The 57671-nt window shown below is 41.5% G+C and carries 43 protein-coding genes and 3 pseudogenes (2 of these 46 running past the window's edge); 38 read left to right on the top strand and 8 right to left on the bottom strand.

Annotation, left to right across the window (positions count from 1 at the left end; all coding sequences use genetic code 11):
• The 5 genes from JNG37_RS08650 to rpsI form a co-directional block, all read left to right on the top strand.
• Positions 1 to 1083, top strand: partial view of an APC family permease gene (locus tag JNG37_RS08650; RefSeq protein WP_187321638.1) — the 3' portion only. The gene continues 261 nt to the left of window position 1, outside the view; only the last 1083 of its 1344 coding nucleotides appear in the window; its start codon lies beyond the left edge, outside the window; it ends in the stop codon at positions 1081 to 1083.
• A complete protein-coding gene (locus JNG37_RS08645) occupies positions 1080 to 2339 on the top strand; it encodes a YeeE/YedE family protein (RefSeq protein ID WP_158457241.1) in 1260 nt (419 codons plus the stop codon). Before JNG37_RS08650 ends, JNG37_RS08645 begins: the two co-directional genes overlap by 4 nt.
• A gap of 99 nt (positions 2340 to 2438) precedes the next feature.
• Positions 2439 to 3092, top strand: a complete 654-nt coding sequence (locus JNG37_RS08640) for an ArsR/SmtB family transcription factor (RefSeq protein WP_158457243.1) — start codon at positions 2439 to 2441, stop codon at positions 3090 to 3092.
• 209 nt (positions 3093 to 3301) lie between these two features.
• Positions 3302 to 3748: a 50S ribosomal protein L13 gene (gene rplM, locus JNG37_RS08635; RefSeq protein WP_024418516.1), complete on the top strand. Its 447-nt coding sequence runs from the start codon at positions 3302 to 3304 to the stop codon at positions 3746 to 3748.
• A 19-nt stretch (positions 3749 to 3767) separates the two neighbouring features.
• Positions 3768 to 4160: a 30S ribosomal protein S9 gene (rpsI, locus tag JNG37_RS08630; protein ID WP_002942223.1), complete on the top strand. Its 393-nt coding sequence runs from the start codon at positions 3768 to 3770 to the stop codon at positions 4158 to 4160.
• Between the two features lie 212 nt (positions 4161 to 4372).
• Here the strand turns inward: rpsI and JNG37_RS08625 are convergent, their stop codons facing one another.
• Positions 4373 to 4714 (bottom strand): helix-turn-helix domain-containing protein, encoded by a 342-nt coding sequence (locus JNG37_RS08625; protein WP_158457245.1) that lies wholly within the window; start codon positions 4712 to 4714, stop codon positions 4373 to 4375.
• 130 nt (positions 4715 to 4844) lie between these two features.
• Here JNG37_RS08625 and JNG37_RS08620 point away from each other — a divergent pair, with 130 nt between their 5' ends.
• Both JNG37_RS08620 and JNG37_RS08615 read left to right on the top strand, forming a co-directional pair.
• A complete protein-coding gene (locus tag JNG37_RS08620; protein WP_158457247.1) occupies positions 4845 to 7394 on the top strand; it encodes an SEC10/PgrA surface exclusion domain-containing protein in 2550 nt (849 codons plus the stop codon).
• Positions 7395 to 8139: 745 nt separating this feature from the next.
• The gene (locus JNG37_RS08615) at positions 8140 to 9744 is read left to right on the top strand and encodes a hypothetical protein (protein ID WP_158457249.1); all 1605 of its coding nucleotides are present in this window, start codon (positions 8140 to 8142) and stop codon (positions 9742 to 9744) included.
• Positions 9745 to 10651: 907 nt separating this feature from the next.
• Here JNG37_RS08615 and JNG37_RS08610 read toward each other — a convergent pair.
• Positions 10652 to 10750, bottom strand: a pseudogene (locus JNG37_RS08610) (integrase); the annotation flags it as partial.
• 217 nt (positions 10751 to 10967) lie between these two features.
• On the opposite strand from JNG37_RS08610, the gene JNG37_RS08605 reads away from it, so the two are divergent.
• The 13 genes and pseudogenes from JNG37_RS08605 to JNG37_RS10060 form a co-directional block, all read left to right on the top strand.
• Complete coding sequence (locus JNG37_RS08605) at positions 10968 to 11231, top strand: hypothetical protein (RefSeq protein ID WP_158457251.1); 264 nt, start codon at positions 10968 to 10970, stop codon at positions 11229 to 11231.
• Between the two features lie 139 nt (positions 11232 to 11370).
• Entirely contained in the window at positions 11371 to 11991 is a 621-nt protein-coding gene (locus JNG37_RS08600; protein WP_158457253.1) for an AbiU2 domain-containing protein, read from the top strand.
• Positions 11992 to 12528: 537 nt separating this feature from the next.
• Positions 12529 to 13206, top strand: a complete 678-nt coding sequence (locus JNG37_RS08595) for a LexA family transcriptional regulator (RefSeq protein ID WP_158457255.1) — start codon at positions 12529 to 12531, stop codon at positions 13204 to 13206.
• A 9-nt stretch (positions 13207 to 13215) separates the two neighbouring features.
• Positions 13216 to 14631: a DinB/UmuC family translesion DNA polymerase gene (locus JNG37_RS08590; RefSeq protein ID WP_158457257.1), complete on the top strand. Its 1416-nt coding sequence runs from the start codon at positions 13216 to 13218 to the stop codon at positions 14629 to 14631.
• On the top strand, positions 14628 to 14981 hold the full coding sequence (locus tag JNG37_RS08585) for a hypothetical protein (protein WP_158457259.1): 354 nt from the start codon (positions 14628 to 14630) through the stop codon (positions 14979 to 14981). Before JNG37_RS08590 ends, JNG37_RS08585 begins: the two co-directional genes overlap by 4 nt.
• Entirely contained in the window at positions 14978 to 15286 is a 309-nt protein-coding gene (locus JNG37_RS08580; protein WP_158457261.1) for a DUF5960 family protein, read from the top strand. Before JNG37_RS08585 ends, JNG37_RS08580 begins: the two co-directional genes overlap by 4 nt.
• 100 nt (positions 15287 to 15386) lie before the next feature.
• Positions 15387 to 15836 (top strand): pyridoxamine 5'-phosphate oxidase family protein, encoded by a 450-nt coding sequence (locus JNG37_RS08575; RefSeq protein WP_158457263.1) that lies wholly within the window; start codon positions 15387 to 15389, stop codon positions 15834 to 15836.
• Between the two features lie 68 nt (positions 15837 to 15904).
• Positions 15905 to 16864: a polysaccharide pyruvyl transferase family protein gene (locus tag JNG37_RS08570; RefSeq protein WP_158457265.1), complete on the top strand. Its 960-nt coding sequence runs from the start codon at positions 15905 to 15907 to the stop codon at positions 16862 to 16864.
• A 111-nt stretch (positions 16865 to 16975) separates the two neighbouring features.
• The gene (locus JNG37_RS08565; RefSeq protein ID WP_158457267.1) at positions 16976 to 17854 is read left to right on the top strand and encodes a glycosyltransferase family 2 protein; all 879 of its coding nucleotides are present in this window, start codon (positions 16976 to 16978) and stop codon (positions 17852 to 17854) included.
• Positions 17855 to 18859, top strand: coding sequence for a sugar transferase (locus JNG37_RS08560; protein ID WP_187321639.1), 1005 nt, complete (start codon positions 17855 to 17857; stop codon positions 18857 to 18859).
• Positions 18856 to 20607 (top strand): SP_1767 family glycosyltransferase, encoded by a 1752-nt coding sequence (locus JNG37_RS08555; RefSeq protein WP_158457269.1) that lies wholly within the window; start codon positions 18856 to 18858, stop codon positions 20605 to 20607. The genes JNG37_RS08560 and JNG37_RS08555 overlap by 4 nt, the downstream gene beginning before the upstream one ends.
• Before the next feature lie 7 nt (positions 20608 to 20614).
• Positions 20615 to 21493, top strand: a complete 879-nt coding sequence (locus JNG37_RS08550) for a glycosyltransferase family 2 protein (RefSeq protein ID WP_158457271.1) — start codon at positions 20615 to 20617, stop codon at positions 21491 to 21493.
• A gap of 169 nt (positions 21494 to 21662) precedes the next feature.
• Positions 21663 to 21773, top strand: a pseudogene (locus JNG37_RS10060) (KxYKxGKxW signal peptide domain-containing protein); the annotation flags it as partial.
• Positions 21774 to 21931: 158 nt separating this feature from the next.
• Here the strand turns inward: JNG37_RS10060 and JNG37_RS10055 are convergent.
• Entirely contained in the window at positions 21932 to 22150 is a 219-nt protein-coding gene (locus tag JNG37_RS10055; RefSeq protein ID WP_330918994.1) for a hypothetical protein, read from the bottom strand.
• A gap of 244 nt (positions 22151 to 22394) precedes the next feature.
• Here JNG37_RS10055 and JNG37_RS10020 point away from each other — a divergent pair, with 244 nt between their 5' ends.
• The 13 genes and pseudogenes from JNG37_RS10020 to JNG37_RS08485 all read left to right on the top strand — a co-directional run bounded on the left by JNG37_RS10020 (position 22395) and on the right by JNG37_RS08485 (position 47150).
• Positions 22395 to 25865, top strand: a complete 3471-nt coding sequence (locus JNG37_RS10020; protein WP_330918998.1) for a DUF445 family protein — start codon at positions 22395 to 22397, stop codon at positions 25863 to 25865.
• 304 nt (positions 25866 to 26169) lie between these two features.
• Positions 26170 to 28920, top strand: coding sequence for a DUF445 family protein (locus JNG37_RS10015; RefSeq protein WP_330918996.1), 2751 nt, complete (start codon positions 26170 to 26172; stop codon positions 28918 to 28920).
• Between the two features lie 278 nt (positions 28921 to 29198).
• A pseudogene (locus JNG37_RS10095) lies at positions 29199 to 29429 on the top strand (accessory Sec-dependent serine-rich glycoprotein adhesin); the annotation flags it as partial.
• Between the two features lie 759 nt (positions 29430 to 30188).
• The gene (locus tag JNG37_RS08530; protein WP_449276441.1) at positions 30189 to 35789 is read left to right on the top strand and encodes a DUF445 family protein; all 5601 of its coding nucleotides are present in this window, start codon (positions 30189 to 30191) and stop codon (positions 35787 to 35789) included.
• 571 nt (positions 35790 to 36360) lie between these two features.
• Positions 36361 to 37614, top strand: coding sequence for an accessory Sec system protein translocase subunit SecY2 (secY2, locus tag JNG37_RS08525; RefSeq protein ID WP_158457273.1), 1254 nt, complete (start codon positions 36361 to 36363; stop codon positions 37612 to 37614).
• Positions 37615 to 37624: 10 nt separating this feature from the next.
• Entirely contained in the window at positions 37625 to 39196 is a 1572-nt protein-coding gene (gene asp1, locus JNG37_RS08520; RefSeq protein ID WP_158457275.1) for an accessory Sec system protein Asp1, read from the top strand.
• A 4-nt stretch (positions 39197 to 39200) separates the two neighbouring features.
• Positions 39201 to 40775 carry an accessory Sec system protein Asp2 gene (asp2, locus tag JNG37_RS08515; protein ID WP_158457277.1) on the top strand — a complete coding sequence of 525 codons (1575 nt, stop codon included), beginning with the start codon at positions 39201 to 39203 and terminating at the stop codon, positions 40773 to 40775.
• On the top strand, positions 40775 to 41317 hold the full coding sequence (gene asp3 / locus JNG37_RS08510; RefSeq protein WP_158457279.1) for an accessory Sec system protein Asp3: 543 nt from the start codon (positions 40775 to 40777) through the stop codon (positions 41315 to 41317). Before asp2 ends, asp3 begins: the two co-directional genes overlap by 1 nt.
• 13 nt (positions 41318 to 41330) lie before the next feature.
• Positions 41331 to 43709, top strand: a complete 2379-nt coding sequence (gene secA2, locus JNG37_RS08505; RefSeq protein ID WP_158457281.1) for an accessory Sec system translocase SecA2 — start codon at positions 41331 to 41333, stop codon at positions 43707 to 43709.
• 15 nt (positions 43710 to 43724) lie between these two features.
• Positions 43725 to 45224, top strand: a complete 1500-nt coding sequence (gene gtfA, locus JNG37_RS08500) for an accessory Sec system glycosyltransferase GtfA (RefSeq protein ID WP_158457283.1) — start codon at positions 43725 to 43727, stop codon at positions 45222 to 45224.
• A gap of 1 nt (position 45225) precedes the next feature.
• Positions 45226 to 46551 (top strand): accessory Sec system glycosylation chaperone GtfB, encoded by a 1326-nt coding sequence (gene gtfB / locus JNG37_RS08495; RefSeq protein WP_158457285.1) that lies wholly within the window; start codon positions 45226 to 45228, stop codon positions 46549 to 46551.
• A complete protein-coding gene (locus JNG37_RS08490) occupies positions 46552 to 46719 on the top strand; it encodes a hypothetical protein (protein ID WP_172095958.1) in 168 nt (55 codons plus the stop codon).
• Positions 46720 to 46808: 89 nt separating this feature from the next.
• Positions 46809 to 47150, top strand: a complete 342-nt coding sequence (locus JNG37_RS08485) for a metal-sulfur cluster assembly factor (RefSeq protein ID WP_158457287.1) — start codon at positions 46809 to 46811, stop codon at positions 47148 to 47150.
• Between the two features lie 25 nt (positions 47151 to 47175).
• Here JNG37_RS08485 and JNG37_RS08480 read toward each other — a convergent pair whose 3' ends face one another.
• The 5 genes from JNG37_RS08480 to JNG37_RS08460 all read right to left on the bottom strand — a co-directional run bounded on the left by JNG37_RS08480 (position 47176) and on the right by JNG37_RS08460 (position 51853).
• The gene (locus JNG37_RS08480) at positions 47176 to 47562 is read right to left on the bottom strand and encodes a DUF6176 family protein (RefSeq protein WP_158457289.1); all 387 of its coding nucleotides are present in this window, start codon (positions 47560 to 47562) and stop codon (positions 47176 to 47178) included.
• 50 nt (positions 47563 to 47612) lie between these two features.
• Positions 47613 to 49328 carry a dihydroxy-acid dehydratase gene (gene ilvD, locus JNG37_RS08475; RefSeq protein ID WP_158457291.1) on the bottom strand — a complete coding sequence of 572 codons (1716 nt, stop codon included), beginning with the start codon at positions 49326 to 49328 and terminating at the stop codon, positions 47613 to 47615.
• 162 nt (positions 49329 to 49490) lie between these two features.
• Complete coding sequence (locus JNG37_RS08470) at positions 49491 to 49898, bottom strand: hypothetical protein (RefSeq protein WP_158457293.1); 408 nt, start codon at positions 49896 to 49898, stop codon at positions 49491 to 49493.
• Positions 49879 to 50808 carry a phosphodiester glycosidase family protein gene (locus tag JNG37_RS08465; protein ID WP_158457295.1) on the bottom strand — a complete coding sequence of 310 codons (930 nt, stop codon included), beginning with the start codon at positions 50806 to 50808 and terminating at the stop codon, positions 49879 to 49881. The genes JNG37_RS08470 and JNG37_RS08465 overlap by 20 nt, the downstream gene beginning before the upstream one ends.
• A complete protein-coding gene (locus JNG37_RS08460) occupies positions 50795 to 51853 on the bottom strand; it encodes a bifunctional glycosyltransferase family 2/GtrA family protein (protein WP_238336304.1) in 1059 nt (352 codons plus the stop codon). The genes JNG37_RS08465 and JNG37_RS08460 overlap by 14 nt, the downstream gene beginning before the upstream one ends.
• Positions 51854 to 52119: 266 nt before the next feature.
• Between JNG37_RS08460 and JNG37_RS08455 the strand changes: the two genes are divergently transcribed.
• The 5 genes from JNG37_RS08455 to JNG37_RS08435 form a co-directional block, all read left to right on the top strand.
• Positions 52120 to 53823 (top strand): acetolactate synthase large subunit, encoded by a 1704-nt coding sequence (locus tag JNG37_RS08455; protein ID WP_158457422.1) that lies wholly within the window; start codon positions 52120 to 52122, stop codon positions 53821 to 53823.
• On the top strand, positions 53816 to 54292 hold the full coding sequence (gene ilvN, locus JNG37_RS08450) for an acetolactate synthase small subunit (protein WP_158457297.1): 477 nt from the start codon (positions 53816 to 53818) through the stop codon (positions 54290 to 54292). The genes JNG37_RS08455 and ilvN overlap by 8 nt, the downstream gene beginning before the upstream one ends.
• 45 nt (positions 54293 to 54337) lie before the next feature.
• Positions 54338 to 55360, top strand: coding sequence for a ketol-acid reductoisomerase (gene ilvC, locus JNG37_RS08445; RefSeq protein WP_158457299.1), 1023 nt, complete (start codon positions 54338 to 54340; stop codon positions 55358 to 55360).
• Between the two features lie 716 nt (positions 55361 to 56076).
• Entirely contained in the window at positions 56077 to 57330 is a 1254-nt protein-coding gene (gene ilvA, locus JNG37_RS08440) for a threonine ammonia-lyase IlvA (protein WP_449276440.1), read from the top strand.
• Positions 57331 to 57543: 213 nt separating this feature from the next.
• Positions 57544 to 57671: the 5' portion of a capsule biosynthesis transcriptional regulator gene (locus JNG37_RS08435; RefSeq protein WP_158457303.1), read on the top strand. 82 nt of this gene lie beyond the right edge of the window; the window shows 128 of its 210 coding nt (coding positions 1-128); its start codon is at positions 57544 to 57546; the stop codon falls past the right edge of the window.

The following is a 57671-nucleotide window of genomic DNA, read 5'->3' as shown; positions in this document are numbered from 1 at the left end:
TTTCTAGTAGGCTGGGCCTTGACATTTTGCTATCTCACCTTGATTCCCTTGAATGCTACTGCGGTGGTACTGGTTTTGAAACAACTTTTCGGAGGCATTTCTTTTGGGTATCTTTATACTGCGGCCTCCTATCCAGTCTATATCACGGATGTACTGATTTCAACAGTAGTAATCCTGGTATTTTATTGGGTCAATCTGCAGGGAGTCTCTCTCTCCATGCGTTTGCAAAAGATATTGATCATAAGTCTGGTAGTCATTGTAGTGGTGAGTTGTATCTATATGCTCGTTTCTGGAAATCGTGTTCAGTTTACGGCTAGTTATTTAGAGCAGTCTCAGATTGATGGCGTTGCGATTTTGAAGGTGTTGGCCATTATTCCCTTTCTTTTTGTTGGATTTGATATTGTGCCGCAGGTCTTGACTGATCTTGGTTTCCCTTTCCGTTTCGCAACAAGAATGACGATTCTAGCAACTATAATTGGGATGCTCATTTACAATATGTTGAATGTGATAACAGCCTTAGCCTATTCTCCAACTCAGGCTAGTCAACTTGATTGGGCTTTGGGGAGTGCCATTTCAGAACATGCAGGCTGGGTTGGTTTTGTTGGTCTATGCCTTGCTCTTTTTGCCGCAGTAGTTGGTGGAATCAACGGCTTTTTAGTTGGAAGTAGCCGAGTATTAGCTTCTCTAGCGACGCATAGATTACTTCCTGCTTATTTTGCTGAGGAGAATCAATATGAGATACCAGTAAATGCTTTACGGTTTGTAACGGTTGTGAGTATTCTGATGCCGTTCTTGGGGAGAAGTGTTATTTCTTATATCGTTGATTTGTCCAGTTTGATGGCGGCGGTGACCTACGCTTATGTTTGTTATGTGAGCAGTCGGCTGACAGAAAGACGGATCATGAAGTATCAAAGTTTGCTGGGAATGTTAGTGGGGATTGTGTTTGTACTGTTGCTCGTTTTCCCAAATTCACCGAGTCAGTTGTCTCTCTATTCATTCGGAATTTTGGGCATTTGGGTCGGTTTAGGATTTCTTTATTTTCATTTTGCAAAGAATAAACAAAATAAAAAGGAGTTTTTATGAAACATGTAGAACGTTATAGCGGTTTTCTATTAGGAGCGGCTATTCTGATTTTGGGTCCAAAATTATTGTCATCGGAGATGCTGTTCTTTCGGCTGGTGATGGGGGTAGCTTTAGGTTACACGCTCAGTCGAGGGTATACAGGATTTGCAGGTAGTGTCAATCGTGCCTATCGAACGGGTTCAACACGCTTGATGCGGACTATGATGATGATGTTCTTTATTACAACTTTATTGAGTACCGCTTTTCTATTTAATGCAGATGCGGCATCTTACGATTTGTGGGTGAATCCCATCAACCTTGGTCTTCTTTTAGGAGGAATCTTGTTTGGATTTGGGATGACCTTCTCCTCTTGTTGTGCTTCAGGCGTATTGACTGATTTGGTGACAGCCTTGCCTCGTGGATTGATTACATTGGTCTTTTTCTGCTTTGGCGTATTTATTGGATTTCCTGTTCAGAATTCAGCTAGTTGGATTACACAATCTTGGTTTACAAGTGAAGTGGGTTCTAAACTATATGGAGGGGTCTATCTACCAGATATGTTCAAATTTGATGGCCTGGGTGGATATCTGGGAGCATTGATGTGTACCGGCCTCCTCTGTGGAATTGTCATTTGGCTTTCTTATCGTTATGAAAATAAACGCAAGCAAGCCGGCACCTATACTGGTCACTTTGGCGAGAAAATTCAAGATATGGAAGTGGCAGAGTCTTTGGAAAATCCAGCGGATGAGGCAGGCTGGTATGATCGCTTGTTTGTAAAGGCATGGTCTTTGCGTAAAGCTGCGGTTATTCTTGCCATTCTCTTCACTCTCTTAATGGGAGTGACAAAAGCAGGTTGGGGTGCAAGTACTCCCTACGGTTTATGGTTTGGTCAATTCTTGATGCTGTTTGGTATAGATGCAAGTAGTTTGGCGGAGTTTACCCTGATGCCAGAGGGGGCATTTTCAACACCATTCTTTGAACATCCAATTAGCACACAAAACTTTGGAATCATGTTAGGGACAATTTTCTTCTTGTTGACCTCAGGTACCTTTACCAAAGTAGCCAAATCAGAGTTGAAAATTACTCCAAAACAGGCTTTCTTCTTTGCAGTAGGAGGATTGCTGATGGGATTTGGAACGCGGTTGTCTAATGGCTGTAATGTAGGGGCTCTCTTTACTCCGATTGCGAATTATTCTCTGTCGGGATGGATTTTCTTAGTTGTTCTGGTTGCGGGTGGAGTGCTAGGTAATACGGTAGCCAAGAAATTAGAACTCTAATTCCTATAGTATTAAGGAAAAATACTTTGTTAGTTCTGACTAGCAGAGTATTTTTACTATATGCTATAATGGAAACAGTAAGTTTAGCAAGGAGTCATCATGAGTCAAGATCGTGACTATATGGATCAAGTATTTTTAGAATATGTTCGGATCGCCAAAGCCCTTTCTAGTGAAAAACGCTTGGAGATACTTCACCGTTTAATTCATGGACCCAAGACGGTAGAACAGCTAACCAGAATGACCGATATGACAACAGCTAATACATCTAGGCATTTGCAAGTTCTGAAGGAAGCATCTCTCGTTTCAATTGAAAGAGACGGAAAATATATTTGGTACAGTATTTCCACCCCGACAGTAGAAAAACTCTTGTCTGATATTCATTCCATTAGTGAAGAACGGTCGCCGATGTTAGGGTGGATTGAAAAGAGTTATATTGAGCAAGATAAAGCAATCCAAACAATTGGTTTAGATGAAGCCAAGGATAAGGTCTTTTCTAGCCAGGCACAACTAGTTGATCTAAGAAGCGTTAGTGAATTTGAGCTGGAGCATGTAGATGGGGCGGTGAATATTCCCTTCAGTCAATTGGAGGAGCATTTAGAGGAATTAAAGCGCGATAAACCAATTATTCTGTATTGTAGGGGATTATTCTGTACCTATGCCAATCGGGCGGCGGCCTTTCTAAATAAGAGAGGTTATCATGCCTATAGTGTAAGTGGGACACATTTTGATTGGAAGCGAACTAGAGAGGAGTAGTTGTAGATGGCAAGGCTTTCATTTTCAGTAGCTCTGCTATCTTTCAAAAAATAAAAAAAGTAAAGTAAAATGGCTTGACGGAGACTAGTAGATTTGATAAAATGGTAGACGGTATTGTTTACCCCATTTGAAAGGCCCCGGAACCTTCCAAATACCCGCGGACCGGAACATCCGCCCAGTAAACAAAAACGATTCGTATAGGAGAAATCATGAACAAAACAACATTTATGGCTAAACCAGGCCAAGTTGAACGTAAATGGTATGTAGTAGACGCTACTGATGTACCTCTTGGACGCCTTTCAGCAGTAGTTGCTAGCGTTCTTCGCGGTAAAAACAAACCAACTTTCACACCGCACACTGATACTGGTGACTTTGTTATCGTTATCAACGCTGAGAAAGTGAAATTGACTGGTAAAAAAGCAACTGATAAGATCTACTACACTCACTCAAACCACCCAGGCGGATTGAAATCAATCTCAGCTGGTGAATTGCGTTCTAAAAACGCTGTTCGTTTGATTGAAAAATCAGTTAAAGGTATGCTTCCACACAACACACTTGGTCGTGCACAAGGCATGAAATTGAAAGTGTTTGTGGGTAGCGAGCACACTCACGCTGCACAACAACCAGAAGTACTTGATATTTCAGGTCTTATCTAAGGGAAAGGACGTAATCTAAATGGCACAAGCACAATACACAGGTACTGGTCGTCGTAAAAACGCGGTTGCACGCGTACGTTTGGTCCCAGGTACTGGTAAAATCACAGTAAACAAAAAAGATGTAGAAGAGTACATCCCACACGCTGACCTTCGTTTGGTTATCAACCAACCATTCGCAGTAACTTCAACACAAGGTTCATACGACGTTTTCGTTAACGTGAACGGTGGTGGTTACGGTGGTCAATCAGGTGCGATCCGTCACGGTATCGCGCGTGCATTGCTTCAAGTAGACCCAGACTTCCGCGATTCATTGAAACGCGCAGGCCTTCTTACACGTGACGCTCGTATGGTTGAACGTAAGAAACCAGGTCTTAAGAAAGCACGTAAAGCTAGCCAGTTCTCTAAACGTTAAGAACCAGCTACAATACTGCAGAACAACACTTCATGGTTCACACCATGGGGTGTTTTTTGATATTTTTTTAGCAAAATTCACACCTAATTCACACCATTACTTTTTAAGATTGCAGAGTAGAAGGATATGAGTAGTAGAGACAAGGTTAGTATGTATTTTTGAATGTGATAAAAACGAGCAGGATCACGCTGCTCGTTTATGTGTATTTGCTACTAATCGTTTTCTCCGGCTTTTAGAATTGCATCGAAAATTAATAAATACTCTTTGCGTTTGTTACTGCTTAGATTTGATAAGTTTGTCTGCAAGGTTTCGAGTAAGGGCTCTGTTGGTTTGTCGATTGCTTGATAGCCATTGAAGAAAGTTGTTGTTGAAATGTTGAAGGCGCTAATTAATTTCTCTAAGGTATTAACCTTGATGTTTGAACGTTCTCCACGTTCAATTTTTGCGATTGAAGACACATCGATATTGGCTGCTTCAGCTAATTGTTCTTGTGTTAATTTAAATTCTTTTCGTAACTTTTGTACCTGTTTTGCAACATATTGATCAAGGGTCATTTCCTGTCCTCCTATCCTCTAAGGATATATGTTTTTAAGGATAGTTAAAAGGTATTAAAAGGACTATAAAAATAGACTTAAGAGGACAGTTTGTGTTATAATAGCTTTAATAAAAATATAGGAGAACAATATGAACAAGAAGATAATCCTTAATAGCTTATTGGTGCCGTTAGTTGCATCAACTGGAGTGGTAGTGCAGGCAGAAGAAGTAGACACAACTAATGTTCCGGAAACAGTTGTGGAGAGTGCTGAGGTTACTACACAAAACACAGAAACTATATCAGTACCTACAAAAGAAGAAGTAGAACAAGCTAAATCCGAATTGGATGCGGCTAATACTGCGGTCGCAACTCAGGAAGCAGTTGTTGAAAAACAGCAACATGCGGTCAATACAGAAGCGGTTGCCGTAACGACAGCCAAAGAAGAATTAACATCAGCGAAGTCAATTGCAGAAAATGCAACTGATGAAAATATCGCTGCTGCATCACAAGCGGTAACTGAAGCTGAAGCCAAAGTGACAGAAACTGAACAAGCTATCGTTAACGCACAAAATGTTGTAAGTGAACAAGAAGCGGCTATTGCTACACAGGAAGCGGTTGTTTCTTCTGCACAAGAAAATGTTACTTCTAAACAAGCAGAGGTAACTTCAGCACAAGCAGTTGTTGATTCTGCCCAAGCTAGTCTTGACGGAACAGGTGCAAGCAAAGTGATTGCAACTCAGGAAACCGCTCAAAACAATGTTACAACCGCTGAAACTGCGGTATCTACTGCACAAGATGAATTGGCTTCTGCCCTTGAAACAGACGCTGCACGTGCAATCTCTATCGCTGAAAAAGAGAGAGCTGTAACATCTGCACAAGTAGCAGCAACCACAGCAGCGGAAACATTGGAAGCTGCTCAATCAACTGCAACGAGTACACAAGCGACCTTGGATTCTGCTACAAGCGCTTTGGCGACTGCTAAAGCTGACTATGATTCAATCAATACGATTTTTGTATCAGATGAATATGTACAAGCACTGAAAAACTATGAACTTGGTCTCAAAGGGCAATATGACCGTGCGGCTGCTATTGCTGAACTCAAATCGCTGAATGCTTCCCTTCGTGCCGCTAATACTTACAAATCGAATACAAATGACAAATTAGTGACTATTTCTGATGTAAACAATCTTTCAGAAGCTACGATTACAGAATTGTCTCTATTTGCTTCAGACCTCATGAACCAGGTTCGTACTAAGTTCGGTACACCTCTTACTGCTGTAACTACAAGCAGTGTAGCCGTTGCTGATATGGTAACAGACATCTATGTTTCAGATAACTACGGATGGACAAGTATTGTCGAAGGAAGTCACAATGACAATGCTCTTGACACAACTGGTGACCGTTTCAATGTTGCAGTTGGTGAAAACTTGAATACCTGGTCTCGCACTACGGCTTCAACGACCTTAGACCACCTCAAATCATTGATTTACCAATCTATGGTGGAGTTCCTGTATAATGGCCGTGAGTGGCTACATGCTCGCTCAATCGCTGGTGTGGATGATGTTGGTGTAACGACTAGCTATATCGGTGTCGATATTTCATCCGTAGCTGGTGCGACAAGTGTACACGTAAATGATGTTGACTCTAATTCGTTGTTTACAGGTAATACCTTCAACACTACAGCCATCGCTAATTCGAATGATAGCGCAACTATCCGTAGCACTTACGAACAGGCCCAATCTGCTTACAATACTGCCTTGGCAACCAATCAAGAAGCACAGAATGCACTTGCTACTGCCAAAGATACAAATACAGCTGCTCAGACAGCCCTTGCAACCGCTCAAGCAGAACTTTCTAAAGTTCTTGCAACTGCAGAGCAAGCACCTGCCGCTCGCATTAAATTGGCGACAGCTCAAGCGACTCTTGCAACAGCGCAAGAAACCCTTCGACTTGCAAACGAAGCCGTGGCTAACTTGAACGCAAGTATTCAAGAGAAACAAGCGACTTTAGCAGCTGCTAAAGCAGTTCTTGCAGAAAAAGAAGCGGCCCTGGCAACCGCAAAATCAGAGTTAGCAACAGAAGTAGCTACTTTGAACAATTTGAAAAATCAAGTTGCTTCATCAAAAGCTACGGTTACTACTCTTGAAAATGACCTGGTAACTGCAAAACAATTACTCGCAACAGCAAAAACTACTCTAGCTAATCTGCAAAATGCACCTGCTTTGTTGGCGGCAGCACAAAGCAAGTATGATCAAGCTAACGCAAGTTTGACAAGCAAAGTAGAAGTTCTTAATAAAGAATTGGCTCTCCTTGCAGATTTGAAAGCGACTCAGGCAATCAGCGAAGAAAACTACACTGCCCTTTTGAATGCTTACAATGCTTACCTTGAAGAAGTAGCTGCTAAAGAACTTAAAGAACGTTTGGACGCAGAATACAAGGCTATCGTTGACAATAATGGAACACCTGTTCCTGTTGTTGATGAAACTGGTAAAGTAGTGGGCTATACAGATTCTAAAAAGTCTGTTGCTCCTAAAGCGCCTGCTGTAACTACCCAGGCAAGCACAAAAGCTTTGACAACTCAAAAAACGTCTCAGCCAACTACCAAGACTTTGCCATCAACTGGTGATGCATTTAGTCTAATGAGTTTGATCGGAGTTGGTTTGTTGGGTCTGGCACCGGTTGCTCGAAAACGAAAGTGATTGATTTCCAGTTGGCTTTAGACTAAATATGGAAAATAAAAAAAGATTGACATTTTGTAGTGTTAATCTTTTTTTGATTTTAAGCTATACTAATTATGATCATTACTATATTTATGCTATTACAATTTAAAAATTCATATGCCTTTTGCTCCAATACAACAGGATGGAATAAAAAATGCTATAATAAAATATAAGAATATGTAGATTTTCTCGGAAGTTGGTTTATATTACTTTGATAGGCTGATATTTGCAAAGGAAGTATCCTCGACAGGAAGGAGTAGATGCTATGTTGGAAAAAATTCAGGAATTATTAGCCCAATTTGGCCTTCCTAAATGATATGGAATCATTTCTATGCACAGAAATAAATTTTATACACTTTTACAAAAATAATCAAATTTTATAATGGAGTGTAGTAGAATATATATTTTAAAGGATATTGTGAATGAGCTTTTGTCCAAATTAGCGATTTTGTCAGAAGAAGAACAGATACTCAAAGTAAAAGCCATTCTTCAATTGTTGAAATGATAAAATAGACTTTGGATTTTCTGTCACCTAAAAAGAAGGTAATGGTATAATAGTTTGTGCTATTATACTCAATACTCATTTAATAGTGAATGGCTATCAGATGAATTAGACAATGAATCCTAGAATAAAGGAAGATAGCTATATTTTCTTTCTCAAAGATGATTAACTAATAGTTCTTCATCTCACAATAATAAGCATGAACAGGAGGAGATTTATTTTATGCCTAGAGAAGGAATAACAATTTATGATTTGTTAATCTCTTGTCCCGGAGATGTTAATAGTTACCTTGGAATATTAAAAGATAGTGTTGAAAATTTTAACAGGGCATTTGGAGCATTAAATAATATTGAAGTAGTGACAAAACATTGGTCTACAGATAGTTATCCAGAATCAGGAAATAGACCACAGGAATTGTTAAACAAACAATTTGTTAGAGGTTGTGATGCAGCAGTTGTAATATTTTGGACCAGATTTGGTACACCAACTGATAAATTTGGTTCTGGAACAGAAGAAGAAATTGAAGAAATGTTATCTGCTGATAAACAAGTTTTTATGTATTTTTTAGATGCACCCGTAAACCCATCAGAAGTCGATATGGGACAATATCAAAAAGTAATTGACTTCAAAGAAAAGTATAAAGATAGGGGAGTGTTTGGGGTAATTAAAGATGAACATGATTTTCAACGTCAATTTTCAAATCACTTAGCAATGTATTTTCTAAGTTTGATATCTGGGACAGTCCAAGAATCAAAGGAAGAATTACAACCGAATTTGATAATAAAGGATTTTGATACCTTTTCAGATAAATTTTTCACACCTAAAAAAAGTCTGCTATTGGAATCAGAGTTTATTTATAAAAAAAAAGAAGAGATTATAAATGAAATTAGATTTCTGGAAAATAGTGTTTTACCTAAAAGAGGTAATGAAGAATTAAGAAATGTTGAGAGTGATTCTGTAGTTGAATCAAATAAGCCTGTTAATCCTGATTTTTCAAGTTTAAATATTGATGTTAAAAGTTTACGGAGCAATATAACTGATGTAGAAATTGATGTTAGTTGGAAAAATACTATAAATGATTTTGCAATAAAAAATAATATAGAATTAGACGATGATTTCTGGAATTTAGGGAATCTGCAGAGTTATGTTGTAAATTTTAATGTACCTTTTGGGAATAAAGGAAAATCTTTTGTAGGTACGGACCTAGAAAAAAATCGTTTCAAATCAATAAAAAATTTATTTACCAAAGTAAAAAAATATATTGAATACTGTGATTACTTTCAATATATTGATGGTATTGAGCAAGTTAGATTTATGATTTCAAATTCAGGAAAGAAATATGATGAAGATATTGATGTTAAATTAAAGGTACCTAAAGGATGTTTGTTAAAGCACCAAGAAATCCCTTTTCCAGGTTTAAATATCATTGAGTATTTAATAGATATAAATTTTACTGATTATGTGTTCTCAATAAAAGAAACTGAAACAGTAAGTGAGTATAGCTATTCTAAAACAGAACATCTAAATTTTAATAATATCCCAAGTCCCAATCCTTTTTTTCAAAAGAGTATATCTGATAAATATGAAGAGAATAAAAATAATTACTTAGATTCATTAGATTCACTGTTTTCATATAAGGTATTTGATAGTTCAGAATTTGATGTTCTAGTCTTACATATTGAGTATTTAAAGCATAATTCTTCAATGGCTTTCCCATCTGTACTGATGTTTAAAAATATTCCAGAAGCAATAACTTATGAAATTACATCAAAATATTTACCTGATGTTGTTCAGGGAAACATAAACTTAGAAAAAAGAGATAGTTAGAAAAAACATTTTTGACCTCTCTATTTTATAAGCTCCGAAACTATTACTGATACCTTTTTGATACCGTATAGAATAATTTATTTGTATATAAGTAAAATATGTTAATAATATGGGTCTAATAAATACTGTTATTATAAGTAGTTGTGTGTAAGTTTGGGTATGAGCCAAAAACTTGTTTACGTTTGGTGAATAAGTAATAAGTTAGTGTTGCTAAGAAAACGCTGATACATGAGTTTCTGAGAATATCCAGTCGGCTCAAGATGTTGTTAATTGCTTGACTGATGAAAAAAATGAGAGGAACTTCAAGATAGAATTGAGTTAGTCAATGCTGCTATCGTAGCTTCTCAAACGCCACCAGTTATAGCTACTCAGCCAGCACCTGAATATCAGGTTCCCCAAGCACCAGCTCAGCTAATTTCACCAAGTGACTTTGAAAGTATAATTGTAGAACAACTAGATGAACCCATGAATAAGGCTAACACTAAGACATAATGATAAAAACCCATCAGAATTTCAAATTTGATGGGTTTTTAAAATTTAGAAATCTGTCTACAAAAATTTTGAGAGGATAATTTTATCATTTAGTTATCTAATATGATATTGATAAAAATGGTTTTGAAACCAATTTATCTAAATGGTGTGAACAATTAGTATTTTTTAGCTCAATTCGTGTATTTTTTGGGTAAAATTCACACCATTCAGATGAAATCAGTTAAAATTTAATGAAATTTTGAGGTTTGAAAAACTGTGAAAACGTTGATATTAAAAGCTTTTGAAATTTATTCAAACAAAAGTTTTTAAAACCAGGTCTTAAGAAAGCTCGTAAAGCTAGCCAGTTCTCTAAACGTTAATCAAAACCATATTATACCAACGATTGCAGCCACTTTTTGGTGCCAGTTGGTGTTAATTATAATGATAAGTCGTTTAAGAGACTTAAAGCATCGGCATCTTGCTGGTGCTTTTTTTCTGACATCAATTCTAGATAATACTGTTGTGTTGTTAAGATACGGAAAACACTCAAAAAAACCACTGAATTAATCAGCCAGTGGGTTTTATTGTTTAATTTAATATTATGAAAAATGAAATTAAGAGTTGAAGGGGGCTCAGCTGTATTTTTAGAAAACTTTATTAATGAATTAATTACGAGATGATAAAGTAATAAAAAATCGTAGTAGATGTATTCCTGTGGGGTATGATATACTTAGTGAGAAAGGACATTACATATGCTTATTATTTCATTAATTGAAAATTTACTGATAGAGGAGCTTGGAAATTATTTTAGAGGTATCTTAGGAAAAATGAGACTAAAGTGGTTTACAAAAAGGCTAAAGAATGAAATTGAATATTCAGTATTAAAACAGTATGGAAATAAAAGCGCTGTTTCAAATCTTTTATTCTCAAGAAATTCTAGTGAAAATATCCCATTATCTAATCACGTTTATGAAGAGATAAGGAATAGTTTAGAGGAGATTTTTGGAAAAACTTAGTAGATTAGTGTTTATAAAAGTGAGTCTAATTTGAGTGAGCATGGTGACTAAAGAAAGTCTAAGTTCAAAAATACTTTGATGCAGAATGAATTGTCAATTTGATTAAAAGTAAGAAGATTTATTGACTAGGTGTTAGATTATGAATGATTATGATTTAAAAGATTTTGTAGGAAAGAATTTTGCAGATGAACTACCGGATGATGATTCTAAAATGATGGTTCATTTTCATACTATGATACTTGAACTTGGATCAATAGTTGCTGCACTTGAAATAATAAAAATTGTAAACAATGAGTGGCATGATAGAGTAGTGCAATCATCTATTAGATATGATATAGTACGAAATGTAACATATGAATCTTTATTTTATAGAGTTGTCTTCGGTATAACTAAAATTTTTGATAGCAGAGAAAAAAATGGTATTTTTAAGATTCTATCTAAGTTGAGACATAGTACCAAAGATAGATCTCTTTTATTAATTTTGAGTACCATTCAAGAGGGTATTGATAAAGAACAAAAAAATATTGACGAAATCAAATTGCTTCGCGATAAACTCTTAGCTCACTTAGATAAAGAGATGGTCTTTTCAACAGAAAGATTAGACATTGCTATTCTATACTATTATTTTGAGGCGATAGAAATTAAGTTCATATATACAGCTTGTATCGAGTTATATAATGCTTTATATGGAGATAATCAGCAACAAGTCGAACTTCCTAAAAGAGAAATAATTTTGAAAAGATTTTTTCTTGAAGACTAACTCGTATTGATTAGGGGCTTTTTTTGTCTTCTTATACCGATAAATTTATAAAATACTTGACCTATCTTTTTGAATTTGATTTATAAATTGTCCCTCTATAAGATAAAGTAGGTCAAATTAGTTTGACCTACTGATGACTAGTCTATTTTATAGTGTCAATTTTATCCAAATCAGAGGACTTTAGTCCATTTTCATGGAAGTTTCATTTTCGTAAATGTTGATATAACGGGATTTATAAGTGTTGAGGATTCTTCGTTTTCAATAGCGAAATTCTCTAAACGTTAAGAACCAGCTACAATACAGCAGAACAACACTTCATGGTTCCCACCATGGGGTGTTTTTTGTGCTCGTTCAAGGTGTTCAGGCTAGCTTGTGTGTCGCTTTTGTTTTGTTTTGTTTCTTGTTTACTGGCGTTCTGTAATTCCTTCTGTGGCTAAATAGACCATTTAGTTGTTGAAGGGAAAATTCATCCTTGTCAGTTAAGCATTTATTTTGTATAATATAGTTACTTTATAAAGAAACTTATCGAGGTGAAGGATGTTTTCAGGGGAGCGTTTGCGAGCGATTCGTTTGGTCAATGAGATGACGCAGGAAAATCTAGGGAAGCTGGTTGGTGTTGGGAAGGTGACGATTTCTAAGTGGGAATCGGAGACGACTGTTCCCAACGCCAAGCATCTGCGGGCTTTGGAAGAGACTTTTTTGGTAGCTAAAGGTTACTTTGAGTCGGATTTTGAGCTCTTGTCTATCTACCATAAGCTGACTAGTGCTCATCAAGGAAAGGTGATGCGTTACTCACGGCGTTTGTTGGAGGAACAGGAACAGTCTGTACAATTTGTGGCCTATCAGGTTCGAACCAATATTTTGCTGTCGGCAGGGCCTGGTGAGACCTTTGAGGATGAGTTCGAAACAGAAACGGTCTATTTTGATAAAGAGATGGACCATGATGTGGCGACTTGGATTAAGGGAAATTCCATGGAGCCTATGTTCCAATCAGGAGAGGTGGCGCTTATCAAGGAGACTGGTTTTGATTATGACGGTGGTATCTATGCCATTGTCTGGTTTGGTCATACCTATATCAAGCGTGTGTATCGGGAGGAGGAAGGTTTCCGTTTGGTGTCCATCAATCCAGACCATCCGGATAAGTTTGCCTTCTATGAAGACCAGCCTAAGATTGTAGGAAAGGTTGTCGGTCATTTTATGCCTTTGGCAGTTTAGGGTGATAAGATGGTGGTAATTGATTATGCCAAGGAGCCAGTTTCAGATATTACCTTTGTCGATATGAAATCCTTCTATGCATCGATCGAATGTGTCGAGCGTGGTCTGAATCCATTGACAACTTCTTTATGTGTTCTTAGTCGAGATGATCACTCAAACGGGCTGATCTTAGCAAGTTCACCTATTTTTAAACAGGTATTTGGTCGTGATAATGTCGGAAGAACGCATGAATTGCCTTTTGACATTCGGACGAGGAAATTTTCCTATCAAAATGCCAAAAGAAATGGTTTACCCATAACTCCGGACTATATCCGTTATGTCGAGTATTGGGCCAAACGTTCTTACATTGTGCCGCCTCGGATGGAATTGTATATCGAAAAAAATATTGCGATTCAAAAAATTTTTGAGGACTTCGCCAGCAGAGATGAGATTTTTCCATATTCTATCGATGAAGGCTTTCTTGATTTAACGACCTCCTTGGACTACTTTGTGAAGGATCCAGCTTTATCACGTAAGGTAAAATTGGATCGGGTGGCGGATCGGATCCAGCATGCGATTTGGGCACAAACTGGTGTCTATGCGACAGTTGGGATGAGCAATGCTAATCCTTTGCTGGCAAAACTAGCCTTGGATAATGAAGCTAAGTCCACCAAAACCATGCGGGCAAATTGGTCCTATCAAGATGTGGAAAGCAAGGTTTGGAATATCTCCAAATTAACTGATTTTTGGGGAATTGGGCATCGAACAGAGAAACGCCTGCATCAATTGGGGATTCATTCGGTGAAAGAGCTAGCTATGGCCAATCCAGACCTTCTAAAAAAAGAATTTGGTGTCATGGGGACTCAGATGTGGTTCCATGCTCATGGAGTAGATGAGTCCAATCTCAAACGTCCCTATTATCCAAAGAGCAAGGGGATTGGCAATAGTCAGACACTGGATCGGGATTATACTAACAAGCAGGACTTGGAAATCTTGTTGCGAGGATTTACCAGTCAGGTCGCTAGACGATTACGAAAGAGGAAGAAAAAGACTAAGAGGGTTGGATTGACGCTTGTCTTTTCAAGTCGCGAGAGACGGATGCCTATTATTGTGCAGCGGACCATTGAGCCAACCAGTGATTTCAAACGACTGTCTACTGTTGTGATTGATCTCTTTCGGGAAAAGTACAAGGGTGGACCAGTTCGCCGTGTTGGTATCCGCTTCGATCAATTAGTTGATGAATCTGTAATGGTCTTTGGTTTGTTTGACGATGTTGAGCAGTTGGAGCGAGATGAGCGCCTACAGCAGGCCATAGACAGTATTCAAAACAAGTATGGTTTTACTTCGCTAGTTACAGCAGATGTATTGGATCCGGCTTCAAGAGTCTTTGAGCGAAGCAAGCTAGTAGGGGGGCATTCAGCAGGTGGATTGGAGGGGTTGGAATGATTGATCGGAGTTATCTCCCATATGATTCGGTTAAACACTATCAGGATAGGGGTATGGCTAAATGGATGGGATTCTTCATATCGGAGCATATGACTGCCTTGCAGGAATCATCAGTTGATGTAGAGGAGATGGAGCAATTGCCCTTGGCTCAAAAGCTCTTTCTCCTTAATCAGTTGTTCTTGCAGCAATTGATGGGAAAATTTTTGGTCCAAGAAGGAGGAGAAAGACGGTATCGTATCGGTATGATCACAGACTTGTCTAGGGAAAATCTAGTGCTCAAAGAGGGGGGAGGGCATGTGAGGATTCCGATGGAACAGCTGTTGGCCTTTAGTTTGGAGGAAGAGAGATGAATGTAAGACAAACTCGACAAAATGAATGGCAGTTTGATTATTTTTCGGAAAATTACCATCAGTTTGAAGGAGATTTTTATAAATACTCAGCGCTGGATACTCCCTTGAGTTTTTTGGCGGACGATATCCTGCTGACCATGGCCAGTTCTGGTAAGCCCTATTTTCGTCTTAACAAGGAGTCGGCTAAGGATGGTAGAGACCATTATTTTTTATTTCGGATAAAGATGGTAGACCCGAAGGTGTTTAATCGGACCTTTGTCTATGTAGGGACAACAACTCAGCTAAAGAGTGGGCGTCGGGGCTAGAGGGATGGGAAATATTCGGAAGGATTTTTGTGTGTTTACCTTAACTTTCCGAATGGAATTTGCTATAATTTAGGTAGAATGTAAGTCTAGGAGGCTACTTATGGAAGTCAAAGATGTCATGGAAATTTTGGAAGGAATGAAGCTAGGGATTTTTGCGACGGTTGATGAAGCTGGAAATCCCCATGCACGTCCGATCCATATTACAGCAGCCAATGAAGATGGTATTTTCTTTATGACTGGTTCGGAAACGCATTTCTATCAACAACTGATGGGGGATGAGCGTGTTGCACTAACAGCCCTGTCAGAAGAAGACTACTTGATTCAAGTCATTCGAATCGAGGGGAAAGCTCGTCCGGCTAGTCAAGAACTCTTGGAGAAGGTTTTTGCGGACAATCCTTATGTTCAACATGTTTACAAGGATGAGGAAAGTCGCAAGACCATGCAGATTTTCCAAGTCTATGAGGGAGATGGCTTCTATCATAGTTTGACGCAGGGGCATAAGTATGTCTTTAAAATCAATAATGGGGTAGGTCAAGCTCGAACAATCTAAGCCACTAGCTTCGCATTCATGCTATTCTGTGCTATACTAGAACGAAATAACCGAAAGCAGGAAATGCCATGACCAAATATGCCCTTTTTTCTTACACAACAGGTAATATAGGAGATGAGATTCAATCCGTTGCGACCAGTCGCTTTTTACCACGGATTGACTACTTCATCAATCGTGATTACATGAATGAGTTTCAGGCGGAAACGGATGAAGAAATAAAAATCATCATGAACGGATGGTACTCACATCGGCCGGAAAATTTCCCGCCTAAGCAGTCCTATCTTCACCCGCTCCTGATTTCTATGTATGTAGATGAGGATAGTAAGTCCTTGTTCTCATCTCCTGAAAATCGTGCTTTTTTCACCAAATATGGACCAGTTGGTGCTCGGTCGATCGATACCCAATCTTATTTTGAAGATCTGGGAGTTGAATCCTATCTCTCGCATTGCATGACCTTGACGATTCAATCTGAACCAGGAGTGAAAAAGCAGGACATTGTACTTGCGATTGACCTGCCAAATGCTGTTTATGATAAGTTGTCAAGAGAATCTGTTTATCCGGTTATTCGGATGAGTGCGGATATCAACCACCAGTACATGAGCCCTTCTCAACGGATGAAAGTAGCTCAGTACTACCTCTACCTCTATCAGTCAGCACGCTTTGTCGTTACCACTCGTTTGCATGGAACCTTGCCATGTTTGGCGCTTGGAACTCCTGTTTTGAATATTCAAGAACAAGGGTTTGAAGAAGGGCGTTTTGCTGGTTTGCGTGAGTTGGCCAACCACATGACGGTTGAGGAGTTTTTGGCAGGAGCTTGTGATGTGAACCAGCCTTTGCCAAATCCGCAAAAGCATCTGGATATTCGGAAGGAACTAGAGGAACGCTGCCAAGCTTTCACAGGTTTTAAGAGCGAAGCTGGATACCTCAATGGGCAGGAAGTTACAGATTTCTTGATGGATCCAGAGTTGGTTCAAGCCATAGTGACGGGACTGTGGTCAGCTTACCAGTATTATGGAATCTATCGTTAAAAAAGGGGGAAATCCCCTTTTTGTTTACAGAAAAATGACCAACTATTTTTGCATTTCTAGTCTAGGCATGCTATGATAAAGGTAATATATAAGAGGGAATGAGGCATTTAAGTGGAAAAAGTGAGTGTAATTGTACCTGTTTACAATGGGGAAAAACATCTTCGTCAATGTGTCGAAAGTATTATGGCACAGGATTATAAAAATCTAGAGATTTTATTAATCAATGATGGTTCGACAGACGGGTCAGCTCTCTTGTGCGAGCAGTTACGTCAGCAAGATCGACGGGTTAGAGTGGTTCACAAGGTGAAGAACGAAGGTCTAGGCGCGGCCCGTAATACATCACTTGAGGTGGCGACAGGGGACTATATTGTATTTGTGGATGCAGATGATTGGATTGATCCTAATCATGTTTCTGATTTGCATGAACTACTTACTCGTACAGGAAGTGATGTAGCCATTTCCAACTTTACTCAGTATTACGAGGAAACTGGGCAGTTCAATTTACACATTGGGGCAGATGATTATTACGAGGCTGTTTATAGCCCAGAAGAGTGGTTTGCTTTCCAATATGGTGTTGGCCACAATATTTCCCTCTGTTTCACAGTACCTTGGAGCAAAATGTATAAAAAGTCTCTGTTTGAATACATCCTCTATCCGACAGATGGTTTTGGGGAGGACGACCGGACAACTTGGAAAACATACTTGGCGGCGAATCGAATCGCCTATATGCATCGTTCTAGTCTGATTTATCGTGTCAATGCGGGGTCGATGACCCAGACAGCCGATCAGGCGACAATCTTTTCAACGGAGCCAGTAGCAGAACGCATTGAGGTACTAGGTTTGCTTGGTTTTGATTTGTCACGGGAAATTGCCGCCTACAAATGGCGTTCGCAGATAAATCGGGATAGCAAACTGCGTAATGGAGATGTAGTAGCTTATAAGAACCTGGAATTCCGCAAGCGGATGATAGATAAATACGGAAACAATTAAATGAGAGTCTATATTACAAATTTAAACGGTCAAGCAGCATCTTCAACGGCGCAGCTTGGACAAAATATGGTGACAGATATTGCGATTGAGCTTGGCTATCGTGAACTGGGGATCTATGCTTATAATATGGAGGCAGATAGTCCGTCTGAACTCAGTAAACGTTTGGATGGGATTGTGGCTGGCTTGCGGCATGGGGATGTTGTCATCTTCCAAACGCCGACTTGGAATACAACGAATTTTGATGAGCGCTTGATGGCAAAGTTGAAGGCTTATCAAATCAAAATTGTGATTTTTATCCACGATGTTGTTCCTTTAATGTTTGCGGGAAATTACTACTTGATGGACCGGACCATTGCCTACTATAATCTAGCAGATGTCATTGTGGCTCCGAGTCAAAAGATGATTGATGTCTTGCGTGAACATGGCTTGACTGTGAAAAAGACACTGGTTCAGGGGATGTGGGATCATCCGACCAATGCTCCGCAATTACCAGCCTACTACAAGCCCTTGATTCACTTTCCGGGCTCACCAGAGCGTTTTAGTTTCATAAAAAGTTGGGATTATCCTGTTCAGGTTCATCTTTATTGTCGCCAAGAGGTGGAGTTGCCAACCATGGTAAAACGCCTGCCTTATCGCCCAGATGAACAGCTCTTGTTAGAGATGTCGCAAGGCGGATTTGGCTTGGTCTGGATGGATGATCATGACAAGGGGTATCAAACCCTCTATTGTCCGTATAAATTAGGTGCTTTTGTAGCAGCGGGCATCCCTGTGATTGTTCAGAGAGGAATTGCCAATCAGGAAATCATCGAGGCGAATGGACTTGGTTTGGTTGTGGACAGTCTGGATGAAGCGGTTGAAAAAATTCAAGCTATGACGCCAGCTGACTATCAGGGATTTGTGGCTAGAGTAAGGGCCTTTAATCCTTTGGTTCGACAAGGGTATTTTACGAAAAAATTATTGGTCAATGCTGTCTTTAGTGCCATATGTGATGGGGGAGAAGGATGAGAAAATTAGAAGAAATTCGTGTTTTGCCGATTTTGGATAGCCTTGCTTATATCAAGGAATACCAGTCCTCTGTTGTGCGATTTGGAGATGGAGAAATTGATGTGATTCAGGGGTCTAGCATCCCCTATCAACCATATGATTCAGCATTAGCGGCAGCCTTAAAAGCTATTTTGACCATTCCAAGTTCTCCGGAATTAGTGGTTTGTTTGCCAGATGTCTTTCAAGGATTGGAACGGTATAACTCAAATGCTCAACAATTTTGGAAGAGTCATTTTGAGCGCTATGGTCAATTTTATGCCCATGAGTGTCAATCTGACTGGTACGGTTCAACCTTTATCTCGCGTCCCTATATCGACTTGGTGGATAAGGAACCTGCGTCAGCCTATTTTGCGGCCATTAAGGACTTATGGCAGGGGCGAGATATTTTGATTGTCGAAGGTGAAACCAGTCGATCGGGGGTTGGAAACGACCTGTTTGCTGGAGCAGATTCTGTTTCTCGTATCGTTTGTCCATCAAAGAATGCTTTTGCTAAATACGATGACATTTTAGAAGCGATTCTAGAGCATGCAGATGATAAGTTGGTCCTTCTGATGTTGGGGCCGACAGCCAAGGTCTTGGCAGTTGATTTGATGCAGAGGGGTTATCAGGCTATTGACTTGGGACACATCGATTCTGAGTATGAATGGTTTCAGATGAAGGCGACATCCAAGGTGAAACTTGACCACAAGCACACTGCTGAGCATAATTTTGATACAGATATTCAGTTTACAGAAGATGCGGACTACCTTCACTCCGTAAAGGCTTGGGTGGGTGTTGTACCGCAAACTCTACAGGAGGTTTCGGTGAAAGAAGAACACGAGGTGCAAGCAGTACCTGCTTTGATTAGTATTATTGTCCCTGTTTATAATGTAAAGCCTTACTTAAACCGCTGCATTGATTCTTTATTGAAACAGACTTATCCTCATTTTGAATTGATATTAATTAACGATGGCTCGACAGATGGGAGCGCCTTTGTTTTGGAAGAATATGCCAAAAAAGATGAACGTATCCGTGTCATTCACCAGGAAAACGCAGGGGTGTCTGCGGCACGCAATAAGGGGATTGACAGTGCGAAGGGAGAATACATTACCTTTGTCGATTCAGATGATTTTGTAGAAGATTACTATCTCCAGCATCTATATGACGGAGCGAGAGAGTCAGGATCGGATATTGCTGCCACTAATTTCACCTCTTTCAATGAGGAACGGCAGTCTTTCCTTTTTTACCATCATGAAGGAAACTATTTCCAGACGGTTTATTCCATCCAAGACTGGTTGGACTTAGAGGGAAACATGAAAAACAATATGCACCTTGCTTTCACCTTCTCTCCGTTGAAATTATTTAAAAGGTCCTTATTTGGGGATATCCGCTACCCAACAGGTCGTCTCAGAGAAGACGATGCAACGATCTATAAATTGTATTTGAAAGCCAATCAGATTCATTTCACCAATGAAGGTCCCTATTACTACTCACAACGGCCGGAAGGACTGTCTCGGTCTGTCATGTTGCAGGATATCACGACCATGATCAGTAACGCGGAAGAACGGATTGCGTTATTGGTGGCCTTAGGCTATAATCCGGCAGCCCAGATAGATTCCTATGTAGCTCGCTTGAAAAAATGTCAAGCAGATGCCCTCTATGCAGGTCAGATTGAGCTCTATCGGGCTATTAGTGCTAAGTTAGATTTGACGAATCGATTTAGAAAGTAGAAATAGGATGGAAAAAGTATCAGTCATTGTTCCTGTATTCAATGCGGGTATCTATTTGAAGCAGTGTTTGGATAGTATTTTAGATCAAACCTATCAAAACATTGAATTAATATTGGTGAACGATGGATCTACAGATGGTAGTGCCGGTGTTTGTGAAGCTTATCGTCAAAAAGATAGCCGAGTTAAATTGGTGAATAAGGCACTCGGAGGAGGAGGGGTCGGAGCAGCACGAAATACAGCCCTGCCTCTAGTTAGTGGTGAGTATGTTTTATTTGTTGATAATGATGATTGGTTGGAACCAAATCACGTTGAATATCTCTATCAGTCGTTGAAAGAGACGGACGCTGATATTGCTGTGGTTAACTTTACTCAATTTATGGAAGAGACCAATTCATTTGCTTTCCACCTGCAAGCACAGGATTATTTTAGGCAGATTTTTAGTCCACAAGAATGGTTTAAAAAAGAGTACGAGAGTCGATTTTCGATCAGTCAATGTTTTACCGTCCCATGGTGCAAATTGTATAAGGCTGCATTGTTAGATGGAATTGTCTACCCGGAGGATGAAAAGGTCGAGGATGACTATACAACTTGGAAAATATACCTAAAGGCTGAGCGAATCGTGTATTCAAACACTAGTTTGTATTATCATCGTAAGCGTCAAACAAGTGTGACCAAGACAGTTGAGATCTCTTCGGTTTTTCCTCTGAAGAGCATTGAAGAACGTATTGCTGTCTTATCATTGATTGGTTTTGATATCGAGCCAGAATTACGAGCCTATAGATGGCGATTGAATCTACATAAGGATTTTTATTTGAAAACTGGTAGGATGCAAGACTATCAAAAATGTATGCAAAAGATTTCAATTTTAGAAAAATGGAAAAGATGAGAGTAATCTTATCTTTTCTTTTCATTTGTATTGAAAAAAACATATGAAAAAGCACAGGAAAATGAGTTTAATTGATTGACAGGAAGGGGAGGGATAGGGTAAGATAGAAGCTATATTCTACCTATATTTATAGAAGGAAAAAAAGCCATCCGGCTCAGATCAGAGTCGGATGGTCCTTTGTATCAAAATGAAAAAACAATCGATTACAGAAACTCATCGTCATACCCATGTGCGGATGCATAAGTCCGGAAAGCACTGGGTCAGAACTGTCATTTCTAAAGTTGCTTGGAAGATATTTGGCCAAAGCAACATTGAAACCAAATCAATTTCTCTAGCGTCAAAGTCAACCTATTCTTCGGCTAGTTTATTGATGAAATCAGCTCTGGTTGCTGGCTTGGCAGTAGCGGGCGGAGAATTAGTTCAAGCTCAAGAAATTAGTCAAGAGACTTTGGTGACTAAAGAAGAGGTGGTGTTGGAAGTTGGTTCAGATGTAGCCAGCTTATCCTTGTCTGCCTCAGAAAGCCTTTGGTTGAGCCAATCTAGTAGTTTGTCGCAGTCAGAGTCAATAGCATTTAGCCAGGAAGAGTCGCTCTCCCACTCCTTCTCGGAGTCTGAGTCAGTTTCTGAGTCGGAAAGTCTGTCAGGGTCAGACTCCATCTCTGTATCAGAGAGTCAAGTAGCATTTACTACAAATAGTGAGGTAAATGAGCAAACAGTTCAGACGGAGCTTAGTCCACTTGAGCGTTTGGAAACAGGGCTTTTTTATCAGGCATTGGAAAGTATTGAGCGGGCTCTGTCTCAACAAGTACCCAATTCGACGGATTTAACAAGTAGTAAGGGTCAACGTTACCTAGCAGCTCTTGAAGCAGCCAATGTGCAACTAGCGGCAGCAAAATCAGCTATGTTAGACAGCCAATTGAGTCAAGAACGATTGGATGCATTAACCAAGTCCCTAGCTCAAGCAGCCAACAATCTAACAGGTCGTTACCAACAGCTTGTTGGGGTTAGCGGTCAGGTAGGAACTGGTTTTAGAGCAACTGACACGACAGCGCCCACCTTCTCGGCTACAACGGATGTTTATGTTTTCCGTGGTGTGACAATGACAACCCCAATACAGGTGACGACGATCACTGATCCAGAGAGTGCGATTACGGCTGTTCGTATTACCCTTAACTTATCGAATGGTGTGTCTGAAAATAGTAAGGGATTAGCTATTTCTACCTCTGGTGTAGTCAGTGGTACGCCAAGTGCCAGTGCAGCGCTTGGTTTGTATACCAACCAAGTGAGAGCGACAAATGCTGCAGGGCTTACAAGCCTTTCGACCCCATTTAGACAGTATTTTATGGATGTACAAGGCGGAAGTGCAACACGCGAATATGGCGTAAAATTCACAGATGCGGAAATTACTGCAATCGTGAGCGCAACTCTTCGTTCAGGTACTGCCAATGTCAGTGGTGCGGGTTTGACTTATACTGTTCTTACCTCTCATCAAATGGAGATTGGGACACATGCAGTAACCGTTCGTGTGCAAACCTATCAAGGAAACTACAAGGATGTTGTTGTCAACCTGACCTATACTCCGAACCAGTCTATGACAGAGAGTTTGAGTCTTTCTGTATCGGAATCCGTCTTTGAGTCCGTCTCCGAATCCGTTCGACAATCCGTCTCTGAATCCGTTTCTGAGTCGCTATCCAATTCTATTCAGCAATCCGTCTCTGAATCCATCTTGGAGTCAGTAAGTGAATCAGTCTCCGAGTCAGTGTCTGAGTCTATCTCTGAGTCAATTTCAGAGTCAGTTTCAGAATCAGTTTCTGAGTCAGTCTCAGAATCGATTTCGGAATCAGTCTCAGAATCCATCTCAGAATCAGTCTCAGAGTCTATCTCTGAGTCAGTGTCTGAATCAGTTTCTGAGTCTATCTCTGAGTCAGTCTCCGAATCAGTTTCTGAGTCTATCTCAGAATCCATTTCTGAATCAGTCTCAGAATCAGTTTCTGAGTCCATTTCAGAATCAGTAAGTGAATCAATTTCAGAGTCAGTTTCTGAATCAATCTCAGAATCAGTTTCTGAGTCCATTTCAGAATCAGTCTCTGAGTCAGTCTCAGAATCCATTTCAGAGTCAGTTTCTGAATCAATCTCTGAATCCATTTCAGAATCAGTATCCGAGTCAATTTCAGAGTCTGTAAGTGAGTCCATCTCAGAATTAGTCTCAGAATCCATTTCAGAATCAGTGTCTGAGTCTATCTCAGAGTCAGTTTCCGAATCAGTCTCAGAATCAATTTCTGAGTCCATTTCAGAATCAGTCTCCGAGTCCGTCTCAGAGTCCGTATCAGAATCCATTTCAGAGTCAGTTTCTGAGTCAATTTCAGAATCAGTTTCAGAGTCAGTAAGTGAATCGGTTTCTGAATCAATCTCAGAATCAGTTTCAGAGTCCGTCTCAGAATCGATCTCTGAATCAGTATCAGAGTCAGTGTCAGAATCAGTCTCAGAGTCTATCTCTGAGTCAGTGTCTGAATCCATTTCAGAGTCAGTCTCAGAATCAATCTCAGAGTCCGTCTCCGAGTCAGTTTCCGAATCAGTCTCTGAGTCAGTATCAGAGTCAGTTTCAGAATCCATTTCAGAATCAGTCTCAGAATCCATTTCAGAATCAGTTTCAGAGTCAGTTTCAGAGTCAATTTCAGAGTCTGTAAGTGAGTCAATCTCTGAATCAGTCTCTGAGTCAATCTCAGAATCAGTCTCAGAATCCATCTCTGAGTCAGTTTCTGAATCAGTCTCTGAATCCGTATCAGAGTCAATTTCTGAATCCATTTCAGAATCAGTATCAGAGTCCATTTCTGAATCAGTCTCTGAGTCCATCTCAGAGTCAGTCTCAGAGTCAATTTCTGAGTCCATTTCTGAATCAGTCTCTGAGTCAGTTTCAGAATCAGTCTCAGAATCCATCTCTGAGTCAGTTTCAGAGTCAGTCTCAGAATCCATCTCTGAGTCAGTCTCCGAATCAGTCTCAGAATCAATCTCTGAATCTATCTCTGAATCAGTCTCTGAGTCCATCTCAGAGTCAGTTTCAGAATCTATCTCAGAATCCATTTCAGAGTCCGTCTCAGAATCTGTAAGTGAGTCCATCTCAGAATCAGTCTCAGAATCCGTCTCTGAGTCAATTTCAGAATCAGTCTCAGAATCCGTCTCTGAGTCAATTTCAGAATCAGTCTCAGAATCAATCTCTGAGTCAGTCTCGGAATCAGTTTCAGAGTCCGTCTCCGAATCAATTTCTGAATCGATCTCAGAATCAGTCTCAGAATCAATCACTGAATCGGTATCTGAGTCCGTATCCGAGTCCATTTCAGAATCAGTTTCTGAGTCAATCTCTGAGTCCATTTCAGAGTCAGTCAGCGAGTCCATCTCAGAATCTATCTCAGAATCAGTCTCAGAATCAATCAGCGAGTCAGTCTCCGAATCAATTTCTGAATCTATCTCAGAATCAGTCTCAGAATCCATTTCAGAGTCTGTAAGTGAGTCCATCTCAGAATCAGTCTCAGAGTCAATCTCAGAATCAGTTTCTGAGTCAGTCAGCGAGTCAATTTCAGAATCAGTCTCAGAATCAGTTTCAGAATCAGTCTCAGAATCAGTTTCAGAATCAGTCTCAGAATCGATCTCAGAATCAGTTTCTGAATCGATCTCAGAATCAGTCTCCGAGTCCATCTCTGAGTCGGTATCAGAATCAGTCTCAGAGTCAATTTCAGAATCAGTCTCAGAATCAATCTCAGAGTCAGTCTCTGAGTCAGTGTCTGAATCAATCTCAGAGTCAGTTTCTGAGTCAATTTCAGAATCAGTCTCAGAATCAGTTTCAGAATCAGTCTCAGAATCGATCTCAGAATCAGTTTCTGAATCGATCTCAGAATCAGTCTCCGAGTCCATCTCTGAGTCGGTATCAGAATCAGTCTCAGAGTCAATTTCAGAATCAGTATCAGAATCAATCTCAGAGTCAGTCTCTGAGTCAGTGTCTGAATCAATCTCAGAGTCAGTTTCTGAGTCAATTTCAGAATCAGTCTCAGAATCCATTTCTGAGTCAGTAAGTGAATCAGTTTCTGAATCGATCTCAGAATCAGTCTCTGAATCAATCAGCGAGTCAGTCTCCGAATCAATTTCTGAATCGATCTCAGAATCAGTCTCAGAATCAGTCTCAGAGTCAATCTCCGAATCAGTTTCTGAGTCAGTCAGCGAGTCAATTTCAGAATCAGTCTCAGAATCAGTATCAGAATCAGTTTCTGAATCAGTCTCAGAATCGATCTCAGAATCAGTTTCTGAATCGATCTCAGAATCAGTCTCCGAGTCCATCTCTGAGTCGNGTATCAGAATCAATCTCAGAGTCAGTTTCTGAGTCAATTTCAGAATCAGTCTCAGAATCCATTTCTGAGTCAGTAAGTGAATCAGTTTCTGAATCAATCTCAGAATCAGTCTCTGAATCAGTATCAGAGTCCATTTCCGAATCAGTTTCAGAATCAATCTCTGAATCAGTTTCAGAATCCATTTCAGAATCAGTATCAGAGTCAGTCTCAGAATCCATTTCAGAATCAGTATCAGAGTCAGTAAGTGAATCCGTCTCAGAATCAATCTCTGAATCTATCTCAGAATCAGTCTCTGAGTCCATCTCAGAATCCGTCTCAGAATCAATCTCAGAGTCAGTGTCAGAATCAATCTCAGAATCGATTTCTGAATCAGTTTCAGAGTCTATCTCAGAATCCATTTCCGAGTCTGTAAGTGAGTCCATCTCAGAATCAGTATCAGAGTCTATCTCAGAATCCATTTCTGAGTCAGTATCAGAGTCTATCTCAGAATCAGTGTCTGAATCTATTTCAGAATCTATCTCCGAGTCAGTTTCAGAATCTATCTCCGAATCAGTTTCAGAGTCACTATCAGAATCCATTTCCGAGTCAGTGTCTGAATCAATCTCCGAATCAGTCTCAGAATCCATTTCCGAGTCAGTGTCTGAATCAATCTCCGAATCAGTCTCAGAATCCATTTCAGAGTCTGTAAGTGAGTCCATCTCTGAATCCGTATCCGAGTCCATCTCAGAATCCGTTTCTGAATCAGTATCAGAGTCAATTTCTGAATCCATTTCTGAATCAGTATCAGAGTCAATTTCTGAATCAGTCTCTGAGTCCATCTCTGAGTCAGTATCTGAATCCATTTCTGAGTCAGTCTCAGAATCCATTTCTGAGTCTGTAAGCGAGTCAATCTCCGAATCAGTTTCTGAGTCAATTTCAGAGTCAGTTTCAGAATCAATCTCAGAATCAGTCAGCGAATCAGTTTCAGAGTCAGTCTCAGAGTCCATCTCAGAGTCAGTAAGTGAATCAGTTTCAGAGTCCATCTCTGAATCAGTTTCAGAGTCCATCTCTGAATCAGTATCTGAGTCAGTCTCAGAATCCATTTCAGAGTCAGTTTCAGAGTCAGTGAGCGAGTCAGTCTCAGAATCCATTTCAGAGTCAGTCTCAGAATCCATCTCTGAGTCAGTCTCAGAATCCATCTCAGAATCAGTTTCTGAGTCCATCTCAGAATCCGTCTCTGAGTCAGTATCAGAGTCCATTTCAGAATCCGTCTCAGAATCTATCTCAGAATCAGTCAGCGAATCAATTTCAGAGTCAGTATCCGAGTCAATTTCAGAATCAGTGTCTGAATCAGTCTCCGAATCGATTTCAGAATCCGTCTCAGAATCCGTCTCAGAATCAGTAAGCGAATCCATTTCAGAATCTATCTCAGAGTCAGTTTCAGAATCAATTTCTGAATCGGTATCAGAATCCATTTCAGAATCAGTCTCTGAGTCAGTTTCTGAGTCAATTTCAGAGTCTGTAAGTGAGTCAATCTCTGAGTCAGTCTCCGAGTCCATTTCTGAGTCAGTCTCAGAATCAATCTCAGAATCCGTTTCTGAGTCAGTTTCTGAGTCAATTTCCGAGTCAGTCTCAGAATCCGTCTCTGAGTCCATCTCTGAGTCAGTAAGTGAATCAATCTCAGAATCCATTTCAGAGTCTGTAAGCGAGTCAATCTCCGAATCAGTATCAGTATCAGAATCAATTTCTGAGTCATTAGGTGAATCAGTCTCCGAATCCATTTCCGAATCAGTCTCTGAGTCAATTTCAGAGTCAGTGTCAGAATCCATTTCTGAATCAGTTTCTGAGTCCATCTCAGAGTCAGTATCAGAATCAATCTCGGAATCAGTTTCCGAATCAATCTCAGAATCCATTTCAGAGTCCGTTTCTGAATCAGTATCCGAGTCCATTTCTGAGTCAGTCTCAGAATCCATTTCAGAGTCAGTCTCTGAGTCAATTTCAGAATCAGTATCAGAATCAGTTTCAGAGTCAGTATCTGAGTCAATTTCAGAATCAGTTTCAGAGTCAGTATCAGAATCAATTTCTGAGTCAGTAAGTGAATCAGTTTCTGAATCAGTATCCGAGTCAGTCTCCGAATCCATTTCTGAATCCGTCTCAGAATCCATTTCAGAGTCTGTAAGTGAGTCCATCTCAGAATCCGTCTCTGAGTCAGTATCAGAATCGATTTCAGAATCGATCTCTGAATCAGTCTCTGAATCCATCTCAGAATCAATTTCAGAGTCAGTCTCCGAGTCAATTTCAGAATCAGTCTCCGAGTCAATTTCAGAATCAGTCTCAGAGTCAGTCTCAGAATCCATCTCTGAGTCAGTCTCCGAGTCAATTTCTGAATCGGTATCAGAATCGATTTCAGAATCGATTTCAGAATCCGTCTCAGAATCCGTTTCAGAATCCGTTTCAGAGTCCGTCTCCGAATCAGTCTCAGAATCCATTTCAGAGTCAGTCTCAGAGTCAGTCTCAGAGTCAGTTTCAGAATCAGTATCCGAGTCCATTTCTGAGTCCATCTCAGAATCCGTCTCCGAATCAATTTCAGAGTCAGTTTCTGAATCAGTCTCTGAGTCTGTATCCGAGTCCATTTCAGAATCAGTCTCAGAGTCCATCTCAGAATCGGTTTCAGAATCCATTTCAGAGTCAGTGTCTGAATCCATTTCAGAGTCAGTGTCTGAATCCATTTCTGAATCAGTAAGCGAGTCCATTTCTGAGTCCATTTCAGAATCCGTCTCTGAATCAATTTCAGAATCCGTCTCCGAGAGTGATCGTGAAATCCACAGTCATGGTCCGGGATTACTCAATCCGCCGCTGCCAACCTTGGATATCAACTCTATTAGTCAGTCGTTATCACTTTCAGAGCACTACTCAGAGTCGGAATCTGTCTCTGGAACTGAAGCGATTACGCCTGTTCAGCAAGTTCCATCTCAATCCCTATCCGAATCTGTGCTCCAAGCCTTGCCAAGCACAGGTCAGGAATCGCAAACCTCCCTCTCCTTGCTCGGAGGAATGCTGTTATTTGGACTATTCAAAAAGAAAAAACAAAAAGAAGAGCAAGAATAATCATGAAACCAGTTGTAATCAACTGGTTTTTTGATTTTATTGATATAAAAATGAAAATGATTAAAAAATATATGAAAGAAATCTATTTTGAAAACTACGTCGAAATAATATGTTAAATTTGAAAGTAAAAGACGAAAAATCCGTTTTCATTTCAGTAAAAATCATTGACTTTAGTATAATTCATTGGTATAATGGATAAATTATTTAGGGGGACTATTGGGGAATAGGACATTTTTAGGACACTAAATGATAAAGAAACATCAGGGGGATTTCTTTGAATGAAAATGCAAAGAAAAGATGACTTTACCGAAGTATCTCGAAAAAGTCGTGTAAAAATGCATAAATCCGGTAAGCACTGGGTGAGAACAGTCATGTCGCAAATCGGTTTGATGCGTATTGGAGGCAAGTCTTCGACAAGTTCAGCCGAGGTCAACCTTGCCACTGCAAAACGTTCAATGACCGCAAGCCAATTGTTACGCGGGTTAGCAGCAGCGGGAACTGTTATGGGGGGGAATGTCGCGGTTGAAACCGTTATGGCTTCTGAAGTTGTCGCGACATCAGAAACAAGTACATCAACCTTGGCAGAAGCAGATACTGTCGTGTTAACGACAGTTGTCAACTCAGACTCAATTTCAGTAAGCTCCTCGGAATCGACATCGATTTCCGAATCAGCGAGTCAGTCTGAGTCAACCTCAGCATCAGAATCGACATCGATTTCGGAGTCCGAATCGCTCAGTTCATCAGAGTCCGTATCGAACTCAGAAAGTCAATCGGCTTCAGAGTCGCTCTCTGTTTCAGAATCAACTTCTGTATCACATTCGGAATCTGAATCAGTATCGACTACGCCATCAAGTTCGACAAGCTCTGAAACCAGCACAAGTGAATCACCAGCAAGTGAAACAGGCGCTACAACTGTAGTAGAAGAAAAGCAAACCTTAGAGCAAGTTGTTTCGGAAGCAGAGGTTTTAGTACAAATCGCAAGTAACCAAACTGCACCAAGCCAAGCCTTGCTAACTGCAATTGGAACCAGTCGTGATCAGCTGCTGTTGGCTCAAACCATCTTAGGAGATGCGGATGCGACTGCAGCTGACCTTGCTACCATTATCAGCAGTTTGCAAGCAAGCAACCAAGCAATTGGTCTTTTGTTGTTGGAAAATGATGAAGACGGAGTGATTACTTTTGCTCTTAATACTTCAACGACAGCAACACTTAAAGTTGGTGAGGGTGAGGGTATCTTAGTTGATACACTTTCAACAGCTACCCCTGAAATGACAGATGCTAACGGGGCGAAAGTGACTGGTTTGACATTTTCATCGCCATATGCTGGTACAAGTGTAGCTGGTTGGCATACATTTAGTTATACAGCAACAGATACTTATGATCAAAACCATAAGAGTTCAGGCGGTACAGCTTTAAATGCTTATATTCGCTATTCATTAGATGAAGATCCAAGTACTTACACAGTACTGGCAGAATTGGTAAGTAAAACTGGTACTGTATTAGAATCTTATAAAATTGATCCTGGATCTAGTGCAACCTTTACTTATCCAAGCACTCTAGATTCTGATAACTCACCGATCACTATTACCTATGACACTTCCTTGGCAACAGCTTCAGGAATCCCTGGTGGATTAAGGTTTAGTACCAGCTCAGCTAATGTATATGGGACTACATTGGTGCCAACATATACACTAAATACCACCTATTATAAAACAACAGACGGTACCATTATTGCTACCTATTCTGTCATGACAATTGGTGGACAAACAGTGACACCATCTGGCGTTCGTTCATTTGTTGGCTATGACTATTCCACGACTACAAATGCAACTTCAACCAGAGCTTTGACTCCAGGTACTACCTATATGCACGGTAAGGTTGAAGAACAGGGAACGAAGACCTTGATTACAGTCATTGATGATCAAGGGACAATCAAAAGAAGTTTATATTATCGTGATCCAACCTATACAGGTACAGTTGATTGGAATGGCACAGATACCACTGGATTTATTAAGTTATTTGAAACAAGTGAGATAAAAGCTTCGACTTCAACATCAGGGACTAATTATAATACTTATTCAACTATTGAACCAAGTTATACAACGACTACGTATAATGGTCAACGTATTATGGTCTTCTATACTAGTCCGGCTAAAAATTGGCGTTTAATAGGGTATTGGACCGGGGGTTCAGCTTTTGGTGGCACTCAGTATGGAAGATTCTTCTTTGGTAGACAGTCTTTAGACAGGAATGGTAACTGGGGGCTTTGGCAGGCCAATTCTAGTTCGACAGGTGTGAATGACTATGGGACTCAGTATGGTTTGGGAAATCCATTGTCTACATTGGTTAACGAAACGACTCATTGGTATACAGTTGATACATCTGAGTCTGAGTCACTTTCGAATTCAAATTCAAAATCATTGTCGGAATCTGAATCAGCATCAAACTCAGAATCAGCATCGAATTCAGAATCTATCTCAAATTCTGAGTCACTGTCAAATTCAGAATCAACGTCAAATTCAGAATCCCTTTCAAATTCGATTTCTGAATCTGTTAGAGAATCCGTCTCAGAATCAATCTCAGAATCAGTATCAGAGTCAATTATCGAATCCGTATCTGAATCCATTTCAGAATCAATCTCAGAGTCAGTAAGTGAGTCAGTATCAGAGTCAGTTTCTGAGTCAATCTCTGAGTCAGTATCAGAATCAATCTCTGAATCAGTATCAGAGTCAATCAGTGAATCCGTTTCTGAGTCAGTGTCTGAATCAGTCTCAGAGTCAATTTCCGAATCAGTATCAGAGTCAGTTTCTGAATCAATTTCAGAATCAGTATCAGAGTCAGTGTCTGAATCAATCTCTGAATCAATCTCTGAATCAATCTCTGAATCAATCTCTGAATCAATCTCTGAGTCAATCTCAGAATCAGTATCTGAGTCAATCTCTGAGTCAGTTTCAGAATCAGTATCAGAGTCAGTTTCAGAATCAGTATCTGAATCAGTGAGCGAGTCAGTTTCTGAATCAATTTCTGAATCAGTATCAGAGTCAGTTTCTGAATCAATTTCAGAATCAATTTCAGAATCAGTATCAGAGTCAGTGTCTGAGTCAATCTCTGAGTCAATCTCTGAGTCAATCTCAGAATCAGTGTCTGAATCAATCTCTGAGTCAGTTTCAGAATCTGTATCTGAATCCGTTTCAGAGTCAGTGTCTGAGTCAGTTTCTGAATCAGTTTCTGAGTCAGTGTCTGAATCAATCTCAGAGTCAGTCTCAGAATCTATCTCAGAATCAATTTCTGAATCCGTTTCTGAGTCAGTATCAGAGTCAATCTCAGAATCTGTATCTGAATCCATTTCAGAGTCTGTATCAGAATCAGTATCAGAATCAATCTCTGAATCAGTATCAGAGTCGATTTCAGAATCGGTATCTGAATCAATCTCTGAGTCAGTATCTGAATCTGTAAGTGAATCCGTCTCAGAATCAATCAGCGAATCAGTATCTGAATCTGTAAGTGAATCAATCAGCGAATCAGTATCAGAGTCAGTATCAGAATCAATTTCTGAATCGGTATCTGAGTCAGTCTCTGAATCCATTTCTGAGTCAGTCTCTGAATCCATTTCTGAGTCAGTGTCTGAATCAATCTCAGAGTCAGTCTCAGAATCCATCTCAGAGTCAGTTTCTGAGTCCATTTCAGAATCAGTCTCTGAATCAATCTCAGAATCAGTCTCAGAGTCAGTTTCTGAATCAGTAAGCGAATCCATTTCTGAGTCAGTCTCAGAATCCATTTCTGAATCAGTTTCAGAGTCCATTTCTGAATCCGTCTCAGAATCCATTTCAGAGTCAGTCTCAGAATCCATTTCTGAATCCGTCTCAGAGTCCATCTCAGAATCAGTTTCTGAATCAGTCTCAGAATCCATCTCTGAATCAGTATCCGAGTCAGTCTCAGAATCCATTTCTGAATCAGTTTCTGAGTCAGTCTCAGAATCCATTTCTGAATCCGTCTCAGAGTCCATTTCTGAATCCGTCTCAGAGTCCATTTCTGAATCAGTTTCAGAGTCAATCTCAGAATCAGTCTCTGAGTCCATCTCAGAATCAGTTTCTGAATCAATTTCAGAATCAGTCTCTGAGTCAGCCTCAGAATCCATTTCAGAGTCTGTAAGTGAGTCCATCTCTGAATCAGTATCCGAGTCGGTATCCGAATCCATCTCAGAGTCAGTCTCAGAATCCATTTCTGAATCAGTTTCTGAGTCCATCTCCGAATCAGTATCAGAATCAATCTCTGAGTCTGTAAGTGAGTCAATCTCAGAATCAGTTTCTGAATCAGTCTCTGAGTCAGTATCAGAGTCAGTATCAGAGTCAGTCTCCGAATCCATCTCCGAATCGGTTTCAGAATCCGTCTCGGAATCAATCTCCGAGTCAATTTCAGAATCAGTTTCAGAGTCAATCTCAGAATCCGTCTCTGAGTCCATCTCAGAATCAGTTTCTGAATCAGTCTCAGAATCCATCTCTGAATCAGTATCCGAGTCAGTCTCAGAATCCATTTCTGAATCAATTTCAGAATCAGTCTCTGAGTCAGTCTCAGAATCCATTTCAGAGTCTGTAAGTGAGTCCATCTCTGAATCAGTATCCGAGTCAGTCTCAGAATCCATTTCTGAATCAGTCTCCGAGTCAATTTCCGAATCAGTTTCAGAGTCCATCTCTGAGTCAGTAAGTGAATCAGTTTCAGAGTCCGTCTCAGAATCAGTTTCTGAATCAGTCTCAGAATCCGTCTCTGAGTCAGTCTCCGAATCAATTTCTGAGTCAGTAAGTGAATCAGTTTCCGAGTCAATTTCAGAATCCGTCTCTGAGTCAGTAAGTGAATCAGTTTCTGAATCCATTTCTGAATCCATTTCTGAATCCGTCTCCGAATCAATTTCAGAGTCTGTAAGTGAGTCCATCTCAGAATCAGTTTCTGAATCAATTTCAGAATCAGTCTCTGAGTCAGTCTCAGAATCCATTTCAGAGTCTGTAAGTGAGTCCATCTCTGAATCAGTATCCGAGTCAGTTTCTGAGTCGGTATCCGAATCCATCTCAGAGTCAGTCTCCGAATCAGTCTCTGAATCTATCTCTGAGTCAGTCAGCGAGTCCGTATCAGAATCAGTTTCTGAATCCATCTCAGAATCAGTAAGCGAATCAGTTTCTGAATCCATTTCTGAGTCAGTTTCTGAGTCCATTTCAGAATCAATCTCTGAGTCAGTCTCAGAATCAGTTTCAGAATCCATCTCTGAGTCAGTAAGCGAGTCCATCTCTGAATCAGTCTCAGAATCTATCTCTGAATCAGTTTCCGAGTCCATCTCTGAGTCAGTATCAGAATCAGTATCAGAGTCCATTTCAGAATCAGTTTCTGAATCCATCTCAGAATCAGTCTCAGAATCAGTTTCTGAGTCCATTTCAGAATCAGTCTCTGAATCAGTATCAGAGTCAATTTCTGAATCAGTCTCTGAATCAGTATCAGAGTCCATTTCTGAATCAGTCTCTGAGTCAATTTCTGAGTCCATTTCAGAATCAGTTTCAGAGTCAATTTCTGAGTCAGTATCAGAGTCCATTTCAGAGTCAGTTTCAGAATCAGTTTCCGAGTCAGTCTCAGAATCCATCTCTGAATCAGTATCAGAGTCAATTTCAGAATCAGTTTCTGAATCAGTCTCAGAATCAATTTCCGAGTCCATTTCAGAGTCAGTATCCGAATCCATTTCAGAGTCAGTAAGTGAGTCCATCTCAGAGTCCATTTCTGAGTCAGTAAGTGAATCAGTCTCAGAATCTATCTCTGAGTCAGTAAGTGAATCAGTTTCTGAATCCATCTCTGAATCGGTATCTGAGTCCATCTCTGAGTCAATTTCAGAGTCAGTATCCGAGTCAGTCTCAGAATCGATTTCAGAATCAGTATCAGAGTCAGTCTCAGAATCCATTTCTGAATCAGTATCCGAATCAGTTTCTGAGTCCATTTCAGAATCAGTAAGTGAATCAATTTCAGAGTCAGTTTCTGAATCAATCTCAGAATCAGTTTCTGAGTCCATTTCAGAATCAGTCTCTGAGTCAGTCTCAGAATCCATCTCTGAATCAATTTCAGAATCAGTCTCAGAATCCATTTCTGAGTCAGTAAGTGAATCAGTTTCAGAATCCATCTCTGAATCAGTCTCTGAATCAGTATCAGAGTCCATTTCCGAATCAGTTTCAGAATCCATCTCTGAATCAATTTCAGAATCAGTATCTGAGTCAGTCTCAGAATCCATTTCAGAGTCCGTCTCTGAGTCAATTTCTGAATCCATTTCAGAGTCAGTTTCTGAATCCATTTCAGAGTCAGTTTCTGAATCAATCTCAGAATCAGTTTCTGAGTCCATCTCAGAATCAGTATCAGAGTCAGTTTCTGAATCAGTCTCTGAGTCCATTTCTGAGTCAGTCTCAGAATCCATCTCAGAATCAGTTTCTGAATCAGTCTCAGAGTCCGTATCCGAGTCCATTTCTGAATCAGTCTCTGAGTCCATCTCTGAGTCAGTTTCTGAATCTGTATCCGAGTCAATTTCAGAATCGGTATCAGAATCCGTCTCTGAGTCAATTTCAGAATCAGTCTCAGAGTCAGTCTCTGAATCAATTTCTGAATCAGTCTCCGAGTTAGTATCAGAGTCAATTTCTGAATCAGTCTCTGAGTCAATTTCAGAGTCCATTTCAGAGTCCGTATCAGAATCAACTCCTTCACAGGATTCACAGCTTCCTCGTAAGTCAGCAGCATTGCCAAGTACAGGTGAGGAGTCGTCATCCTGGGCAGGATTGCTTGGAGCAGGCCTCTTGTTTGGTGGTTTGTACAAACGTCGCAAAAAAGACGAAGAAGAAGCAAAGTAATCAAAGCTAGAAGGCAAAAAGAAAAGTAGCTAGCAAATGCCAGCTACTTTCTTTGTATCAAATTCTGATTTAAATATGGAAAAAACCGATAATCAGTTGAATAATAGACAAAGAAACAGTACACTAATAGATAAGTAAGGGAACGGTTAGCAGTTTTTATGGAAAAAGCTGGCGCATAAGATTTTTTAGACTCATTTAACCTTAAAATAGTAGACTAGAAAAAGTAGCCTCAAAAAAGGAAAAATAAGTGCCAACTAGCTATATTTTCCGTAGGAAAATTGAAAATGTATTCATTGAAAAACTTAGTGTTTTCACAGTCTTTTTATTGACTTAGCCTAGCAATAGTGCTAAAATTGGGAGACTCTTTTGGACATATTTAAAACTAGTAAGACATGAGCAAAAACGCAGTTAAAAAAATGATTTTTTAACACTTTTCTTGAAATAGCGAATAAGAATGAACAAGTCATACTAGTTGAATCGAAGCTGCCCTTTGACGAGGGCAACTTCGATTTATCATATGTGGGGATAATATCTTATCCCTAGATATGATAAGGAATAGGAAGTTTATATTATGAAAAATATATGGAGAAACTATCGTTCTTCTACTCTAGCTAACCGTCTGACCTGGATGGTGGGCATCGTATTTGTCTATATGTTGGGGAAATATATCCCAATCGCAACCCTTCCTGCTGCAGGCATTGAAGCGGGTGCATATAAATTAGATAGTGCCTTGGAGAACTTGGCCATGGTAACAGGTGGTCAGTTTTCGACACTGAATCTATTTTCTCTCGGGCTGAGTCCTTGGATGACAGGGATGATCTTGTGGCGTTTTTTGACACTCTTTAAGACAATTAAAGGGTTAACTGCCCAACAAAGCCATCGCTACCGCATGTTACTGATGTTTGTTGTAGCCTTGATCCAGTCCATTGGGGTTAGTTCCCTATCGGATTACTATCAGTTTAGTCAGTTTGGTGACTATTCACTCCCAATCTTAAGGGGAATTACAATGGTAGTGATGATTGCCGGTAGTTTTGTCCTCATGTGGTTGGCAAATGTGAATGGCCGTAAGGGCTTAGGAGGCCCATCGGTTATTATTGTCTCCAACATGATTTTAACCTTTATCATCAATATCATCCGGTATTTTTCAGAAAATCGATTGGGGAGCCTCGAATTTTTGTTGACGATTGCGGTGATTGTACTAATCGCTTCTGCCTTGATTTGGATTACAGTCGTCGTCTATCGAGCAGAGTACCGGATTCCGATTCGACGGATTATGATTATCAGTGCATTTGCCGAATCCACCTATATCCCGATTCGGGTGACGCCGGCAGGAGGGATGCCTTTTATGTATGCGATGACGCTGATGTCCTTGCCACCAATTCTGATTTCAGCTCTGTTGCAGGTCTTTCCAGAAAATCCTATATTGAAAGATCTGGTTGGGAAGGTGAGTATTTCAGAATTACTCGGGATTCTGGTGTATATCTTCTTGCTCTTCATCTTAGCTATTGGTTTTGCCTACTTCAATATAGACCCGACTGAAGTCGCGGAAAATATGCAGAAAAGCGGGGACTATATCGAGAATGTTCGTCCAGGAGAGGCAACTCGGAAGTACATTTCCTTCTATCTAAATCGTTTAGCCTTGGTTGGTGCGATCTATACCTGCTTGATGGGAGGTGTGCCCTTGCTCCTGGTGTGGAGCCAGCAAGGGCAAATCAGTATCGCACTGTTGATCAACAATATTTATATTGTCACTACCCTTTTGTTGGGCATAGTGGAACAGGTTCGTATTCTTCGTTCATGGAGAGAATACGACGAGATTATTTAAAGGAGTTACTATGTTTTATTTTGTCCCATCCTGGTATCAAGGAAATCGTAAGTGGTATATGGAAGCCCCATTATGGTTTCGTGTCATTGAAAATTTGACCTTTGACGATGCCGTGAATCAATTGAAGACCTTCCAGGCTGCGGGTGAAGAAACGATGATGCTCTTGTTGGGGTACCAACCCCATTTGCGCTATTTTTTGCACCGCCAAGATATTCTTTCAACCCCTTACTGGTCCTTCTTTGACGAGATTCAAAATATCCAAAGCAAAAATACCAAGGTGCTCCAGGTAACGGATTTGACTTGGCCACAGGGGGCACGTTTTGTCTATACTCCCTTTGCCTTGTTGGTCAAAATTGGGGATGAACGGATTGCGGAAGTGCATTTTGCTGAAAACGGCAATCTCTTGAAAGTGGAATACTTTAAGGAGAATGAAGTCACCTACCATTACATGTTTGATGATCGTGGATTTTTGTCGAGTATCCTTTATTTTTCAGATGGGCAGCCTAGCCATCAGGACTATCTGAATGAAAGAGGGGTCTGGCAGGTTCGTGAGCACTTGGCAGAAGCTTCCAAACTCATTACCGTCAACCCACGGGCAGATCAGGAATTCTTCCAGCTGGTTTATGAGAGTTGGGATGATTTGATTTTAGAGAAATTATTCTTCTTCAAACGTCTGCGTATGACAGAACATGACTACTTGGTTATGGCAGTCCATGAACAACACAATCGCCTCTTGTTGGATGCTTTTGAACAACAGAAAAAAGTGTTGTCTTTTAGTGGTGACCGTTACAGTCTCCAAGAGGGCAGTGACTTAAAGCGTCTTGCTCAGGAAGGTGATGTCCTGGTAGTGGATTCGGAGAAAAACAAGCTGGCTCTTGAGTACAGTTTGTCCCAGCTGGGAACCTCTGCTCACCATGTCAGCAAGGTGACGCCGTTTGATACGCGTTTGCGTTTAGGACGCAGTCAGACGATCAAGGAATTAATTATTTACTGGCAGATAGACGGTGCAAGCCGTGAAGACTATTTACAAACCCTGCAGGTTTTATTGCAATTAATGGAAGAAAATCCCTTGATTGAATTGGACATTGTCAGCTATGAACGTGCACGCAATATGAAGGCTTTGGAAAGTGAATTGATCGCTCTTCTGCAGGAAAAATACACACTTGAACGGTTCATGGAAGTATCGGAAGAAGCTGGAGAAAACCAATTGGAAGAGGATCAAGAGATGACCTTGTCCAGCATTCGCTTCCATACCTTTACCAATGAAAATCAGATTATTCGTCAATTAGATACGACCCGATTGGTATTGGATTTGGGACAGGTTCCGCATCTTTATACTCAGATTGCTAGTATTAGCGCCGGAATTCCACAAATCAATCGCCAAGCTTCAGAGTATGTAACGCATGGAGAAAATGGTTGGATTGTGACGGAAATAAAAGATCTGACAGAAGCAGTCGCTTATTACTTTGATGGTCTGACAAATTGGAATAGGTCCCTTGTTTCAACTGTTCAAAAAATGGGGGACTACACTAGCGGTCGCATTATTGATCAGTGGAAAGAATTATTAGAAAATAAAGGCTAACAGAATGAAAATTTTACAGATAGGAAGCCAGGATTGGTCGAAAGGAAAGGAGCTTCCAGCAGACCTGGAATGGCTTTATACGAGTGCAGAAGGCATTACAGACCTTCTCCAAGACTTAAACGATGCAGCTTTGGCAAAAATTCCTGCTGAAAAATTAGCAGAAATGGGAGAAAATCTCAAGGTCCCTCTTTATTTTACAGGAATCCTGGTAACCGATTCCCTGTCGGAAAAGCAACTTGAACCATTGATGAATTGCATCGAAGCTTACGCTGTCTTTATGACAGAAAATGTGGAGATCTTTGATATAACTCCGACTGGTTTTTACCGCAGAAAGGTGATGTCTTACCTACCGATACAGGGAAGTCAGGAAGAGTTGATTGCCTTTCTCCATATGAATCTCTTTTCAGGACAATATGGGGCAAAGTTAAAGATCCCTGAGATTGATGTCAATCCCAACTTTACGGGTCAAGTTGATTATGAGGGCAATGTCGGTGTTACGTTTACAGGTGATTTCGGGGAGGATTTCCAACCCTTGCTGACCTTTCGCTACAATCTGAGTACTTTTCCAATGTCTCTTGAAATCTGGTTGGAATATATAAAAAATGGTGACTGTGAACTTCGTCTGGAGTTGGATCTGATCCGTAAGGGTTCTTTAGCGGATGTTTTTGAGAAACAGATCTTGAGTGAAGAAGAAATGAAAGAACCTTATGTTCTAGCACGACATCCAGAGGTTGGTTTCTATAGTGTGTCTGTTTCTGCCAGAGGGACAGGATCTATCAAGACAGGTGTACTCCATTGGCGTTATTCGCGTTCTGGACTTGGTCGTTTTGTCTTAGGGGGGAAGCGCCATTCGGATGCCAAGCGCCAAGAAATTTTTCATTACTTTAACCCAGGTGATATGAAACCTCCTTTGAATGTTTATTTCTCTGGTTTTCGGGGAGCGGAAGGATTTGAAGGTTTCTTCATGATGAAACGCTTGGGAGCTCCCTTTCTACTCGTAGCCGATCCGCGTTTGGAGGGTGGATGCTTCTATTCTGGAACAGATGAATTAGAAGAAGGGGTCCAAAAAGCAATTGAGGATGCCTTAGATTACCTTGGTTTTGAAAAGCAACAGTTGATTCTTTCAGGTCTATCAATGGGGGCATTCGGAGGTCTCTACTATTCTTCTTATTTTAATCCTCACGCTGTTATTGTGGGCAAGCCTTTTACAAACTTAGGTGAAACAGTGACAAATGCAAAATTGAAACGTCCGGATGAGTTTACTACCAGTGGTGACATGATTCGTAATGTTGTCGGTGGAGCTGATTCTGCCTCAGTTGAAGCCTTTAACCAACGATTCTGGGATAAATTTGGTGAATCAGATTTTCATACGACTCAATTTGCGATTGCGTATATGGAGCAGGATGACTATGATGGCCATGCTATGGAACGCCTGATTGATTATTTGGCGGATAAGGATGTCCATATTTTCTGTAAGGGGTATGAAGGCCGACACAATGACAATAGTCGTGCCATCAACCGTTGGTTTATGGCTCAGTACCATAAGATTCTAAAAAATGATTTTGGAAGGGACATGTAATGGTAGAAGCGTTAGTGCAAAAATTACTCTGGACAGGAGTAACTCCAGGTGTAAACTACCTGTACGGTTCAATAATCCAGATACAGGAAGACTCGATTTTCTTTGAGAACCTTCATTTCTCACCAGGTAAACCTATTAAAACTTGGCGGTCTCGAACCAATTACCAGGCCAATCGTTCCTGTCCAGAACTTCCCTTGCTCTATCCAGGAGTTACCTATCGCCTAGAGCAAAAGGTCACCATCACGCCTGAACAGACCGCCTATTTTCAAATTCAATATTTCAATCGCCAGAATGAGGAAATCCAACGGGATATCCTCAGAAATGGGCAAGAAGAATTTACCTTTCCTAAAGATGCCTTCACTTATCGGATTTCCCTGATGAGTGCAGGATGTCGACAGGTGGAATTCTTCCATATTGCGATTTATGGACCTGAAAATAGCACCAAACCTTTGGTAGAAAGAAATCAGGTCAGCAGTTACACCTCAGGTCAGGAACCTGAAGAACTAAGATTGGTGAGCCGCTTGATTCACCCAAAAGGATAAAGGAATAGCAACCATGCAATACAAGACTTCTTTACTGAATCAGATTCGGTTGAGAAAGATTAAAAAATTAACCAGACAGATCAATGCTCTGTCCGATACCTACGAAGGGATGACCAATCAAGACTTGGCGAATCAAACAAGTCTCTTTAAGGCGCGCTTGGAAGCAGGTGAGGACCTAGACGATATGCTGGTAGAAGCGTTTGCGGTTTGTAGGGAAGCCTGTTACCGTGTCCTAGGTCAATTTCCTTATGATGTGCAGGTGATGGGGGGAATTGCCCTCCATCAAGGGACCATTGCGGAGATGAAGACTGGTGAGGGAAAAACCCTGACGGCGACAATGCCCCTATACCTCAATGCCCTATCAGGAAAAGGCGCAATTTTGGTCACCACTAATGAGTATCTGGCCAAGCGGGACGCTCTGGAAATGGGGCAGGTCTATGAGTTTCTTGGCCTAACTGTTGGTCTTGGTGTCTATGATGATGACCAAGAAGGAGATGCAGAGACCAAACGAATGGTCTATGGAGCCGATATCACCTATGTAACAGGTGCTGGTCTGGGTTTTGATTACCTGTCTGATAACCTTGCCTCTTCAAAGAGCGAGAAGTTCCTACGTGACTTTAACTATGTTATCGTTGACGAAGCGGATGCGGTTTTGCTAGATAGCGCCCAAACTCCTCTTATCATCTCAGGGACCCCTCGAGTCCAATCCAATATGTACGATATCTGCGATCAGTTTGTTCTAACTTTGGGTGAAGAGGAGTTTTACTTTGACCCAGATAAAAAGGAAGTCTATTTGACGGACAAGGGCAATGACTATGCGGAACACTATTTCGCAGAAGAGAGTATTTACAATGCAGACAACTGGGAGCTCAATCGCCATATCAACCTAGCCTTACGGGCCCACTATCTCTACAAGAAAAATCATGATTATGTGGTACAGGATGATGAGGTCAAGCTCTTGGACAATCGAACAGGACGCGTGTTAGAAGGTACCCGTCTACAATCTGGTATTCACCAAGCCTTGGAAACCAAGGAAAATGTGAAGAAAACCAAAGAAAGTCGTGCCATGGGCTCAGTTACCTATCAAAGCCTCTTCAACATGTTCCCTAAACTTGCGGGAATGACAGGGACAGGACACCAGGCAGAGGATGAATTGATTTCGACCTATAAGGTTCCAGTTGTCTCCATTCCGACCAATGTACCGATTCAACGAATCGATTATCCAGATAAAATTTATACCACTCTTCCGGAGAAATTGTATGCAACAATGGAGCTAGTTAAGGAGCTGCATGCCAAGGGACAACCTGTGCTGTTGATTTCTGGAACTGTGGAAATCACCCAAATTTATTCGCAACTGCTCTTGCAAGAAGGGATCGCTCATTCGACGCTGACAGCCAATAACGTGGCAAAAGAAGCCTTGATTATCAAAGAGGCTGGTCAGTTGGGAACGGTGACTTGTGCGACCATCATGGCCGGCCGTGGGACTGATATTAAGTTGGGACCAGGCGTGGAAAAATTGGGTGGTCTGGCAGTTGTTGGAACCGAGCGGATGGCCAATAGTCGGATGGACTGGCAGTTGCGCGGTCGAGCAGGTCGTCAAGGTGAACCAGGCATGTCTCAGTTTTTTGTCTCCTTGGAAGATGAATTGTTGACCAACTATGGTCCGGAATGGGTCAAAAAATACTTTAAAAAGCATAATCGTGAAGATCGCAGAAATTATGGTCGAGCTTTGACAGGTCGCCGCTTCCATGCGGCCATTCATCAAGCTCAAGAAAAGAGTGAGGATAACGCTGTCAGCGCTCGTCAATCAACTATTCGCTTTGATGAAAGCCTGCGGGTCCAGCGCCAGAAGATTTACGGCTTGCGGGACCGCTTGATTCTTGATGATGAGAACTTGGCGGGAAATGTCCGCCAGATCATGGAAGAAGTAATTGATTCCTATTTGGCCGAGAATAAGGAGCGAACACGCCATCAGCTACGCCGCTATATCTTGGACAACTATAGCTATGCTTTCAGGTATTTCCCAAGAGCTTTAGACTTGGATGATGACCAGGACGTTAAGAACTATTTGTTAAAATTGGTGGAAGAAGAAGTGGATAAAAAAGGGACGCTTTTGCAGTCAGAAGAAGCTTTGTCAGAGTTCTATCGTTTGTCTGTTTTGAAGGCAATTGATGAGTGCTGGGTCGAAGAAGTTGACAGTCTCCAACAATTGAAGGGGGTTGTCACAACACGATCTACAGCCCAGAGGGATGGGATGTCCGAATACTACCAAGAATCCCTGCGTTCCTACAAACAGATGTCTGATTTTGTCAAACAGAAAATCGCTCGAAATGTTATGCTCAGTACCATAGAGCAATCGAAAGATGGAAAACATTCTATTTATTTTGTGTAAGAAAAGGAACAGAAGATGACCATTTATAATGTCAACCGTGGAATTGGTTGGGCTAGCAGCGGAGTAGAGTATGCCCAAGCCTATCGGGCCAGCATTTTTAGAAAGATTGGCCAAGATAGTAAATTTATTTTTACAGACATGTTTCAAGGAGAAAACCTGGCTCATTTTACAGCCAATATTGGCTTTGAAGACCAGGAAATTATCTGGCTCTATGGCTTTTTTACCGATGTCAAGATTGCAGCGACAACCTATCCTTTGACGGAGTTTGAAGCTAGTCTAGATTCTGATTTTACCAAGGTTTCACAGAGCCCTGAATCCGTCAAATATCAGCATAAAGACAAGGACTTGGTCATCTTGGTTTTTACACGGAAAAATCATCCAGACTATGTGCAAAAGGTAGAGTTTCTTTCCAAAGGGAAGCTGATTCGCAAGGACTACTATAGCTATACCAAGATGTTTTCGGAATACTATGCTCCAGTTGATAATGCACCTGTTTTACATGTGCGGGTCTTTTTCAACGAAGATGGTTCTATCGCCTATGAAGAAAACTGTTCTGGTGACCAGAGTATCTTCCGTTTTCCTGATGCTATCCTCTGGACAAAAGAGGAGTTGATTGGTCGCATGCTGGACCGATTGGCTCTGACAAAAGAGGACATTATCTTGATTGATCGTGCTACTGGGACAGGTCAGGCGATTCTGCGCCACCGAGGAGAGGCCCGTGTGGCAGTCGTGATTCATGCAGAGCATTACAATATGAATTCTGTGACGGAAGAAACCATTCTTTGGAATAACTATTACGAATATCAGTTTTCGAATGCGGATAAGATTGATGCCTTTATTACCTCAACCAAGGCGCAAGCGGAAACGCTGGCGGCCCAATTTGAGACCTATACGCCTTTCCGTCCGAAAATTTTTACTTTACCAGTTGGTAGTTTGGATGAATTGCGCCAGCCCGAAGGGGACCGTCGTCCTTTCTCCTTGGTGACCTGTTCGCGACTGGCTAGTGAGAAACACATTGATTGGTTGGTGGATGCGGTGATTCAGGCCCAAAAACACTTGCCAGACCTTCAGTTTGATATTTATGGTGAGGGTGGGCAACGTAGCCGCTTGGAAGCCATGATCAAAGAACACGATGCTTCCTCTTTTATTCGCTTAATGGGGCACCATGATTTAACAGAGGTTTATAAACACTACCAAGCCTACTTGGCAGGTTCGACTTCAGAAGGTTTTGGTTTGACCTTGATGGAAGCCATTGGTTCTGGGCTGCCGATTATTGGCTTGGATGTTCCTTATGGCAACCAAACCTTTGTGCAGGATGGGCAAAATGGTAGCTTGATCAGTCGTTTGGACATTGATGATCCGACTGTCTATGGCCGACTCTTTGCCGAAAAACTGCTGGACCTATTCCAATCAGGTCAGCTGGAAGACTGGCAGGCGGCATCCTATGACCGTGCCAAGGAATTTCTGACGGTCGAATTGGAAAAAGCGTGGTTGCGCTTTATTGAGGAGGTTTAAAATGATTCAATTATATGATAGCTTCCATCAGGCCAGTAAGGATCTGTATTATTCACTGACTCAGGCAGGTTTTCAAGGTCCTGTCGTTGTCATTAATGATGATGGTTTTCTACCAGAGGGAGTGACCTCTGCCTATTCATACTATTGCCAAATGGAGACAGGTCAGGGGCGCTCGCTTTATTTCAACCAACTCCAAGTCCCTCCTTTTTGGGAAATTACAGGGACCAATGGTGATGGGGAAGTCTGGGATTACAGCCAACGGAAGGCAAAGATTTTTTATGCCGAACCCAAGCACCTCCGTCGCATCAAAAATGTTGACTGGTTTGGACCAAATGAAAAGGTACGTTTTACAGACCACTACAATCGCTTTGGTTGGTTGTTTGCACGAACCTATTTTAATGCCGAGCAGAAGGTGACTAGCCGTATTTATTTCAATCAGGCAAAACAAGAGGTCTTGGTTGAGAATTTCATGACAGGTGACATTCAGTTAAACTGGCAAGGGAAAGTGTATTTCTTTGACAATCGTGTGGAATTGTTCCGCCATTATTTTGCGGAAATGGGCTGGGAATTGTCAGAGATTTGGTACAACTCTTTATCGACTCCATTTTTCCTCTCCTACAACAGTCCAGAAGCAGGTCAAGATATCCTCTTTTGGCAGGAAGGTATCCAGGAGGACATTCCAGGAAACATGAAAGTCATGTTGAATTCTTCCCACGTTCGTACACAACGTGTTTTGGTACAGCAGCGTCAGGTTTATCAGAAGATGATGGATCTCTTGCCGGAGGAACAAAAGGCCAAGATTGCTTACCTAGGTTATATCTATCCAAGTTTGCGTGAGAATGCTGGACGAAAGGAAATCCTTATCCTTACTAACTCAGATCAAATTGAGAAATTAGAGGAGCTAACTCAAGCACTACCAGACTTCCACTTCCATATTGGTGCATTGACAGAAATGTCTCAACGATTGATGGCTTTTGAAGCAAAGTCAAATGTTACCCTCTATCCAAATATTTCACAGAAACAGCTGCAACGGTTGTTCCAAGAATGCGATATCTACCTCGATATCAATCATAGTGGAGAAGTAATGGATGCGGTTCGCAAGGCCTTTGAGCAAAATATGGTGATTTTGGCCTTTGAGCAAACCATTCATAACCGCGATCTGATTCCAGCTGCCCACCGCTTTGATGCCAGCCAGCCAACTGACATGGTGATGGCCTTGGCAGGCTTTGCAGTATCTTATCCACAGATGGTGGCTTTGCAGCGTGAAGAAACAAGCAATGAATCTGTTACTGGATACCAACAGTTACTTGGGAAGGAGGAGTGCTAAATGACAGAGAAACGCAATCCTTTATTGGATGAAGCGATTGAGAAACAAATCAAGGAAGCTCGCTATGTTGAGCCTAAGAAAAACAAGCAGAGACGGAATTATTTTTACCTGACCATCATTTTCCTTGTGACCTTGGCAGTTATTTTCTCCCTCCTTCGTTACTTATAGAAATTCTTGCCTACAAGCCAATTGAAATCTTGAAAATTGCATGAAAATGTGAGAAAATATGTCAAATAAGAATGTGGGGGGGAAGAGCCATGCGAGATGATATACTCTTGAATGACCGAGCGGCTGCTCTTGCTGACCAATTGGTCCCGATATTAGAGACGATTTATGATCCAGAGATTGAGCTGGATATTTACAATCTGGGCTTAGTTTATGAGATCCAAGTGGATGAAGCTGGTTTTTGTAAGGTTGTCATGACCTTTACAGATGCAGGGTGTTCTTGCGCTGATACCATGCCAGGAGAATTAGTTGCAGCCTTGAAAACCATTGAGGGAATTGAGGATGCCCAGGTCGAAATCGTTTGGTCACCGGCATGGAAGATGACCCGGATCAGCCGTCTGGGACGGATTACCTTGGGAATTAGTCCTAAATAATAAGAAAATGAGTTGCATTGGCAACTCATTTTTTAAATGTCTCATCGTATTGTCTGTCTAAATCTTCCATGGTTTCATAGATAGGTTTAGGAATCATGACGACTTGAGGGGTTAGATCTACCATACCATAGCTCGGGTCGATGCACTCTTCCCAAAATTCCATGTGTTTTTTATCAATATAGGATTCTGAATCTTCGACTTCAATCCCTCCTTCGGCTTGGACAGAGTACCAGTAGAGGTATTCGCGGCCGTCCAGTACTTCACGGAAGATGGTTTCGACATACATTTTCTCTCCTTCAAGAGTCAGAAGAGTGTCTTCCATGTGCTCGTTGAGAAAGGCCATCCATTCATCTACTTTGGCAGTTTTCCCTTCTTTGACTCGAAAGCGGGAGAGTTCGACGTTTAGTTTCATTTTTTCTCCTTTTGGAAAACCCTGCCGCGAGGACAGGGTCGTTGAGTTCCTTATTTTTTCCCTGAACGTTCGGGTCTCCAGAAGTCGGTAACGGCTCCTTTGGAGGCAGATGATACGGTGTGGGCATATTTTCCGAGAACACCACGAGAGTAGAGTGGTGGAATGACAGTGATTTTCTTGCGTTCTTCGATTTCTTGGTCAGAAACATGCATGGTGATTTCTTTGGTATCTTGGTCAACCGTTACCAAATCACCTGTACGGAGGTAGGCAATTGGACCACCATCCTGAGCCTCAGGTGCGATGTGTCCAACAACCAGTCCATAGGTACCACCAGAGAAACGACCGTCTGTTAGAAGGGCTACCTTGTCACCTTGGCCTTTTCCGACAATCATGGAAGAAAGGGATAGCATTTCAGGCATACCAGGACCGCCTTTTGGTCCAACATAGCGGACAACGACTACATCGCCATCTACGATTTCGTCAGTCAAGACTGCTTCTATCGCTTCTTCTTCAGAATCAAAGACCTTGGCTGGACCTGTATGGTTGCGGACTTTCACACCAGAAACCTTGGCAACGGCACCTTCAGGAGCAAGGTTACCTTTGAGGATGATGAGTGGGCCATCTGCACGTTTTGGATTTTCAAGTGGCATGATGACATCTTGCCCTGGAGTCAAGTCTGCAAAATTCTCTAGGTTTTCAGCAACGGTTTTACCTGTACATGTGATGCGGTCGCCATGAAGGAAGCCGTTTTTGAGCAAGTATTTCATAACCGCAGGGACACCGCCGACATTATAGAGGTCTTGGAAAACATATTTACCAGATGGTTTTAGGTCTGCCAAGTGAGGTACGCGCTCTTGGAAATCGTTGAAATCTTCCAATGTTAATTCAACATTAGCAGCATGGGCGATGGCTAGAAGATGGAGCGTAGCGTTGGTTGAGCCCCCCAGAGCCATTGTGACTGTAATAGCATCTTCAAAGGCTTCACGAGTCATAATGTCAGATGGTTTGATACCAAGTTCTAGCATGCGTACAACAGCACGACCAGCTTCTTCAATATCAGCCTTCTTCTCAGGAGATTCAGCAGGGTGAGAAGAAGAGCCAGGAATAGACATGCCCATTACCTCAATGGCAGTAGCCATGGTATTGGCAGTATACATTCCACCACAACCACCAGGTCCAGGACAGGCATTACACTCAATCTGACGAACTTCTTCAGCAGTTAAGTCGCCATTGTTCCATTTTCCGATTCCTTCGAAGACAGAAACCAAGTCAATATCTTTACCGTTGAGGTTACCTGGTGCGATGGTTCCACCGTAAGCAAATACGGCAGGAATGTCCATATTGGCGATAGCAATCATAGAACCAGGCATGTTTTTATCACAGCCGCCGATTGCGACAAAGGCATCTACGTTGTGTCCTCCCATAGCTGCCTCAATAGAGTCGGCTATGATGTCACGTGAAGTCAAGGAGAAGCGCATACCAGGAGTTCCCATAGCGATTCCGTCTGCAACGGTGATGGTACCATATTGAACAGGCCAGGCACCTGCATCTTTTACCCCTTCTTTGGCTAATTTTCCAAAGTCATGAAGGTGCATGTTACAAGGTGTATTTTCAGCCCATGTCGAAATAACCCCAACAATAGGCTTTTCAAAGCTATCGTCGGTCATTCCTGTTGCGCGAAGCATGGCACGGTTGGGCGATTTGACCATCGAATCGTAAACAGAGCTACGATGACGGAGTTTTTTTAGGGTATCTTTTTCGGTCATTTCTCTTCTCCTTATCTTTCTGGTGATTAGTTTCCTTATTATACCATAGTTCTGAGGGAATTGAAAAAGGATTTGGTAAATAATGGGAAATTTCTGAATTTTTTGAAAACAAAAGAAAACAGCTACCACATATTAGTGAGGAACTGTTTCACTTTATTGAAATTATACTGTTGGAGTAGCAGTTTTAGCCTGCTTGATGAAGAGGCTGAACACAGCCAGAATCAGGAAGCCAGCACCGACATACCAGTATGGTTGATCCAGGGTTGTAGACCGTCCGGACAGGTTGATGATACCACGGAGGAGAAAACCTGCGGTGATAACTGCTACGCCAGAATTCCAGAGATTGTAGGTCAGGCGAGAGAGGGTGCGATGGATGGTCATCAAGCCAAGGAGAAGCCCCCCACCAATCAAGGCTACACAAAACATGTAGTGCATATGGAAGGAAACCTCGCCGTAACTGAGACTTTCATAGACTCGGCTGAAGATGAAGAGGAAGGCCGTAAGTGCTAAATAAGTGATAAATGTGCGAATAGTGCGTTTGTTTTCTGTTTTAGTAACCGATGTAGACAATGTCGCTCACCGCCCTTTCTGAAATAGTGTTTCCGTTGGTTGTTGGATTGTTAATAACTTGACCGTTGAAGTAAAGAGTTGACGAACCACCGCCATCAAGGTTATAGGCTGTCGTTGCTCCGTATTGCTGCATAACTTCTGCTAGTTGATAGAGTGAGAGACCTTCGCTCTCAGAAGTTCGACCATCTGCCACGACAATGATGTAGTGGTTCTCATCGATGATTCCAATAGCAGTTCGAGGGTTCGATGACATGGCACGGCCGACCTCTGTCGATGTATCGACGACGATTACACCGTTTTCAACCAATGCAGGACCAAAGGCTAGCAGGTTGACAACGCCATTGTCAATCAATTCCTGGGCTGTGATTTCATTTTCATAGATGATTTCAAATGAGCCGTCTGCGTAAATAGCCAAGTCACCATAAGAGGCATTGTCACGGACGGTGTCACGATAAAGCACGCCGTTTTTAATGACATAACCAGTTGAGTTGGCGCCATAGTAGTCACCGTTGATGGCCAAGATTGCATTATTGGCAGCAGCTGTTTCAGATGTTTTTGCCGTTACGTTGGTGCCATAGGTATTTTGTGCCAAGGCAGTTTTCAAGTATTCAGCTGAGCTAATTTGAATATCTGCTACATATACTGTTGTATTGTTGGTTGTGATGGTTTCAAGTGTAATTTGAATATTGTCATCACTGTAAGAGGTATCGGTTGTTGATACATTGGTGGCAGTACTTGTAGCTATCGATTCTGTCGAAGAAGCTGTAGTTGTTGCTGAAGAGGTAGTTGAAGCAACGGTTGTGATTGCTTCAGAAATAACAAATGTCTTTAGCATGGAGTAGGTAAAACCAGCTGTGAGAAGTGTACCAAATAGTGAAGCGTAAATGAAGGGTTTTTTAAGCAATTTCATGGGAAAATGAGTTCCTTTCGCGAAAGATGAGTTTCTTTTGGACAAACCAAGAGATAAAGAAGAGGAGAATGCCAACTACAATTTTCACCAAGTAGAGGTTGATACCGAGTACTTGATGGAAGAGGTAAAGCAAGGCAGTGTCACAGAAGAAGAGGACAAGGACAAGGGCAAAGTAGCTGCTACCTGTTTTTGCCAGGCTATCCTGATTGTTGAAAACAAGTTTTTTGTTCAAAGAGTAATTGCAGATTGAACTAGTCACTCTGGCTAGGGCATTGGCTAAAAAGAGTCGAATGGCAGTCGGTGTTGCTGCAAGAAAGAGAAGAGCAAGAGCATAGACTGCATAATCGACTAAAAATCCACTAAAAGATGCCAGGGCAAATTTGAAGAGATTTTTGTAAATCATTAGCCCATCTCGAACCGGACGGAAATGAGAACGAGCATTGTCATCGATATAGATGGTATCGATAGGGACTTCTGTAATCTTGTATTTCTTACTTGCCTGAGTCAGCATGTTCATTTCGTATTCGTAACGATTACCTTCAACGGTCAACATAAATGGTAGCAAGTTGGAGTGGAAGGCACGTAAACCAGTTTGGGTATCGCTGACCTTTACGCCTGTCTGTATATGGAAGAGCACGCGGGTTAATTTGTTACCGAAGCGACTCCGAAGAGGAATGTCGTTGGTGAACTGACGGACCCCGAGGATGAGGCGGTTGGGGAGCTGGATGGCTGCGTGGGCAACACGATCGATGTCATGGACAGCGTGTTGACCATCTGCATCAGCTGTGACGATTACGGCATCTTTTTGCAGTCCTTGGATATAGTGAAAGGCTGTTCGAAGGGCTTGTCCCTTTCCTTGGTTTACCTTGTGATGGAGAACCGTTGCATAGGTCTTGGCTTCTTGTATAATCTGCGCCGCTTCTCCTGTACTACCATCATCTACGACAATGGCTTGACAGGAAAGACGATTTTGCATAAGTTCCAGTAGTTGTATCAGTTTTTGATCGGGTTGGTAGGCGGGAATAACAACATAATACATAATCATAACCTCTCTTGTTTTTGCTATGCTATCACTATACTGGAGTTTTCTGAAAGGAACCTAAAACCAGGCCAGCCAAGGGATTTGCTTAAGTTTAGCTTAAGAATTTGTTTAGGAGTTTTTAAGAAACCGAATAAATGTAGGAATTTTCTGAAAATTGTTTGACTTTATTTTACTTTGTGCTATTATAGAAGATAACTACAAATTACTAGTATTATCCAAAGTGAAATGTTATTATAGTAGAAACTAATTTATAGGAGGGGGATACCTTGTTGGAAGAGTTTCGATTAGACAAAGAATGCTCGGGTTCCTATCTAATTTTAGATACCCTGCGTCAACTGGGGGTTGATATGATTTTCGGTTACCCAGGTGGAGCTGTTTTACCTTTATACGATGAAATCTATCGTTTTGAGGGGATTCAGCATATTTTGGCCCGTCATGAGCAAGGGGCCGTTCATGCGGCAGAAGGCTATGCTAAGTCAACTGGTAAATTAGGTGTTGCCTTGGTGACATCAGGTCCAGGAGCGACCAATGCCATTACAGGGATTGCTGATGCTATGGGGGATAGCGTACCCTTGCTGGTTTTCACCGGCCAGGTTGCAACAAGGGGGATCGGTAAGGATGCCTTTCAGGAAGCAGATATTATTGGGATTACAACCCCTATTACAAAATACAACTACCAGATTCGTGATACGGCTGATATTCCGCGCGTGATTACAGAAGCCGTCCATATTGCTACAACTGGTCGTCCAGGCCCAGTCGTTATCGATGTTCCAAAAGACATCCAAGAGACTTTGGTTAGCAGCTACCATGATCCAAGTATTCACCTGCCAAGCTACCAACCAACGGTTGAGCCAAATGGCTTGCAGGTCAAAAAAATCCTCAAGCAATTGAGTCTTGCCAAACAACCGGTTATTCTTGCAGGCGGCGGGGTCAACTACGCCGATGCCAATCAAGAGCTGATAGCCTTTGCAGAGCGCTATCAGATTCCAGTTGTGTCAACCCTGCTAGGTCTAGGTGCTATGCCAATCGAGCATGAACTGTCTCTTGGAATGGGCGGGATGCACGGATCTTACGCCTCCAATATGGCTATGAACGATGCGGACTACATCATCAATATCGGTGCTCGTTTTGATGACCGATTGACAGGTAATCCTCTGACTTATGCACCAAATGCACTAGTTGCTCATATCGATATCGATCCAGCAGAGATTGGTAAGGTCAAAAAGACGGCTATTCCGGTCGTAGGAGATGCCAAGGCGACCTTACAGGCCTTGCTGAAACTAGATACGGTAGAAACAGATTATTCCGACTGGACTGCCAAAGTCTTGGACAACAAACGCAGAGCACCGTTTTGGTATGAGGAAGATGATAGGGTTATCAAACCGCAACAGGCTATTGAATTGATTGGTCAGTTGACCAAGGGAGATGCCATTGTGATCACAGACGTTGGCCAACACCAGATGTGGGCAGCTCAATTCTATCCTTACAAGCATGCCCGCCAATTGGTGACATCTGGCGGTATGGGAACCATGGGCTTTGGTATTCCAGCAGCTATTGGAGCAAAATTAGCCAACCCTGACCGTGAAGTCGTTCTTTTTGTCGGAGACGGTGGTTTCCAGATGACCAACCAGGAACTAGCTATTCTTAATGGTTATGGTGTGCCGATTAAGGTGGTTCTGATTAACAACCATTCGCTTGGCATGGTCCGTCAGTGGCAGGAATCCTTCTATGATAAACGTCGCAGTCAGTCCGTCTTTGATGCCGAGCCTAATTTCCAACTATTAGCGGAAGCCTACGGTATTGCCCATTATAGTTTTGACAATCCAGCCACCCTTTCTGAAGATATGAAAGTCATTTTGGAAGACAAGCCCATGTTAATTGAAGTGCATATTTCCAAAACAGAGCACGTTCAACCAATGGTACCGGCTGGCAAGAGCAATGCAGAGATGTTGGGGGTGAAGTTCAATGCGTAGAATGTTAACAGCTAAATTACGAAATTCCTCCGGAGTGCTCAATCGCTTTACAGGTGTCCTATCTCGTCGGCAAATCAACATTGAATCTATCTCCGTCGGTCCGACAGAAGTGGATGGCATCTCACGTGTGACGGTGATTGTAGACGTGGCCAGTCACGATGAGGTCGAACAAATCATCAAACAGCTGAACCGCTTGATTGATGTGGTCCGTGTCCGTGATTTGACGGACATTCCCCATTTGGAACGAGAAGTAATTCTGGTTAAAATTGTCGCTCCACCAGCCAAGCGAGCAGAAATTTTGGCGATTATCCAACCCTTCCGTGCAAGCGTTGTCGATGTAGCCCCTCATTCCATTACCATTCAAATGACAGGTGACGGAGATAAGATTGACGCCCTCTTGCGTGTGATTCAGCCATATGGAATCAAGAACATTGCGAGGACGGGTGCGACTGGTTTCAGTCGAGATTAGTCTTAAACCTTTATAGAATAATAAAAAAATAGAAAAGAGAATCTTATGACAGTAACAATGCAATATGAAAAAGATGTAACAGTAGCAGCACTTGACGGTAAGCGTATCGCCGTTATCGGTTATGGTTCACAAGGCCATTCCCATGCCCAAAACTTGCGTGATACAGGACACGATGTTATCATCGGTGTGCGTGCAGGTAAATCATTTGACAAGGCAAAAGAAGACGGTTTTGAAACCTTTGAAGTGGCAGAAGCAGCAAAACAAGCCGATGTTATCATGATTTTGGCTCCAGATGAAATCCAGGCTGACCTTTACAATGAAGAAATTGCTCCAAACTTGGAAGCAGGAAATGCCCTTGGTTTTGCCCATGGTTTCAACGTTCACTTTGAATTTATCAAGGTACCAGCAGATGTGGATGTCTTCATGTGTGCACCAAAAGGTCCAGGTCACTTGGTGCGCCGTACCTTTGAAGAAGGATTTGGTGTACCAGCCCTTTACGCAGTGTACCAAGATGCAACTGGCAATGCCAAGCATATCGCTATGGACTGGGCAAAAGGCGTTGGTTCGGCTCGTGTAGGTCTTTTGGAAACAACTTTCAAGGAAGAAACAGAAGAAGACTTGTTTGGCGAGCAAGCAGTTCTCTGCGGTGGTTTGACAGCCCTTATGCAGGCAGGTTTTGAAGTCTTGACAGAAGCTGGTTATGCACCAGAATTGGCTTACTTCGAAGTTCTTCATGAAATGAAACTCATCGTTGACCTTGTCTACGAAGGTGGCTTCAAGAAAATGCGCCAATCTATCTCAAACACTGCTGAATTTGGTGACTATGTATCAGGCCCACGTGTAATCACAGACCAAGTCAAAGAAAACATGAAGGCAGTCCTTGCAGATATCCAGTCTGGTAAATTTGCTAATGACTTTGTTAACGACTATAAAGCAGGCCGTCCACGTATGGAAGCCTACCGCAAAGAAGCAGAAGGACTTGAAATCGAAAAAGTCGGAGCAGAACTCCGCAAAGCAATGCCATTCGTCAGCCGCAACGACGACGATTCTTTCAAGATTTATAATTAATATAGTCCGGGGGACTATTTTAACCCGAGCTTGACAACAAGAGAGCGAGGTAGTTTAGGTGGACTGTTTTAGGCCTTGCCCAGAAATACAAAAGCAATGTATAGCCTAGGGATCGGCTATTCTAGTCCTCGCCCAGAAATTGAAAAGCGAGGTAGGCCTTCGGATAGGCTATGAGACACTTGCTATCGCAAGTTTCATCTCCAACCTCTGACAGTTCCCCAAACTGTCAGAGCCCTCGCCTAGAAACAAGAAAGCGAGGTCAGTCCGGTGGAGTGAAAGGGAGTGGGAAAGAACTCGACTGGTCTAAAAAGAGTTCGTCTTCCCACCCCCGCACAGTTGCTTAGGTCAGATTTGGAGTGGGAATCACGAACAAAGCTGCCAATCAACCACTGCGCTGAGATGTTGACACGAACTCTAAGAAGTTGCACGGGGCTAATTGCCCAGACTCTTTCAGTTAGTCGCCTAGAAATGCGAGGGCAACCAAAGGATTTGAGCTTACAATGGAAAAGTGAGACTCGTTAAGAGAGAAAACTTAAGTGAGTTACTAGGTCTATCTAGTACAAATCTTGATAACAAATAAAGGTTGAAAAGAGTTGGATTTCCAACTCTTTTCAACCACTCTATGATAAAAATGCAATGAAATAGTCGGAAGTGCGCATAATTTCTATAAATTTCTTTGCATATTTGCTATAATGAACCAGAAGAGGAGAAAACCATTGACCTTACAAGCAAAACATGTTCAACAAGCACATGAAACCTTGCAAAATGTAGTTGTTCGTACATCATTGGATTATGATCGTTACCTATCTGAAAAGTATGGTGCCCAAATTTATATTAAGCGGGAAAATGAGCAACCTGTTCGTTCCTTTAAGATTCGCGGAGCTTACTATGCCATTTCCGAATTGAGTCAGGAGCAAAAAGCTCAGGGTGTTGTATGTGCTTCGGCTGGAAATCATGCACAAGGTGTGGCTTATACCTGTAAAGAAATGGGGATTCCAGCAACTATCTTTATGCCAGTGACTACTCCCCAGCAAAAGATTGGGCAAGTCCGATTCTTTGGTGGAGTTCAGGTGGATATTAAGTTGGTAGGTGATACCTTTGATGAATCTGCTAAGGCAGCACAAGCTTATACTCAAGAAACTGGGAAGATCTTTATCGATCCCTTTGATGATCAAAATGTACAAGCTGGGCAAGGAACGGTTGCAGTTGAAATGTTGGAGCAAGCGAGGGAGATGGCTATTTCCTTTGATACCATTTTAGTACCTGTTGGTGGAGGTGGTCTGATTGCAGGTGTCTCTGCATATATCAAAGATCAGGCTCCGGACACCAAAATAATAGGAGTAGAAGCTAGCGGTGCTCGTTCGATGAAGGCGGCCTTTGACAAAGGAAGACCGATTAAACTGGAAACCATTGACAAGTTTGCGGATGGGATTGCTGTTCAAAAAGTTGGTAAAACAACTTATGAAGTGGCACGTAAGCATGTTGATCAACTCGTCGGAGTTGATGAAGGCTGGATTTCAGAAACCATTATTGATCTATATTCCAAGCAAGGGATTGTTGCAGAGCCAGCTGGTGCCGCAACGATTGCAGCCCTTGATGTTGTCAAAGATCAAATCAAAGGCAAGGTTGTTTGTTGTATAATTTCAGGAGGGAATAATGACATCAACCGGATGCCGGAAATGGAAGAGCGAGCATTAATTTATGAAGGGATCAAGCATTACTTTGTGGTTAACTTTCCGCAACGACCTGGGGCATTGCGCGAGTTTGTAAACCACATCTTGGGACCAAATGATGATATTACTCGTTTTGAGTACATCAAGCGGGCTAATAAGGGGACAGGTCCCGTTCTGATTGGTATTGCACTGGGGAATAAACATGACTTTTCAGCCTTTATCCAACGCTTAGAAGAGTTTGATCCTCAATACATCAATCTCCATGAAAATGATTCCCTTTATAAAATGTTAGTCTAAGATTCCTATTTTCTTCATGCAGGATTGACTGCAAGGTTTGTAATGGAAAGGAGGCTGATTGCTCCAAATTATCGCTCACTACAGAGGTTCTTAAGGCAGATGTTCAGCCTGTATTTCCTTGTAAAACTTGGAAAAAACGAACATTTTTCTTGACAAGTCCTAGTCTTTTATATTATACTAAACTGCACGAATAAAATGGAAGGGGGGTCATTTATGACAAGTTACGAAAAAGTAGCCGCTGTTGTCGGCTGGGTCCGTGATAAGAAAATCACAGGTTACCGTATCTCTAAGGAAACCAATGCACGCGAAATGTCAGTTATTGCTCTTGCACAAGGTCGTGC

Source organism: Streptococcus suis, from assembly GCF_016775005.1.
GTDB classification, from domain to species: Bacteria; Bacillota; Bacilli; order Lactobacillales; family Streptococcaceae; genus Streptococcus; species Streptococcus suivaginalis.
Note: the sequence above shows the minus strand (reverse complement) of the source record. Positions and strands in the feature narration are given on the sequence as shown.

What these genes read in the sequence shown, in the direction of transcription:
- JNG37_RS08645 (WP_158457241.1), top strand. Translation starts at nt 1,080, where the DNA reads ATGAAACATGTAGAACGTTATAGCGGTTTTCTATTAGGAGCGGCTATT.
- JNG37_RS08640 (WP_158457243.1), top strand. Translation starts at nt 2,439, where the DNA reads ATGAGTCAAGATCGTGACTATATGGATCAAGTATTTTTAGAATATGTT.
- rplM (WP_024418516.1), top strand. Translation starts at nt 3,302, where the DNA reads ATGAACAAAACAACATTTATGGCTAAACCAGGCCAAGTTGAACGTAAA.
- rpsI (WP_002942223.1), top strand. Translation starts at nt 3,768, where the DNA reads ATGGCACAAGCACAATACACAGGTACTGGTCGTCGTAAAAACGCGGTT.
- JNG37_RS08625 (WP_158457245.1), bottom strand. Translation starts at nt 4,714, where the DNA reads ATGACCCTTGATCAATATGTTGCAAAACAGGTACAAAAGTTACGAAAA.
- JNG37_RS08620 (WP_158457247.1), top strand. Translation starts at nt 4,845, where the DNA reads ATGAACAAGAAGATAATCCTTAATAGCTTATTGGTGCCGTTAGTTGCA.
- JNG37_RS08615 (WP_158457249.1), top strand. Translation starts at nt 8,140, where the DNA reads ATGCCTAGAGAAGGAATAACAATTTATGATTTGTTAATCTCTTGTCCC.
- JNG37_RS08605 (WP_158457251.1), top strand. Translation starts at nt 10,968, where the DNA reads ATGCTTATTATTTCATTAATTGAAAATTTACTGATAGAGGAGCTTGGA.
- JNG37_RS08600 (WP_158457253.1), top strand. Translation starts at nt 11,371, where the DNA reads ATGAATGATTATGATTTAAAAGATTTTGTAGGAAAGAATTTTGCAGAT.
- JNG37_RS08595 (WP_158457255.1), top strand. Translation starts at nt 12,529, where the DNA reads ATGTTTTCAGGGGAGCGTTTGCGAGCGATTCGTTTGGTCAATGAGATG.
- JNG37_RS08590 (WP_158457257.1), top strand. Translation starts at nt 13,216, where the DNA reads ATGGTGGTAATTGATTATGCCAAGGAGCCAGTTTCAGATATTACCTTT.
- JNG37_RS08585 (WP_158457259.1), top strand. Translation starts at nt 14,628, where the DNA reads ATGATTGATCGGAGTTATCTCCCATATGATTCGGTTAAACACTATCAG.
- JNG37_RS08580 (WP_158457261.1), top strand. Translation starts at nt 14,978, where the DNA reads ATGAATGTAAGACAAACTCGACAAAATGAATGGCAGTTTGATTATTTT.
- JNG37_RS08575 (WP_158457263.1), top strand. Translation starts at nt 15,387, where the DNA reads ATGGAAGTCAAAGATGTCATGGAAATTTTGGAAGGAATGAAGCTAGGG.
- JNG37_RS08570 (WP_158457265.1), top strand. Translation starts at nt 15,905, where the DNA reads ATGACCAAATATGCCCTTTTTTCTTACACAACAGGTAATATAGGAGAT.
- JNG37_RS08560 (WP_187321639.1), top strand. Translation starts at nt 17,855, where the DNA reads ATGAGAGTCTATATTACAAATTTAAACGGTCAAGCAGCATCTTCAACG.
- JNG37_RS08555 (WP_158457269.1), top strand. Translation starts at nt 18,856, where the DNA reads ATGAGAAAATTAGAAGAAATTCGTGTTTTGCCGATTTTGGATAGCCTT.
- JNG37_RS08550 (WP_158457271.1), top strand. Translation starts at nt 20,615, where the DNA reads ATGGAAAAAGTATCAGTCATTGTTCCTGTATTCAATGCGGGTATCTAT.
- JNG37_RS10055 (WP_330918994.1), bottom strand. Translation starts at nt 22,150, where the DNA reads ATGGAGTCTGACCCTGACAGACTTTCCGACTCAGAAACTGACTCAGAC.
- JNG37_RS08530 (WP_449276441.1), top strand. Translation starts at nt 30,189, where the DNA reads ATGACAGATGCTAACGGGGCGAAAGTGACTGGTTTGACATTTTCATCG.
- secY2 (WP_158457273.1), top strand. Translation starts at nt 36,361, where the DNA reads ATGAAAAATATATGGAGAAACTATCGTTCTTCTACTCTAGCTAACCGT.
- asp1 (WP_158457275.1), top strand. Translation starts at nt 37,625, where the DNA reads ATGTTTTATTTTGTCCCATCCTGGTATCAAGGAAATCGTAAGTGGTAT.
- asp2 (WP_158457277.1), top strand. Translation starts at nt 39,201, where the DNA reads ATGAAAATTTTACAGATAGGAAGCCAGGATTGGTCGAAAGGAAAGGAG.
- asp3 (WP_158457279.1), top strand. Translation starts at nt 40,775, where the DNA reads ATGGTAGAAGCGTTAGTGCAAAAATTACTCTGGACAGGAGTAACTCCA.
- secA2 (WP_158457281.1), top strand. Translation starts at nt 41,331, where the DNA reads ATGCAATACAAGACTTCTTTACTGAATCAGATTCGGTTGAGAAAGATT.
- gtfA (WP_158457283.1), top strand. Translation starts at nt 43,725, where the DNA reads ATGACCATTTATAATGTCAACCGTGGAATTGGTTGGGCTAGCAGCGGA.
- gtfB (WP_158457285.1), top strand. Translation starts at nt 45,226, where the DNA reads ATGATTCAATTATATGATAGCTTCCATCAGGCCAGTAAGGATCTGTAT.
- JNG37_RS08490 (WP_172095958.1), top strand. Translation starts at nt 46,552, where the DNA reads ATGACAGAGAAACGCAATCCTTTATTGGATGAAGCGATTGAGAAACAA.
- JNG37_RS08485 (WP_158457287.1), top strand. Translation starts at nt 46,809, where the DNA reads ATGCGAGATGATATACTCTTGAATGACCGAGCGGCTGCTCTTGCTGAC.
- JNG37_RS08480 (WP_158457289.1), bottom strand. Translation starts at nt 47,562, where the DNA reads ATGAAACTAAACGTCGAACTCTCCCGCTTTCGAGTCAAAGAAGGGAAA.
- ilvD (WP_158457291.1), bottom strand. Translation starts at nt 49,328, where the DNA reads ATGACCGAAAAAGATACCCTAAAAAAACTCCGTCATCGTAGCTCTGTT.
- JNG37_RS08465 (WP_158457295.1), bottom strand. Translation starts at nt 50,808, where the DNA reads ATGAAATTGCTTAAAAAACCCTTCATTTACGCTTCACTATTTGGTACA.
- JNG37_RS08460 (WP_238336304.1), bottom strand. Translation starts at nt 51,853, where the DNA reads ATGATTATGTATTATGTTGTTATTCCCGCCTACCAACCCGATCAAAAA.
- ilvN (WP_158457297.1), top strand. Translation starts at nt 53,816, where the DNA reads ATGCGTAGAATGTTAACAGCTAAATTACGAAATTCCTCCGGAGTGCTC.
- ilvC (WP_158457299.1), top strand. Translation starts at nt 54,338, where the DNA reads ATGACAGTAACAATGCAATATGAAAAAGATGTAACAGTAGCAGCACTT.